This window comes from Vibrio litoralis DSM 17657 (assembly GCF_000426765.1).
In the GTDB taxonomy this organism is placed as follows: Bacteria; Pseudomonadota; Gammaproteobacteria; order Enterobacterales; family Vibrionaceae; genus Vibrio; species Vibrio litoralis.
The window spans coordinates 1-57,671 of the sequence record NZ_KE384568.1; the positions used below are offsets into that span (position 1 = coordinate 1).

The window sequence follows — 57,671 nt, forward strand, 5'->3', positions numbered from 1 at the left end:
GAATAACGTTTTAATTTGGAGCGACACACGAGGTTCGAACTCGTGACCTCAACCTTGGCAAGGTTGCGCTCTACCAGCTGAGCTAGTGTCGCTTTGCGTTTCTCGTGGTAATAAAACGTTACACTTCGAGAATCGTCACCCTGAACGTCTTTCGTTGTTCAGGGCTGCGAATTATAAGAGCATTTTTTTTTGATGCAAGTACTACTTCAAAAAAAATGTAAATATCTATTCAATCGTTGAAAAATAACTCAACTTGCGCTTTATAGCCGCACTTTTTATAGCAACCGACTGAGAATTATTAAATTTTAAACACGCTTGAACGATAGTACTGTAATTCTGCAATCGACTCACGAATATCATCAAGCGCTAAATGACTACCTGATTTTGAAAAACCATCAAGCACTTCTGGCTGCCAACGACGAGTTAACTCTTTAATTGTGCTGACATCTACATAGCGATAATGGAAATACTCTTCAAGTACTGGCATGTGTTTGTATAAAAAACGACGATCTTGACCAATACTGTTACCACAGATAGGGGATTTACCTTTTGGCACCCATTGTTCTAAAAAGGCAACAGTTTGAGCAACCGCATCATCTTCAGAAACCGTACTCTCTTGAACACGTTTGACTAAACCGCTATTGGTATGGGTATTAGTACACCAGTCATCCATCTTAACCAGTTCAGATTCCGGCTGATGAATGGCAAGAACAGGTCCTTCAGCTAGAATATTCAATTCACTATCAGTCACGATGGAAGCGATTTCAATGATTTTATGTGTTTCAGGATCAAGTCCTGTCATTTCTAAGTCGACCCAAATTAAGTTTTGGTCACTGAAAGACGCATTTGACATAGATGTTTGCCTTTTTTATCCAGAAAAGAGGTATCATACTCTGCTTATATAGAAAGCCAAGACACACAGTGTGTGAATTTAAAGTATCCGATAAGGAATAAGTATAACCTGTGGCAAAAAAGAAAAAACTCACTAAAGGCCAAGTTCGCCGAGTTCGAACCAATCAAAAAAAACGTCTGACTCAAGAAGATTCCATTCAATGGGATGAAAACATGTTGGGCGGTATGCAAAAAGGCTTAGTGATCTCTCGCTTTGGTCAACATGCCGATATTGAAGATCTTGAAACTGGCGATATTCAACGCTGTAATTTACGCCGAGGCATTGAAAGCCTTGTCTCTGGCGATCGCGTTATTTGGCGTCCGGGCCTTGAGTCTATGGCGGGTATTTCTGGTGTGGTTGAAGCGGTCGAACCTCGTAGTTCAGTATTAGTTCGTCCCGACTACTACGATGGCGTAAAACCGGTGGCTTCCAACGTGGACCAAATGGTGATCGTATCGTCTGTTCTTCCAGAGCTATCACTGAACATTATCGACCGTTATTTGATTGCCGCTGAAACACTCAAGATTGCCCCACTCATCGTATTAAATAAAACCGATTTAATTCCTCAGGGCGAAGAGCAACAGTATCGCCAAGCGCTTAGTCATTATAAAAAAATTGGCTATGAGGTGTTATTTGTCAGCCGCGAAACCGAAGATGGCCTAGCAGAATTACAAGAAGCCCTTAAAGATCGTTTAAGTATCTTTGTTGGCCAGTCCGGTGTCGGTAAATCAAGCTTAGTCAACGCCTTGATGCCTGAAGTGAAGGTACTTGAAGGTGATGTGTCTGAAAACTCAGGCCTAGGTCAACACACCACCACCACAGCCCGCTTATACCATTTTCCGAAAGGCGGCGATCTTATTGATTCTCCGGGAGTTCGTGAATTTGGCCTATGGCACTTAGAGCCTGAAGAAGTCACCCAAGCCTTTATTGAGTTTCGTCCATACCTTGGTGGCTGTAAATTCCGTGATTGTAAGCATAATGACGATCCTGGCTGCTTACTACGCGAAGCGGTTGAAAAAGGCGATATTCCTCGTGTTCGTTTTGAAAACTACCACCGCATTATAGAAAGTATGGGTGAAAACAAAGCCAATCGACAATTTTCTAAAAATAAGAAAGACTTATAACGCTAATTCAACACTCTATTTCAAATAGCTGACAATGTGTGTTCTTTTAAGTAAAATCGGCTACCCTTTTCGTAACTCAGACGAAATGCTCAACAAAAACGGATATTCACGTGATAGATAAAATTAAAGTGACTCTGCAATACTGGATCCCACAACATGGCTTAACTCGCCTGATGGGTAAATTGGCCTCAGCCAAAATGGGCAGCCTCACTACCGCGGTTATTCGCTGGTTCATCAAGCAATATAACGTCAACATGGACGATGCGGTACATTCTGATCCGGCTTACTTCAATAGCTTTAACGAATTTTTTGTTCGTGAATTAAAAGAAGGTATTCGCCCGATAGCTGAAGGTAGTAGTGTGATCACTCACCCAGCTGACGCTCGTACGAGTCAGTTTGGCCCAATTGAAAATGGTCGCTTAATTCAAGCGAAAGGCCATGATTTCTCAGCTCAAGAGCTATTAGGTGGCGATGCAAAATTAGCGGAAGAATTTATCGATGGTGAATTCGCAACGTTATATTTATCGCCGAGTGATTATCACCGCGTTCACATGCCTTGCGATGGTACGCTACGTCAGATGATTTATGTTCCTGGCGATCTATTTTCAGTTAACCCACTGACAGCCGCGAATGTACCTAACCTATTTGCTCGCAATGAACGTGTGGTGTGTATTTTTGATACGGAATTCGGCCCAATGGCACAAGTACTAGTGGGTGCCACCATTGTCGGTAGCATCGAAGTTATCTGGGGCGGCACCATTACGCCACCAACCGGTTCATCGGTACACCGTTGGAACTATGAAACTACCGGTGATAAAGCGATTCACATCAAGAAAGGTGAAGAAATGGGTCGCTTTAAACTTGGCTCAACCGTGATTAACCTATTTGCAAAAGATCAGATTCGTTTTGATTCAACAATGGCTGAGGGTGAAAGAACCGTACTCGGTACGCCTTACGCCCACGCTATCACTAATGATGCCGAAACAGCGAGTACTGAGCCTCAATCAGAGCAAGACTAAAGCATAAGATAAACTGTCGAGGGCTACCATGATTTGGTGGCCCTTTTTTATGCGCTCAATTTTCTCATTAGTCAATTCCCACTAGCCAAGCCCTTCTCAATTCCACTACTATGAACACTTAATCTTCGAGTTCAGGTTATTTAATTATGTTAATCATTGCTCACCGTGGCGCGCGCTCTACCCATCCAGAAAATACCTTAACCGCGATACAAGCGGCAATCGACATGGGGTGTAAAGCGATTGAAATTGATGTACATGAGCACGATGGGCAGTTTTGGGTGATTCATGACAAATGGCTGAATCGCACCACAGATCATGTGGGCAAGCTCCATTGGATGAGTAGTGATAGGCTCAAAAAAGTCGTGGTCGAAAAAACCGAGCCCCTACCGACCTTATTAGATGTACTAAAACTGGTTAACGGTCAATGCGCGCTTAATATTGAGCTAAAAGGTGTTCAGCATCTCGAACTACTTTACCTTCATCTTCAATTTGCCACCGAGCAATGTCAGTTCGACAGCAATCAATTGATCATTTCCGCGTTTAACCACAGCTGGTTGCAACAAATCAAACAAGACCAACCACAATGGCTCATAGGTGCACTTACCGCCTCAAAAGGCACCGATAAAGCTGCTTTTGCCAAAAATTTAAATGCCACCAGCTTGAATTTAGATATCGATGTGGTCGATGAAGATTATGTTCAGCACGCCAAAGAACTTGGTTTACAGGTCTATGTTTATACGGTCAATCGCCCAGAAGATTGGCAATGGTTGTCAGAAATGGGGGTTGATGGCGTGTTTTGTGATTGTCCCGCTGAAGCGATAAAACACTACCCTCAGGCTGATGGATTTTCTTGGAATTGAAGAGAGGACGTTTCACTCGAGAGCTGAAAAGCAAAAGGTTATTACGATAGAAGTAGAACTACCAGAGCGTCATCCTGGACAAGTGAGGGACGAACGCGATTCAGGATCTCCTAAAGCGCGTTGAGACCGGTTTAATTTATTGTGTAAGTAACGTGTTGTTGGAGATCCCGCATCTTCTTCGCTTAGGCTCATGTGCGGGATGACATTTTTGGCCCTACTTCTCGCATCTCGAGCGTAGCGTCCTCGGCTCTCGTCGTTGCTCTTCCTGCTAAGCTCTAGGAAATGGAAACGCCGTTACCTGATCAATATGATCCGCGCCGATCGCCAGCATCACTAAGCGATCAATTCCTAGCGCAACCCCTGCGCATTGAGGTAATCCTGCCTCTAACGCAGCAATCAAATGGTGGTCAATCGGCTGTGGTTGTAACCCCATCTTTACCCGTTGCTGATTATCTTGCTCAAAACGCGCTAGCTGCTCTTTGGCATCATCCAACTCATGAAAACCATTGGCCAGTTCTATGCCTTTAAAGTACACCTCAAAGCGATCGGCAACTCGTGGATCTTGTTGATTAATCTTGGCTAAGGCCGCTTGCGATGCGGGAAAGTCATAAACCATCACCGGCATTTTCTGGCCGATATGCGGTTCAATCCCAACGCTGAATAAAAGTTGCAGTAAGGTATCTCGATTATCTTCTGGTTCAGCAATATCGGCCAAGTCTAAGCTCGCGGCCACTTCTTTTAATTGCCCCATGGTCGACTCTAACGGACAAATATCGAGTACCCGTAAAAAGGCTTGTTGATAGGTGATTTTTTCACAAGTTTCACAGCCAAGTACCATTTGTAAAAGCGCATCCATTTCTGCCATTAAATCATAGTGATCAAACCCCACTCGATACCATTCCAACATCGTAAATTCAGGGTTGTGATAACGGCCATTTTCTTCATTACGAAATGCTTTATTTATTTGATAGATCGAACCACTACCGGCCGCCAATAAGCGCTTCATATGAAACTCTGGGCTGGTCATCAAAAATACGTTTTTTCCAAACGCATATTCCGGTCCAATAAATTCAGTTTTAAAGGTATGAAGATGAACATCGGTAACCGTCGCGTGGCTCATGGCTGGCGTATCCACCTCCAGAACCTGTCGGTCGGCAAAGAACTGACGGATAGAAGTAATGATCGAAGCACGTTGCTTTAATTGAGAAATTGAACAAGAAGGCTGCCAAGTATGCATAAAGAACTCAAAACAAATGAAAGTACGCTCAGTTTAATTAAACTGCTAACGATAACCAAGCCCTACCTTAAAACCTAAGCGACTTATCACTATTGAAACAACCAATCAAAAGCTACTACTTTAGGGTAGCAAAGTGCCTATTTACCCCTGTCAGATCAATTTATTATTCATCATTATTTCCTACACTTATGGCGCACAAAATTTATAACTACTATTTTTCCAATCGTGCTCGTGAAACAAAGCTCTTATGAGCACACCTACTCTGGAGGATAACTGTGAAAGTCATAACCACAGATATCGCAGTCATCGGCGCTGGCGGCGCTGGTTTACGTACTGCAATTGCGGCAGCAGAAGCAAACCCTGAACTTGAAGTTGCACTGATCTCAAAAGTGTACCCTATGCGTTCACACACGGTTGCTGCCGAAGGCGGTTCAGCGGCAGTTATCAAGGAAGAAGACAGCTTAGATAATCACTTCAACGATACCGTTGGTGGTGGTGACTGGCTATGTGAACAGGATGTTGTTGAATACTTCGTAGCGAATTCAACTCGCGAAATGATCCAAATGGAGCAATGGGGTTGCCCTTGGAGCCGTAAAGAAAATGGCGATGTCAACGTACGTCGTTTTGGTGGCATGAAAATCGAACGTACTTGGTTTGCGGCCGATAAAACTGGCTTCCATATGCTACACACTCTTTTCCAAACCTCGATTAAATATTCAAACATCAAACGCTTTGATGAGTATTTTGTGGTTGACCTTCTTGTCGATGGCGAAGATGACGCCAAAGAAGCACAAGGTATTGTGGCGATCCACATGTCTGAAGGTGAGTTAGTGGCGATTAAAGCAAAATCAGTGGTACTGGCTACTGGTGGCGCGGGCCGCGTTTACAACACCAACACCAATGGCGGTATCGTAACAGGCGATGGCATGGCGATGGCTTACCGTCACGGCGTACCACTACGTGATATGGAATTTGTCCAATATCACCCAACTGGCCTACCAGGTACAGGCATCTTGATGACCGAAGGTTGTCGTGGTGAAGGCGGTATTATCGTCAACAAAAATGGCTACCGTTACCTACAAGATTACGGCATGGGCCCTGAAACGCCAGTCGGCGAACCTAAGAACAAATACATGGAACTCGGTCCACGTGACAAAGTTTCTCAAGCGTTCTGGCATGAACAACAAAAAGGCAACACCATCAAGCACCCACTTGGTGATGTTGTGCACTTAGATCTTCGTCACCTAGGTGAAGAATACCTACAAGAACGTCTACCGTTCATCTGTGAGCTAGCAAAAGCCTACGTAAACGTTGACCCTGCGAAAGAGCCAATTCCAATTCGTCCAACGGTTCACTACACCATGGGTGGTATTGAAACGAATGGTCAATGTGAAACTCGCATTAAAGGTCTATTCGCAGTAGGTGAATGTGCGTCTGTTGGCCTACACGGTGCAAACCGCCTAGGTTCAAACTCTCTGGCTGAATTTGTAGTATTTGGTCGCGTCGCGGGTGAACACGCCGCTGAACGCGCTAAAGAATTCAAAGGCTGGAATGAAGACAACATCAAACGTCAAATCAGCGATGTAGAAGCTCGCATTCAAGCGCTATTAGATAATGATGGCACTGAAAGCTGGTCTGATATACGCACAGAAATGGGTCACACCATGGAAGCAGGTTGTGGTATCTACCGTAAAGAAGACTTGATGCAAGCGACTATCGATAAGCTAACTGAGCTTAAAGCACGCTACAAGAAAGTGGGCATTAAAGATAAAGGTAAAGTGTTCAACACTGACCTACTTTACGCTATCGAAGTGGGTTATGGCTTAGAAGTGGCAGAAGCGATGGCACAATCTGCTATTCGTCGTAAAGAGTCTCGCGGTGCACACCAACGTTTAGACGAAGGTTGTACCACTCGTGACGATGAGAACTTCTTGAAGCATACGCTATCTTTCTACCAAGAAGACGCAGCTCCTGTGATCGACTACAGCTCAGTGAAGATCACTAAGTCTCAACCGAAAGCTCGCTTGTACGGCGCAGCGGCTGATGAAGCTGCCGCCAAAGAAGCGGCTGAACAACAAGCGCAGGAGAAATAATAATGTCTGCGAGTCAAACAAGAATTCAGAAAGTTAATATTCTGCGTTATAACCCAGAAACCGATAACGAACCGCATCTACAAACGTTCGACGTACCTTGTGATGACACTACATCGATCCTAGATGCGATTGGTTACATCAAAGATCACCTAGACAAAGATCTGTCTTACCGTTGGTCTTGTCGTATGGCGATCTGTGGTTCATGCGGCATCATGGTTGATAACGTACCAACGCTGGCTTGTAAGAGCTTTATGCGTGACTACCCAACTGGCGTGACCATCGAGCCTCTTGCTAACTTCCCTATCGAGAAAGATCTTATCGTTGATATGACCCCTTTCATCGAACGTTTGGAAGCGATCAAGCCATACATCATTGGTAACGACCGCAAACCAGAAGACGGCACCAACAAGCAAACTCCAGCGCAAATGGCGAAATACAAACAATTCGCAGGCTGCATCAACTGTGGTCTTTGCTACGCGGCGTGTCCTCAATTCGGTTTAAACCCTGAGTTCATCGGTCCTGCAGCATTAACTCTGGCACACCGTTACAACTTAGATACCCGTGATAACGGTAAAGCTGAGCGTATGAAGCTTATCAACAGTGATAATGGCGCTTGGGGCTGTACCTTTGTTGGTTACTGTTCAAAAGTGTGTCCAAAACACGTTGATCCAGCCGCAGCGGTAAACCAAGGGAAAGTGGAATCTTCAATGGATTTCGTGATCTCTATGTTCAAATCTGAGGAGATCTAGAATGAGCAATCGTAAGCCTTACGTTCGTCCTATGAATCGTACTTGGTGGAGCAAGCATCCGTTCTACCGTTTCTACATGGTTCGTGAAGCAACGGTATTGCCGTTAATTCTGTTTACCTTGTTCATGCTTTGCGGTCTAGCAAGCTTAGTGAAAGGCCCTATGGCTTGGGTAGAGTGGCAACACTTTATGCAAAACCCACTAGTGATTGCGATTAACATCGTGGCATTAGCCGGTAGTTTATTCCATGCGGCAACTTTCTTTAGCATGATGCCACAAGTGATGCCTATCCGTTTAGGTGGCAAATTAGTAGAGCCGAAAATGATTATTGCCGCACAATGGGGCGCAGTTGCTGTGATCTCACTGATTGTATTGGCATTGGTGTAGGAGAGAAGAAATGATTAATCCAAACCCAAGACGTTCTGATGAGCCAATCTGGTGGTCACTATTTGGTGCTGGCGGTACTTGGTTTGCCATGATCACGCCAGTAACGGTTTTAGTACTGGGTATCTTAATGCCACTAGGTGTGTTTGATGCGGGAACTTTTAACTTTGTTCGCGCTCATGCCTTTGCAAGTAGCATTATTGGTGGCCTATTTATTATCGCCTCAATTGCACTACCAATGTGGCATGCAATGCACCGTGTTCACCACGGCATGCACGACCTAAAATTCCACACAGGGATCCTAGGTAAAATTGCTTGTTACGCAGCGGCTGCAATTGTCTCTGTTCTCGCGATTGCTTATATTTTCTTACTGTAAGTAAATATCGTTAATAGATTGAAAAGCCGGCATTTTGCTGGCTTTTTTGTTTTGGAAATAAGGTTTCGGTGCTCGTATCTCGAACGCTTTGCTTCTCGTAACTCGAAAAAACAGTCGTCATCCTTGAGGAGCCTAGGCGACATCGAGGATCTATACACTACTCGTGCTCAGTAGATTCCCACTCTCGCCTTAGGCTAGGCAGGAATGACGGGATTTTGTTACCTGTTCGTTACTTCAAATTGCGTGGAGAAAAGATACCTAAAGCTAGATCGTCATCCTGAAAAGCGACGAAGGAGCGCAGTTCAGGATCTCCCAAAGGTACGCTGAAGAATTAAGGTTTTTTAATAAGTCACGTATTGTTGGAGATCCTGAATCTTCTTCGCTTAGGCTCATGTTCAGGATGACATCGTTTTATTTCGTTTCTCGTTAATAGTGGCTAATAACTTTATTCCCTTAACAAAAAACGGGCCGCTGAAAATTCAGCGGCCCGTTTGCCATTCTTCGAGCTACGAGCAGCGAAGCGCCCTAGCTACGAGAAACGTAAAATATTACTTAACACGACCAACATATTCGCCAGTACGAGTATCCACTTTCACTACTTCGCCAATCGCGATAAATAATGGAACGCGAACCACTGCGCCAGTGCTCAATGTTGCAGGTTTGCCACCGGTACCTTGAGTATCACCTTTAAGGCCAGGATCGGTTTCTATTACTTCAAGCTCAACAAAATTTGGCGGAGTCACCGTGATAGGGGTATCATTCCACAACGTTAGAGTACAAACGTCATTTTCAACTAACCATTTGGCCATATCGCCGACTGCTTTCACGTCTGCTGCAATTTGCTCAAAGGTTTCGTTGTTCATGAAATGGTAGAATTCACCATCGTTATATAGGTAACCTAGTTCTACATCAACTACGTCAGCCAGTTCAAAGCTTTCACCTGACTTGAACGTTTTCTCTAACGTTTTTCCAGACAAAAGTTTGCGAAGCTTAACGCGGTTAAACGCTTGCCCTTTACCAGGCTTAACGTATTCATTTTCGATGATTGAGCAAGGCTCATTATCCAACATGAATTTTAAACCGCCTTTGAATTCATTGGTGCTAACTGTCGCCATGATTTCCTCTATTATTCTTCGAGTTCAATTTAATGCCCGATATGATAACCCGAAAAGTCATTTCTGTTGAGCAAAAGTGGCGTAAAACCTCGCCAAATACCCGACAAAATGATCCAACTCGACAAAATTATTGGTTAACCGAATTATCACAGGCGATTTCAGATCCCATGCAATTGCTTGAATTACTGGAAATCGATCCTACCCCGTGGTTATCGGGGTTAAAAGCACGTCAGTTATTCGCCCAACGCGTTCCTAGAAGTTTTGTTGATAGAATGGAAAAAGGCAATCCACATGATCCTTTATTACGCCAAGTGTTGCCTTTAAATGAAGAATTTGAAATACATGATGGATACTCAACCGATCCTCTAGATGAGCAAGACAATGTGCTGCCCGGCTTATTACATAAGTATCGTAGCCGAGTACTGATGATCGTCAAAGGTGGTTGCGCGATTAACTGCCGCTACTGTTTCCGTCGCCACTTTCCCTATCAAGACAACAAGGGCAATAAAACCACTTGGCAACAAAGTCTAGACTACATTGCTCAGCACCCTGAACTCGATGAAGTGATTTTGTCAGGCGGCGATCCATTAATGGCAAAAGATGCAGAATTGCAGTGGCTTATCGAGAAAATCGCTCAAATCGAACACATTAAAACGCTACGGATCCATAGCCGTTTACCGGTCGTGATCCCACCGCGCATTACTGATGACTTATGCCAAATCCTCCAACAGACTCGCTTAAATGTCGTGCTGGTGACGCATATAAATCACGCTAATGAAATGAATGATGAACTAAATGATAGCTTAAACAAGCTACGCCAAGTTGGTGTGCACTTACTTAACCAGAGCGTATTATTAAAAGGCATTAATGACTCGGTCGAGGCTCAAGCAGCATTAAGCCACGCTTTATTTAATGCGGGTGTTTTACCTTATTACTTACACTTACTGGATAAAGTACAAGGCGCTGCTCACTTTTATGTGTCAGATGACAAGGCGAGACAAATCATGTCGGAATTACTCAAGCAAGTATCAGGCTACCTAGTCCCTAAACTGGCACGAGAAGTGGGTGGTGAGGCGAGTAAAACCCCTATCGATCTTCATTTATTTTAATAAGGCTGCATTATGGAATTGGAAGATATTTATCGCCGCGATCTTAACTTACTTATTGCCTTACGGGTATTAATTGAAGAAGGCTCGGTGAGCAAAGCTGCCCAGCGTTTGAACTTGAGTCAATCTGCAATGAGCCGGGTTTTAGGTCGGTTGCGAGTACTACTCGACGATCCTTTATTTACTCGCCAAGGGCAACATCTCATCCCCACTCAAAAAGCCTTGGATTTTAATCAATCTCTTACTCAGCCCCTTGAGAATATCCGCGATATCTTATCCCCTCAAGAATTTGAGCCTAAAGCGTGCTGCCAAAAATTCACCATCGCCACCACCGACTATGCGATGCAAACCATTCTACCATTTGCCCTACCGCGTATTTATCAAGAAGCACCAAATCTGCAACTTGAACTCGTTCCGCTACAGCATAATAATCTCGTCCACCAGCTAACAACCCAAGGTGCCGATATCGCAATCTGCCGGCCGACTTATTCAGTTGCGCCACTACACAGTGATATTCTCGGCAAAGTCAGTGTGTTTTGCCTATTGTCGAATAACCATCCACTAGCCAATGTTGAACTGACATTGGATGATTATTTAAATAGTCACCATGCGATGATTGCGATTAGTGATGGGGTTAAAGCTCTAATTGATGAAGCGCTTTCTGACTACCCTAGCCCGAATTTAGTACTACGCTCTTATCATTTAGAAGCAGCATTAGCGGTAATGGATACTCTACCTTTGATTGTTACCGTGCCGGCTGATCTTGCCTACCTAGTGGCGAAACGCCACAACCTAGTGATTAAACAACTACCTTTTAACTTAACCCCATTTGATTATTCTTTAATTTGGCACTCACGTTGCGATCATGCCGCCTCACAACACTGGCTTAGAGGCGTATTAAAACAAGAATGTGGCAAGTTAATCGCAGAAAGGGTTAAAGTGATGGGGATAGAATAAAGGGGTTAAAGGTTTCTAGTTTCTAGTTTCTAGTTTCTAGTTTCTAGAAAAAGAGTATCGAGTCTCGTGGCTCGGGCGCTTTACTGCTCGTAACTCGAAAAGAAAAAAAGCCAAGCAGCGACTCATGTCAAAGCACTGCAAGGCCTTTAAATTTCTGATTTTTCTAGGAACTAGGGACTAGCATCCTAGCGACTCACTTTAAATTTTAACCACGACACGACCAGTTACTTGACCATTGGTAATGTCTTCTGCGTATTGTGGTACTTCTTCTAAAGTAATTTCTGAACAGGCTTGTTCAAAGTAACTGGCTGGAAGGATCTCAACCAATTTATTCCACGCGGCAATACGCTTTTCTGCTGGGCAATTGACCGAATCGATGCCTTGTAGACGCACATTACGTAAGATGAAAGGCATCACCGTTGTTGGTAAGTCAAAACCAGCGGCTAGACCACATGCCGCAACAGTAGAATCGTAATCCATCTGAGCCAACACCTTAGCGAGAACTTTACTACCTGCAGTATCAATCGCCCCCACCCACACTTGTTTTTCAAGCGGACGAGCTGGCTCTTCAAATTCTGAACGGTCAATAATACGAGAGGCGCCACGTGCTTCAAGCCAAGGGCCGTTGGTTTCTACACGTCCAGTCACTGCTGCGACTTTATAACCAAGTTGGCTTAATAACGTGACAGAAACTGAACCAACACCACCACTTGCGCCAGTCACTAGGATCTCACCATCTTCAGGTTTTACGCCTGAGTCTAAAATGGCTTGTACACATAGCATAGCAGTGAAACCAGCGGTGCCGATCATCATAGCTTGTTTAGGATCAAAGCCTTGAGGTAATGGTACTAGCCAATCTGCTTTTAAGCGTGCTTTTTCAGCCATGCCGCCCCAATGGTTTTCACCTACGCCCCAACCCGTTAGAACGACTTTATCGCCTTCAGAATAACGATTATCTTGAGACTCTAAAACCGTGCCGGCGAAATCAATGCCAGGTACCATTGGAAAATTACGAATAATTTTGCCTTTACCTGTTACGGCTAGGCCATCTTTGTAGTTAATTGAAGAGTAATCAACCGCAACCAGTACTTCACCTTCCGGCAATTGGCTTTCATCGAGTGTTTCAATGTTTGCGATTGTACGTTTGTCTTCTTGGTTAAGAACTAAAGCTTTAAACATAACATCTCCAACGTGTGGGTTAGCAATTCGACTTAATATGCTGGCAGTATAGGTAATAAACCTTAATAAAAATAGTGATAACAACGCATACAAACTATGCATAAAATGCATAAATTAACCAACTATCAATGTATTTTTAACATTACAAATAAAGTGCTTGTAAACAAACGACGATAGAAAGCATTTACCTTAGAGATAAAAAAATATCATCAACAATCAACTAGATCTCGAAGCCAAAAATCGTCATATTCCATTTTCTTGCTACACCTCTTTTATCATTAATTTCATTCACCTTAATTAAGGAAAATCTCCATCAATGAATCCGGTATGGCTTAATATTGACCCCTTTGATTGGTGGTCTCTCGCTGCCTGCGCAATTAATGGCACTTTAATTGGCTTAGAGCGTCAGCTTCGTGGCAAACCAGTCGGTATTCGCACCGCGATATTAATCATTTCCGGCACTTATTTATTTATGGCGATGGCGGCCTCTCTGTCTCCCAATACGCTCGACCAAGCACGAGTTCTAGGGCAAATTATTACCGGTGTCGGCTTCTTAGGCGCAGGCGTGATGATGACCATGGACGGCAAAATTCATGGCGTGACGTCTGCGGCGGTAATTTGGGTTCTCGCGGCATTAGGATTAATGATCGGTCTTGGCCATCAAACTCAATCCATCATTTTTACCGCGTTAGCACTCGCGGTGTTATTGGGGGTAGATAAAGTCGAAAAGAGCTTTCAAAGCCTACGTCGTGGCGTACACCAAACGATGCAAAAACGCCGTCGCCCTAAGACAATTAATATGAATCGAGTGATCGTGAAAGAAGAGCAAAGCAGCGAAGATTAAATTGAGACAAGGTTTGTCTATACCTAATACGCCCAAACCCCAATATACCCAAGTAACCTCTTAATTCAACATGCCGGGGTTACTGGGTATAAGCGTCTTCTGAACATATCAAAGCGTTTTTATTTCTACTTGGTATCCCATATCTGAGCTACCAACAAAGTCCACATAGTTACGGATCGCCGGCAGTGCATCATCGCTATGATGAGAAACATACAAAATCTGACTCAAATTCTCTTCGGCGATCATATTGAGGGTATTCATCACCAGCTTACGGTTAATGAAATCTAATCCTTGATAGGGTTCATCGAGAATCAATAACACTGGCTGCTTAATCAATGCGCGCCCAATTAATAGCAACCTCTGCTGACCATAATCGAGTTGTTTAAAGCTGGTTCTCTCAAATTGACTCATGTGCAAAATCGCCAGCCAATCTTTGGCTGAATCCATCTGCTTTTTACTTGGCTTTTGATAGAGCCCTATCGAATCAAAGAAACCGGAAAGCAAGACTTCTATGGCGCTGCAATTAACCCGATACTGCAAGTGCAAGGCAGATGACACAATGCCGATTTGCTCTTTTACCTGCCAAATCGTTTCGCCACTACCACGAGGCTTGCCAAACAAGGTTATATCATTGCTATAGCACTGTGGATGATCGCCAAGAATCAAACCGAGCAAGGTACTTTTGCCACAACCATTCGGGCCACGCACTTGCCAATGTTCACCATTATTAATTCGCCAATTCACCTCTTTGAAGATTAAACCATCGGTGTATTCGACTTTGCCATTTTTAAGCTCCACTAGAGGATCGGGATATTTGGCTTGATAACGCTGCTGCTTAATTAGTTCAAGTACTTGCTGACTACGTTGCTGCGATAGAGCATTGAGCTGAGCCATGACTGGATGCTCATGCCACTCGCTGATAGTCATAGGATCGCTTAGACGATGAATGATGTTGCTCGCGTTATCAACTTCTACATTAAACATCGCCACATGGGTAATGCAGTCTGGTAGTTCATCTTCACGGGAAGTAATGATCAACAATTGGATCGACGTCGAAAGGGTTTGCAGTAATTGGGATAATTGCTGCTGATGGGAAATATCAAGTCCAGCGTAAGGCTCATCGAGTACTAATAATTCTGGCTCAATCGCCAGCGCTCGGGCTAACATGACTCGACGGGTTTCTCCTGTTGAAAGCTGACGAAAGCCGCGCTGACGTAGATGAACTAGATCGGTTAACGCTAACAAGCTCTCTAGTTGCTCAGAGTTGCTGCACACTTCCGACACTAGTGATTCGACACTCGAACCATAGTCCAAACGATCCATAAAATCCGTGTCATCATCTGCTAATTCTTTTTCGAGCAACTGTTGTTGAAGATACAAAGAAACCCAGCCCACTTTTTTAAGTCGACCTTCAATCACTGCATCTTCTAGTTTGAGATCGCCAGCTAACAAACGACCAAGCAAAGATCCGGCATGGCTATAGGTTGAAAATATCCCCCAATGCTGGCCTGCTTCCATCGTCCAATCATCAATTTTCAATCCATAACAACTATCAATAAGGTTTTTTATCTGCATCGCCAAAATAATTTCATCCCTATAAAAACACACACCAACACAGCACGTACAAACAAAAAATTAACACAAAAAACACATCATTGAACTATCTTTTATTAATCGCTAAATCAAAGCAATAAATGACATTAATTTTACATACCTCCTTATTTTCAGAGTAAGTTACCCCTCATTATCTACTCAAATACACAGGTATTTATCATGTTAAAACGCACTCTAGTACTATCACTTGCTCTTGCTTCTACTTTTGCTTCTGCTGCAACTCTTACAGATAAGCAACAGCAAAACATTGATGATATCAACGCTCAGCTACAACAAGTTGAAGCAACAGCTGCTTCAAACATTGAGTCTCTAACTAAAGATCTTGATGCAGCAACAGCGAAAAAAGACCAAATGAAGCTTAACGCTCAAATCAAACTGAATGAGCAAGCAAAAGCGAACGCTGAAAGACAACAAAAGCAAATGGAAGAGTTCACAGCGAAAGTTGAAGACTTAACTGATGACCAAGTAAAAGACATCCAAAACAAAATGGATGAGCTAAAAGAAAAAGCAGACAAAATCGCAGAAGACCTAAAATAAGTCGCGATTTAGCTAAACGCTTATAACCAAGTGACTTCAAGATGCAGAATTCAGAGCTATCATCCAAGCCTTTAGGCAAGGAAGATTGGCGAAGGAATGTAGGCACCTTTCAAACCAATCTGACGCGGCATAAAAGTTTGAATGAAGCTCCCGAAGGGTAAGTTAAAACAAGCTTTATACTGCGTTAAATTGAGCAGAGATAGAATAACTATGATCATATTCAATTTGCCTTGCCTAAAGCTTGTTTTATTCTTGCTGAAACTCGCATCTTGAAGTTACTTGGGTATATAACTATCCCCTTGCGCTAATGAAGTGTGAGGGGATTTTTTTGCTTGCGATTCTCCTCGGCAGGTAATCAACCTCAACTATGGTTATTAAACACGTTTAATAAAAAAGGCTCACAACCTAAGCTGTGAGCCTTAATATCTTTCTCTATATATGTTTCGCTATGAGAGATTTAGATAGCAAGTAATCCGCAGATGTCGGGTAGCAGTAGCACATTACTGTGCTACCGCCCCCTAAGAACCGTACGTGCGAGTTTCCCTGCATACGGCTCAAGTCTTTATAAACTGACACCTAGATGTCAGCCAGCAATTAGTAATTCAACCTTTCGGAGGGAAAGGATCATTACCGTAAGAATCACGTTCACGAATTGTTCCATCTTTACGATGAACAAAGGCTTCTGATTCTTGTTTTTTGGCAATATCTCTAGCGGCTTTAGCAGCCTCTGCTTGAGTTTCATGCCGGCTTGTAAAACGCTCATTGCCTGCGCCTTTTACTCCCCAGCCTCCATCGGGATGTGGTACCGCATGTTGATTTTTACTAGTCATATATAGGGTTCCTTATAGTTACCTAAAACACCTGTATATAACATTAGTACTGATTATTTACACATGCAAAATATAGTATTATTAATTTTCATTTAACACTATATAGAACTACTTCCACTATGGATTTGCCTATGACAATTAACGTGTAACATCATCAAATTCGATATATTGTCATTTCCACCATCCACTCTTCTAATTATGTGGTGTACATCCCACTCATCTTCCGAAGTAAATTCTTGCTTACAAACTGTACATTTGTAATCTTGGCTTTCAACAATTTTCCAAAGCTTCATGTTACCTGCTATCGATTTTTTCAATCGTTGCATCTTCAAACGTTCAAAATATTGTTCATCTTCAGGTAAGTAACAATTCGCTAAAGATCGAATTTTCACATGCTTATCGATTTTTACTTTCGATGCACTCAACAACCGATAGTATCCATCTTCTTTGTTCCCTCTTGGTGCACTAAATACCCAATTCCTATCTCCTACCGTCTTAAAATATTTATTTTTAATCCAGCGTTTACGGCGATTTGCATGAATACGTCGGCACCAACGCCAAAGCATTTTCCAGATTCTATAATCTAGATACTTAAACATCTCACTAGCACAGATCCAACGATGGTAGTTACACCAACCTCTGATCATAGGATTAAGCTTCGCAATAATTGCGGATGCTGGCACCGTTTTGTGACTATTTAGATAGTCTTGTATCCCCTTCAAGAATGTCTTTACGTTTTTATTCGACGGTTTGATTAACATCTTCCCGTTATATTTCCGTACATTCTGCCCAAGAAAGTCAAACCCTTCATTTATATGCGTTATCAATGTCTTTTCTTTTGAAAGTTCCAGCCCTCGCTCAGCCATAAAGGCTTTAACAATGGGGAGGACTTCTTTCTCCAGTAATTCTTTTGATATACCAGTAATTATAAAATCATCGGCATAGCGCACATAATTGACCTTAGTTTTGTAACTGGCTTTAGTATTCTTTTTCCCAAAGTGAGATTCGAGTACATTTTCCAGTCCATCTAAGGCCATGTTGGCAAGTACAGGAGAAATAATTCCACCTTGTGGTGTGCCTGCCTCTGTTAAGTTAAAACTTCCAGATTCTATGAATCCAGTTTTTAGCCATTTTTTGAGAATTGTTTTATCCATTGGAATATTATCAATTAACCAATCATGACTAATGAAATCAAAACACCCTTTGATATCCCCTTCCAGTACCCATTGAGCACTCGCTTTTCGACTGAGGTTCACGAAACATTGTTCGATTGCATCAGCACATGAGCGATGAGGACGAAAGCCATAGCTATTTCGATCCGCTAATGTTTCCGAAACAGGTTCTAAAGCTAGCAAGTATAGTGCTTGCATTGCTCTATCACGCATAGTCGGTATACCTAACGGTCTCTTCTTACCATTTGCTTTCGGTATATAAATACGTCTTAACGGTTTAGGTTTATACCCTTTTCGCTTTAACGTTTTTATAGCTTCCCATTTCAAAAGTGGTGAGCTCCAAATTACTTTGTCTACACCTGGTGTCTTCTTTCCACGGTTTTCAGTTACCCTTCTAACCGCAATAGCTTTAGCTGAAAATGAGTGAACAAGCATTCGTTGAAGCTGTTTCACTTGTCTCCAATTTTTGTTCCTAGTTGCTTTTGCAATACGTACTTGTAGTCTCTTCACTTGACCATAACATTGCTCCCAATTAATGGAATGCCATTGTGTAATCTCGTGTGAGAATGCAGGTACATTTTTAGTGGTACTCATCTTGCTATCCTCAGGTTCGCACCGCCAAATAGATAGCAAAGATCTACCTCGTTAGAGGTGAGTTCTTCACCTCTATAAGGTAGGTACATAAACAGGGCAAGCCTGCGCGTCAACTTTACAAGTCTTCTTGCAATTAAAGACCAGATGAAAGTCTGCACTCTTTCGAGTTGAGGCAAAGTCTGAACCTCTATCTAAGCCATTACAGCCTAGCATTCGCTTTATCCATCCTCCTCTACCCGCTAACCTAACAGGATTCCTTACGGTTTCCCTGCCCAAGGGCAGATTATCGGGCTTACCAAGTTCCTATGTTTACACAAACAATGAATTAGGTTCTACCTATTCTCCGGTGGTACAACAGTAGCGCATCCCCAGATGTAAAAAGGATGACCTGACCACTTACCTTTTGGTTAGAGCGTAACAATGACATTTCGCTCATCGCGGCTGACGGAGTTTAATAGTAGTTCACATACGTTAACCATATCATTAAGCCTAGCCTCTCAACTTCTTGTCACTAGAAGTATCCATTACAAAACTCACGTTAAATAATGCCTTTCAGGGAGTACATTGCTGGGAAGCTTCGAACAATTCCGTTACCAGAACCGCACTATCCCTAGGCTACAATTTGCTACAAAATTGGTTTCATCACCTTTCGGTGTGAAACAATGCAAACATAAGCTTTAGTCACACTGACTGTAAAAAAAATAATCCTCTTGTCGTTGAGATGCACTGAGACATCTTCAATTAAGAAGCCTTATTTCATGTTTTTGTCTTAAGACAAAGTGTCCTGTGGGATAGTGAAATAACCACTATTACAGGTATGTGAAAGATAATAATACTGACTGACATTAGTCAGTCAGTATTTTCTCTTTTGGGAACGAATTTAATCGTTTAGGTTAGGTGTCCTGAACACTCGTAATGAGCTACCATCATTTCATTCAGGGGATGGTTTAACGGCTACTCCTTAATGGATTCTCCATTAATCTTAGTTAAATCAATAACTAAGAGACAGTCAGCGCGACACTTGTCGCACTACATCATGCCACCCATACCGCCCATTCCACCCATGCCGCCCATATCAGGCATTGGAGCAGCATCTTGTGGCTTGTCAGTTACCATAGCTTCTGTTGTGATCATAAGACCCGCAACCGATGCAGCGAACTGAAGTGCAGAACGGGTTACTTTAGTTGGATCCAAAATACCCATTGCGATCATGTCGCCGTATTCGCCAGTTGCCGCGTTGTAACCGTAGTTACCTTCGCCAGCGCGAACATTGTTAGCAACTACAGATTCTTCATCACCTGCGTTCTTAGTGATTTGACGAATTGGTGATTCCATAGCGCGAAGTGCTACGCGGATACCCACGTTTTGCTCTTCGTTGTCACCTTCAAGGCCAACCACTTTAGAAGCAGCGCGAATCAGTGCAACACCACCACCGGCAACGATACCTTCTTCAACCGCAGCGCGAGTTGCGTGAAGTGCATCTTCAACACGGTCTTTCTTCTCTTTCATTTCAACTTCCGTTGCTGCGCCAACTTTGATAACAGCAACGCCGCCAGCCAGTTTCGCTACACGCTCTTGAAGTTTTTCTTTGTCGTAGTCAGACGTTGCATCTTCGATTTGTTGACGAATTTGCGCGACACGACCTTGAATCATTTCTTCTTCACCAGCACCATCGATGATAGTGGTGTTTTCTTTAGTGATCGTCACACGCTTCGCTTGACCTAGATCTTCAAGTGTCGCTTTTTCTAACTCAAGACCGATTTCTTCAGAGATAACCGTACCGGCTGTTAGAACCGCGATATCTTGTAGCATTGCTTTACGACGGTCACCGAAACCAGGCGCTTTAACGGCAGCCACTTTCACAATACCGCGCATGTTGTTCACAACTAGAGTCGCTAGTGCTTCGCCTTCTAGATCTTCTGCGATGATCAATAGTGGGCGAGACGCTTTAGCAACTGCTTCTAGTGTTGGAAGCAATTCACGGATATTTGATATTTTCTTATCAACTAAAAGGATAAATGGATTATCTAGATCCACGCTACCTGCTTCTTGGTTGTTGATGAAGTAAGGAGATAGGTAACCGCGGTCAAACTGCATACCTTCTACTACGTCTAGCTCATCTTGTAGAGCTTGACCTTCTTCAACAGTGATAACGCCATCACGGCCTACTTTTTCCATCGCTTCAGCAATGATTTTACCGACTGAGCGATCAGAGTTAGCAGAGATAGTCGCCACTTGCTCGATTTCAGTGCTGCTTGAACAATCTTTAGAAAGAGCTTTTAGCTCTTCAACTGCCGCTGTTACTGCTTTGTCGATACCACGTTTAAGATCCATTGGGTTCATACCTGCAGCAACCGCTTTCAGACCTTCAGTGATGATAGATTGCGCAAGAACCGTGGCAGTAGTCGTACCGTCACCCGCTACATCGTTTGCTTGGGAAGCCACTTGCTTCACCATTTGTGCACCCATGTTTTGGAATTTGTCTTCCAATTCAATTTCACGAGCCACAGACACACCATCTTTAGTGATAGTCGGTGCGCCATAAGATTTGTCTAGTACGACATTACGACCTTTAGGGCCTAATGTTACTTTTACTGCGTCAGCTAAGATGTTCACACCTTCTAGCATTTTTACGCGCGCATCATTACCAAATTTTACGTCTTTTGCAGCCATGTTGTTATTCCTTATAAAATCTATTGAATGCTTTGGTTTTGAATTCAGAAGTTGGCGTTTGCTTATTCTACAATTGCCATGATGTCATTTTCAGACATGATGAGTACTTCTTTACCATCGATTTTTTCAGACTTAGTGCCATAGCCTTCTGCAAAGATCACAGTATCACCCACTTTTACGTCAAGTGCTTGAACTGTGCCATTTTCTAAAATACGACCTTTGCCGACAGCTAGAACTTTGCCGCGTGTTGATTTTTCCGCAGCTGAACCAGTTAATACGATGCCACCAGCAGACTTTGATTCTACTTCTTGGCGCTCAACGATAACTCGGTCATGTAAAGGACGAATGTTCATCTGTGCATCTCTCCTGATTAGATGTTCATATTAATTAAAGACGCCGATCTTATTTGTATCGGTCTGCTTAGATAGGTTGGGGGGGAAGAGGGAAAATCCAAGGGTCAACGAGAAAAAAATTGTGATGGAGATCAGAATAAAGAAAGTTGTGAGTAGAGCATTCGTCTCTCGTCTATCGGGCGCTTCGCTGCTCGTGGCTCGAATAGAAGTAAAAGTCCCTAGTTTCTAGTTCCTGGTTCCTAGGAAGAGCAAACAGCGATCGCTATTACACGAAACACAAAACCCGCAACACGCTACTTCTCCTCGGCTCCCGAGTGAAACGTCCCCGACTCCCGGATCTCGCTTTACCCTAGTCACAAGTAACAAAAAGCCTTATCCTAACTACTTCATCATCAGCGAATCATTTCCATGCAAGATAAACACGGCTTATTGACTGGCCCTATCTCCCAAGTATTACAAACCATGACCTTACCTATGGTGGTTGGGCTGTTGGCGATCTTAACTTTTAACCTAGTCGATACCTTTTTTATCTCACTACTTGGTACTCATGCGCTTGCTGCGATTAGTTTTACCTTCCCTGTCACTTTTGGTGTGAGTTGTATTACGTTAGGCATTGGAATGGGGTTATCCGCCAATGTTGGTCGCTTGCTTGGTCAAGGAGATACTCGCAATGCGGCGCGTTTTTCCACTCATGGCCTTATTCTCGCCATATTATTAGTCACTCTTGCTTCTACGCTTGGCTTGCTGGCTATCGAGCCACTGTTTCGCATACTCGGTGCAACAGATGATTTACTTCCGCTAATCAAGCAGTACATGCAAATATGGTACTTCACCATTCCACTATTAGTCATTCCTATGGCAGGTAATAGTGTGATTCGCTCAACGGGTGATACTAAAACGCCAGCTAAAATCATGATGACTGCAGGTCTAATTAATGGCGTACTCGATCCATTGCTGATTTTCGGTTACGGCCCATTCCCTGAATTAGGTATTCAAGGCGCAGCCATTGCCAGTGCAGTCAGTTGGTTCGGCGCTTTATGTGCTGCGTTATATATTTTGATCAAACGAGAAAAACTATTAGCACCGCCACAAATAAAACGAATTTGGCAAGATTGGGCTCAGATATTAAAAATTGGCACACCAGCGGCTTTTTCGAGTGCCATGAACCCACTTTCCGGTGCTATTTTAATGATGATGCTGGCAAGTTTTGGCACTGAAGCGGTAGCCGCTTATGGCGCGGCGCAGCGAGTAGAATCGATTATGATTATTGTCTTAATGTCACTAGGTTCTGTTCTCACACCATTTATTGCCCAGAATATCGGTGCCAACCATCAAGAGCGCAGCTTTAGTGCTTTATTCCTTGCGATGCGGTTTGCGGTTATTTTTCAATTTGGACTATTTATCTTGATGGTGCCGCTCAGCATGCCAATCGCCTCTGTTTTTAGCCAAGAACAAAGCGTACAAGATTTCTTATGGCACTTTTTGATTGTGGTGCCGATAAGCTATGGTTTCCAAGGAGTAGTGATGATGTTAGTCAGCTGCTTAAATGCCATGCACCTGCCAGTAAAAGCCTTCCTATGGAATTTCTCGCGCTTGTTTATTTTTACTCTACCTTGCGCTTGGCTAGGCAGCTTAATGAGTGGCGTCGAAGGGTTGTTTATCGGTATTGCGCTTGGCAATGTGATTGGTGGAATGTTGGCGTATGGGTATGCGGTGAGGATGAGGAAAAGTTCCTTGTTCCTAGTTTCTAGTTCCTAGGAAAAGCAAATACGTAGCTCGGGTATAGGACGCTACGCTGCTCGTGGCTTGGAAAAGATAAGAGCAAAAGCAATATAGGAATTCAAGAGAGCTCGTCATCCTGAACATGAGCCTAAGCGAAGAAGATTCAGGATCTCCTACAGTCGATGGCTCACTCAAAAGGTCTATAACTATCAGAACGTTTTAGAAGATCCTGAACTACGCTCCTACGTCGCTTTTCAGGACGACGACGACCATTTAGCGATCGCTGTTACACGCAATACGAAACCCGCAACACGTTATCACCTTTAATCTCTTCGGCTCTCGCTTTCCGAGCCACGAGCAACGAAGCGCCCTAAGCTCGGAAACACATCTATTTTAAATCCCCGCCCCATCAATAAGCTTATGGCCATTGCCATTAAACGCTTGGTCCATATCTTCCGATGGCTTGTCACTTTGTGGACGACCAACTATTTTGGCGGGAACACCGGCAACCGTAGTGTGAGGAGGAACCGCTTGAAGTACAACAGAACATGAGCCAATCTTCGCCCCTTCACCCACTTCAATATTACCAAGAATTTTTGCGCCTGCGCCAATCATCACCCCTTCTCGGATCTTAGGATGACGATCACCACATTCTTTACCAGTACCGCCAAGTGTCACATCTTGCAAAATAGATACATCATTTTCGACCACCGCGGTTTCGCCAATCACAATACCAGTTGCATGATCGAGCATGATGCCTTGACCGATACGCGCTGCCGGGTGGATATCAACCTGACACGCGACCGAAATCTGGTTTTGCAGATAAGTTGCTAAGGCTAAACGACCCTGTTTCCATAGCCAATTTGCCACACGATAACCTTGTAGCGCATGGTAGCCTTTCAGGTACAACAAGGGCGTCGAATACATAGAAACCGCTGGGTCACGATTCACAATCGCACAAATATCACAAGCCGCGCTATCGGTGATAGAAGGATCATCTTTAAAGGCTTCTTCCACCACTTCACGTACCGTCATCGGGGGCATAGTCGCCGTTCTTAACTTATTAGCTAAGATATAGCTCAGCGATGCGCCGAGGCTATCGTGATTAATGATCGTCGAGTGATAAAAGCTCGCTAGCATCGGCTCTTGTTCCGCCTGACGTCTCGCTTCATCAACAATCGTATTCCAAACTTTTTGTTTTTGGCAGTGTTTCATATATGTTCCTAGTTACTGGTCCCTAGTAAAACTCGGATTTCGTCTATCGGGCGCTTCGCTGCTCGTGGCTTGAGTAAAGTTCCTAGTCCCTAGTCCCTAGTTCCTGGTTTCTAGGAAGAGCGGTTCCGCGATCGCTTTGTGTTACGAGGAAAAGCCACAGCAAATACGAATATCAAAAACCCGTCATTCCTGCCGAGCCTAGGCGAGAGCGGGAATCTACTCACAGTGCGCTGAATATAGATCCTCGATGTCGCTTAGATTCTTCAAGGATGACGCCTTTTTGCGCCACTTATTTAAGCTTTTATCTTTTTCGAGTTACGAGAAGCAAAGCGCTTGAGAATCGAGCAACATTCGCTTTACCCTTCCGCTTTCTTCTGTCTCGCTAACAAATCTTGCGCTGCGAGACGGGCATCTTTTCCTTGATACAACACTTGATAAATTTGTTCAACAATCGGCATTTCAACGCCCATTCTGTCGGCTAATAGCCAAACTTCTTTGGTGTTTCGGTAACCTTCGACCACTTGGCCAATTTCAAGTTGTGCAGTATCGACATCTTTGCCTTTACCTAACGCTAAGCCAAAACGGCGGTTACGCGATTGGTTATCGGTACAAGTTAACACTAAGTCACCTAAGCCCGCCATTCCCATAAAGGTTTCAGGTTGAGCACCTAATGCTGCGCCTAAACGACACATTTCCGCAAGGCCACGAGTAATTAACGCGGTACGTGCATTAGCGCCAAATCCAATACCATCAGACATTCCTGCGCCAATCGCAATGACATTCTTCACCGCGCCACCGAGCTGCATACCAGTAAAGTCATTATTGGCATACACTCGAAGAGATTTACTGCAGTGAATGGTTTCTTGAAGATCTTTAACAAATTCCGCATCTGGTGAGGCGACCGCAATCGCAGTCGGCATGCCAGCCGCTAATTCTTTAGCAAATGTCGGTCCCGACAATACTGCAAGAGGAATTTGATCGCCGAGCACATCATGCGCGACATCTTTTAACAAACGTCCAGTCTCAGGCTCTAAACCTTTAGTTGCCCAGCAAATACGAGTATCACTACGTAAATGAGGCTTTAAGTTATTTAGTACGATACCAAATACATGACTCGGTACGACCACCAGCAAGTCTCGGCTCGCGGCAACCGCTTTCGACAAATCCGATTCAATAATCAATGACTCTGGAAAATCAATGCCAGGTAGAAACTCTTCATTAGAACGGTCTTGTTCTAAAGCCGCCATATGCGCAGGCTCATGCCCCCATAAAATCACTTTAGAGCCGTTACGTGCTAAAGCAATCGCTAACGAAGTACCGTATGACCCCGCACCGATCACTGTCATTACGACATCATTATTGGCAGTTGAATTTGTCATGGTGAGACCTTTAAATAGTTAATAGCGTTGCTCGAGCGCTTCGCTGTTCGTTACTCGTATGTCGAAAAAGACAAGAGCGATAACTTTGCTATTACACGCAACTCGTCATACGAAACAAGCTGCTTTTGCTGCATGTTACGTGAACGCTTCATCTGCGAGGAAAGATCATTCGAATCACGTTTAGCGCCAGCTGTTACACGCAGCTCGAAACACCTAACCCGATACAATCTCTCTTCGGCTTTCGAGAAGCGAAGCGACCTAGCTACGAGTAACGAGCCTGTAAGCACAAAGAGCGAGACACTGCTGTCTTCGCTCTTTTAGTTTAGCCTGAGATTAAAAAGCGATATTACGCTTCTTGTGGTGCTTGCTCAGCTTGTTGCTGTAGGTAGTTCATGAACAAAGCATCAAAGTTAACTGGCGCTAAGTTCAATTGTGGGAACGTACCTTTAACCACTAGGCTAGAAACCGTTTCACGAGCGTATGGGAATAGGATGTTCGGGCAGAATGCACCTAGACAATGTGCTAATTGGCCTTCTTCCATATTCTCAGCAGTAAAAATACCACCTTGTTGGATTTCACATAGGAAAGCCACTTCTTCAGCGTTTTTAACCGTAACCGTTAAACGAAGAACCACCTCATAAACATTTTCACCTAGCTCACGGCTTTGTGTGTCTAAGTCTAGCTTCACATCTGGTTCCCATTCTTTTTGGAACATTTGTGGTGCCGTTGGTGCTTCAAAAGAAAGATCTTTCAGGAAGATACGTTGAATAGTGAAGTTCTGTTGTTCTTGAGGTGCTGCTTCAGCCATGATGGAGTCATCCTTATTAATTAAAATTTTGTCGATTATCGAGCGCTTCGCTGCTTGAACGCTGCGCTTCTAGTGGCTCGAGTAACGAGAATCGAGCCATCGAGAACCGTGATTACTTCTTACCTTTCTTACTTGCTGGCTTATCAGAAACCAAAGGTAAGTTATTTTCATTCCAAGCCGTCATACCGTTTTTCAGCATATTCACTTTTTCAAAGCCGGCTTTGGCTAACAGGTTAGCACTTTCATGTGACGTTTGACCTGTCTTGCATACAACAATGATTGGGGTCGCTTTGTATTTTTCAATGCTAGTGATAGCACCAGATTTGATTTCAGATGGCAAAATGTGAACTGAGCCCGCAATATGACCACGTTTAAACTCATCGTTAGTACGAATATCAACCACAACACCATCTTCACGGTTAATAAGATTCGTTAATTCACTCGCACCGATTGTTTTATATTTAGAGGTTGATGACTTAAAGATAGTCGCGACGAGGGCAGCTAATACAGCAACCCAGACTAAAGACAAAATCATGTTCTGTTGAAAAAATTCGATATATTCTTGCATGCCCTACACTCATAAATGCACTAGCTGGGAACATCCACAGCCAAATATTAGAAAGGCCAGAGTATAACGGGCAAAGCGGCAAGAGGCGAGAGTAAAGGTGGAAAAGACGATTTGGATAACAAAAAACTGAAAAGAAGCTCCTAGTCCCTAGTTTACTAGTTCCTAGAAAGAGCGGTTTCGCGATCGCTTACTATTAATCGTAATGCACAAATCCCAACATAAAAACCGTCATTCCTGCCGAGCCTAAGCGAGAGCGGGAATCTACTCTCCACACGCGAAATATAGATCCTCGATGTCGCTCAGGCTCCTCAAGGATGACAATTAACCTTCAATACTCGCTGTTACGCATAACTCGTAGTACACAATCTCAACAAAAAAACGTCACTCCTGCCGAGCCTCAGCGAGAGCGGGAATCTACTCTCCACACGCGAAATATAGATCCTCGATGTCGCTCAGGCTCCTCAAGGATGACAATTAACCTTCAATACTCGCTGTTACGCATAACTCGTAGTACACAATCTCAACAAAAAAACGTCACTCCTGCCGAGCCTCAGCGAGAGCGGGAATCTACTCTCCACGAGCTGTAAACTATTACGGATTAAACGATTCGACACGCTTTTAATAGATCCCCTATCTTCTTCGCTTTGGCTCATGTAGGGGATGACGACACATTAAATTCCTAATTCACGCTTTCGCTTTTCCGAGCCACAAGAAGCGAAGCGCCCTAGCCACGAGAAACGAAACCGCCTTCCCACCTATCAAACCCATCGTTTAATTCGATTTTCATCTAGACTAATTATTAGGCATAATGCATCCATAGCTTGAAAATTAACACCAAATAAATGTGACACCAAAGGGATGAGTATCAGTTAAATTGATCTCCCCCTACAGTTTAGAGCGAAAAGTGTAGTAAAATTACGCTCAGATTAGATTCTAAATTAAAAGAGTTTTTAAATTAAACGAGGTTTGAACATGTCAAATAAGAAGCCAATGGCTCTAGTAATTCTTGATGGTTGGGGTTACCGCGAAGACAACAGCGACAACGCTATCGCAAATGCAAATACTCCTGTTTTAGATGGTTTATTTGCTACCCAACCAAACACCCTAATCTCTGCATCAGGTTTCGATGTTGGTCTACCTGACGGTCAAATGGGTAACTCTGAAGTTGGGCACACAAATATCGGCGCTGGCCGCGTGGTTTACCAAGACCTTACTCGTATTACTAAATCTATCGCTGATGGTGAATTCAAAGACACGCCAGCACTAGCCAACGCAATTGATAAAGCAGTAGCGGCTGGTAAAGCCGTTCACATCATGGGTCTTATGTCTCCAGGTGGCGTACACAGCCATGAAGACCACATCTATGCAGCAGTACAAATGGCTGCTGAGCGTGGTGCTAAAAAAGTTTACGTTCACGCTTTCCTTGATGGCCGTGATACTCCGCCACGTAGTGCGAAAAACTCTCTACAACGCTTCCAGGATTTATTTGCTGAATTGAACCTAGAAGAAGGCCGTATCGCTTCTCTTATCGGTCGTTACTACGCAATGGATCGTGATAACAACTGGGATCGCGTACAAAAATCTTACGACTTATTAACTCAAGCGAAAGCTGAATTCACTTTTGATTCTACAACCGCAGGTCTTGAAGCAGCTTACGCTCGTGATGAAAACGATGAGTTCGTTCAAGCAACAGAAATCCGTGCGGAAGGCCAAGCAAGTGCGGCTATCGTCGATGGCGATGCGGTGATCTTCATGAACTACCGTGCTGACCGTGCGCGTGAAATCACTCGTACTTTCGTACCTGATTTTAACGGCTTTGAGCGTGAAGTATTCCCAAGTATCGACTTTGTTATGCTGACTCAATACGCTGCAGATATTCCACTACTTTGCGCATTCCCACCAGCATCATTAGAAAACACTTATGGTGAGTGGCTATCAAAATGTGGCAAAACTCAGCTACGTATTTCTGAAACTGAAAAATACGCACACGTGACTTTCTTCTTCAATGGCGGTAAAGAAAACGAATTTGAAGGCGAAGAGCGCCAATTGGTTGCTTCTCCAAAAGTGGCGACTTACGACATGCAACCAGAAATGAGCGCACCTGAGCTAACTGACAAGCTTGTTGCGGCAATCAAATCTGGCAAGTTCGATGCTATCATTTGTAACTACCCGAATGGCGACATGGTTGGCCACACTGGTGTTTACGATGCAGCAGTAAAAGCGTGTGAAGCAGTTGATGAATGTATCGGTCGTGTGGTTGAAGCGATTAAAGAAGTCGATGGTCAGCTATTAATTACGGCCGACCACGGTAACGCAGAAATGATGATCGACCCTGAAACAGGCGGCGTTCACACTGCACACACAAGTCTTCCTGTTCCACTGGTTTACGTGGGCAATAAAGATCTTGAATTCAAACAAGGTGGTAAGCTGTCAGATCTAGCGCCAACCATGCTTGAATTAACTGGTATGGAAATCCCTGCAGAAATGACAGGTCAGGTTATTGTTAATCTAAAATAATCCCTATCAATTGCATGTTTGTCTGATATATCATAACGCTTCATCAGGCTTTCTATACAATTTGTACCCAAAGAATTGCCTTAATTTAGGCCTTCTTTTCAGGTATAGAACAAGGCTCATCAATACGGTGAGCCTCATTCTTGGGAAATGTTTCGTTTATGACAATGACTTCGTCAGTATCTCATTCAAGCGCCAGTTTACGTGTTTCGTTTTCTGGCGTTTTTATCTGCGCTCTACTTAGCTGTTTTTCTCTTTTCACCACTTCCGCTCATGCTGCATCAAAAGAAGAGTTAAAAGGCGTATCCGCTGAAATATCTCGCCAAACCTCATCGTTAAGCTCTCAGCAAAAAAAGCTCAACCAATTGCAAAGCGAACTAAAAAAACACGAAGTCGCCATCTCAAAACTCGGCCAAGAAATCCGCAGTAACGAGCGAGAACTATCGCAAGTTCAAGCCAACTTAACCGAATTAAAATCTCAAAAGCGTCAGCTAGAGCAAACCAAACAGCAGCAAACTGACACACTCGAGCAACTGATCAAAACTTACTACCTCACGAGTCGTAGCAATAACCTGCCACAAATTATTCAAGGCGGTGACGCAGAAAAGATGGATCGTATTAGCCAATACTTCCAACACTTAGCTCAAGCACGAACCGAAGCAATTGAAGCGCTAGCGAAAACACAAAGTGAATTAACCGAAAAAGAACGTCAACTTTCAGAAGAAGAAAATCGCCAGTCGACTCTGCTTGCTAACAAAAAAGCCAAGCGTGATGATTTGGTTAAAGCACAAAGCCAACGTAAAGGCACCGTTAATAAAATTCAAGGTAATATCCGTAGCAACCAAAGCAAACTGGCTGAACTACGTCGCAACGAAAACCGTCTAAAAGCCGAAATAGCCAAAGCGGCCAAACGTAACATTTCGCCAATGAATGGATTAGGATCATACCGAGGCAAACTTCCTTGGCCACTGAAAGGCAACATCCTGCATAACTACGGCACACCACAAAGCGGACAAATCACTTGGAAAGGTATCGTGATCAACGCCAAACAAGGCGAAGCAGTTAAAGCGGTACATTCAGGTAAAGTAGTATTTGCCGAGTGGCTACGTGGATACGGTTTAGTACTACTGATCGACCATGGTAAAGGCGACATGACCTTGTATGGCTATAACCAAACCTTGTTGAAGAAAGACGGTGATGTAGTTGCAGCAGGCGAAACCATCGCCCTTGCCGGTAACACCGGTGGTCAGTCACGACCTTCACTGTATTTTGAGATCCGCCGTAATAGTCAGGCGCAGAATCCGAGACGTTGGTTGAAGTAACACGGCCAAACCACATAGAGTAAAAACAATCTATCCGGTTGCTTTTTACTTTTTCACAATGATTCACATGGCAACATGGCCGTGGCATGAGCCAAACCAATCATGATTTTTACTCCCTCGTACCCTCTAAAATATTAACAGTCTGTGTATTAAGCGCTTCCATTTAAATATCACTCACTTATACTTAATCGTAATATTATGGAGCGACGAATTAATAAGGGAAATACCTCTTTATGCCCCAACTGAACACCACTCTTCCCCCTCTAGAAAATAGCAAGTTGGGCAATAAAAGAGCACTAAAAGCCACCGTTAAGCGATTCTCGCTAATTTTTGGTCTATTCACTCTTCTATGTCTGATTTTAGGTACCTATTGGTATCACTCATACACCAAAACTTTAGAAGAGAAGCTACTCGCGCAAGAGGAAGTGTTTGTCGCCACCACAACTCATTCATTGCAAAAAGAAATGCAAGTACAGCTGACCGTGCTGCAAATGACATCTAAATCCAAAGTGATTTCAGACTACTTCAAACCGGGCTCAAACAAAGACGCTTCGAATATCATTGGCCTCTTTTCAAACCTCACACGCGCTTTTCAGTATTATGGGCAAGTTCGCTTATTCGATTTATCAGGTAATGAACATATTCGAGTGAATTATCATCAAGGGGTTGCCACTCAAGTTCCTCAAGAACAACTACAAAACAAATCTAGCCGCTATTATTTTCAAGAAGCTTTAGCACTAAAACCTGGAGAGAGTTATATTTCTCAAATGGATTTAAATGTTGAGAATGGAAAAGTTGTCACACCTCACCAGCCAACACTCAGGTTTGCTACTAAAGTTTTAGATAATAATGGTAAAGCCGTTGCGATTCTTGTACTCAACTATTTAGCTCGAGATTTACTAGAAAATTTTCGCCACCAAACGAAGCTACGTATCAATGGTCAAAGCATGCTCATTGATAAGCAAGGTTATTGGCTAAGTAACCACGACAGAAGCAATGAATGGGGACTTAACCTAGGTCAACCCGATAATGACTTTAAACATCGCTATCCACTTGCATGGCCAGACATCTCCCAGAATAAGAGTGGGATCCTCAAAACCCCTAATGGTTTATTTCGCTATCAAGCTATTGAACCGTTAGATTTCAGCTCCATAGAAGGCCCTGCTATAAAAGAGTCCGAAGAACTTAAAATCCCTGTATCTAAACATTCAATTGCCAATACCGATTGGAAGCTGGTTATTTTTCTCCCCAATGAAACCATTCAAAAGCATTCTATTTTCTACAAACCGATCCCTCGAACCACCTTTACACTTTTGTATCTTTTTAGTGGCCTGATTATTTATCTACTAATCAGCAATTCCGAGCAAAAGAAATCTCGTCGAAAAATCAATAAAAAGATCAGCTCGGAGATGAAAGATTTATATGAAAATGCCCCCTGTGGCTACCATAGCTTAGATGCTAATGGGGTTGTTACTCGCATCAATCAAACTGAATTGAATTGGTTAGGCTATGAGAGACACGAGGTCATCGGGCAATCTTTTTCCAAGTTTCTAACCCCGGTTAGCCAACGTACCTTTACGGTATTTCTAGATAATCTTCTTAAATCAGAAGAAATCGATGGCATCATTTTGGAGGTACAAACCAAACAGGGAAGAACCTTCTTTGTATCGACATCGGCTGTGTCATTATTTAATGAAGGCCAATTTGCTATCGCGAGAACCTCCGCTTTTGATATTACCGAACGAATAGAGCTCGAAAAGCGCCTAGAGTATATCGCCCATACTGATGTATTAACTGGAATCAGTAACCGACGACACTTTTTCGAACGAGTGACTCCTATTTTCAAACGCCATTTGGCGACCCAAGAGCCATTATCATTGTTAATGATCGATATCGATCACTTTAAGCAAGTCAATGATGGGTATGGACATGATGTTGGCGATATGGTTTTGCAACAAATAAGCCTAACCATACAGCAGCATATAGGGGACAGCGATATATTTGCGCGCTTAGGCGGAGAGGAGTTTGTGATTGTCACAACAGATAATCAAGAGGCGGCACTAAAGCTAGCCGAAAACATTCGAAAAGTAGTCTCTGAGCAACCAATTGAAATTTCAGACAATGAGACATTAAGTGTTACTTTATCGATTGGAGCCGTAGCGATCACGCCAGATATATCGGATGTCGATGATATGCTCAAGAGAGCCGATATAGCCCTTTATCAAGCCAAAACTAGCGGTAGGAATAGGGTTGTTGCTTCGTGATTCGAATAGAAAGAAGGCCCTAGCTTCTGGTTCCTAGGAACCTAGGAACCTAGGAACCTAGGAAGAGCAACTTTAAGTTCGCTTTACTTATAACGCCAACTAAATAAACCGTCATCCTGAAAAGCGACGTAGGAGCGCAGTTCAGGATCTCCCTCCAAAAATTGAGATTCACGCGCTGTAGGAGATTCCAAACAGTTCGTCCCTCACTTTTGGAATGACGGGATGACTCTCGGTTCCAGAGTGAAGCTTCTTCGCACCCAGCTCTGCTCTTAGCTTTTCCACGAAACACGTCACTCGCAACCATCTTTTCATCTCAGCACTCAAATTTCTTCGCCATAATTTCAACAAACTTATCAACCAGACCAATTGGTAATGCATTAATCCCTGCGGCAGCGCGTCGGCCACCACCGGTTGCAAACTGATTACACACCTCATCCGCCCCTTCTCGACGATTTAATGGTGCGCGAACACTTACCGTATAATCTGTTTGGTTTTCATTAAGCGTTAACACTGCAAATGCCTTATCGGGATTTTGATTTGCTAATTGATTACCAAAATCACCACTGATGCGTCTCGCCCAAGCTGCGTTAGGTAATAAGAAAACTTCGTAATCTTCCGCTTCAAAAGTCGCTTTAATATCTTCAAGCTGTGCTAGATCTTGCTCGTAACCGGCTTTTAATTGATAAAAAACTGATGAAGTGTCATCCAATAACTCAAATGGATTGGTGTAAGTAAGTAGCGTTTGAAAAAGCTCAGCAGGAGCAATATGAAGATCGGCCAAGCTCGCGCCATAGCCATTGTAATTAATCAATGTGCCGAGTTCTTTTAGGAAGAAAGTTTGAGAGCTTGTTAAGCCACTTTGGTGCGATAAAGATATCGCGCGCTTTGTCATATTATCGCCAAAGGCACCGGCAATCGCCCAAGTTTGAAATTGACCTTTTAGATGTTGATTGATCAACAAACTGGTGCAAGTTTCAGCATCAAGATTGATTAAAGTAGTGAGGTATGGAGATTGGGGAATATCACCACTTTGATGGTGATCGCAATAAAAGGTAGGTACGCCCTGCTCTAATAGAGAAATTAAAGCAGAACGATTTTTATCAAGAGAGATATCAAGAACCATAAGCGAAGAAACATCCGTTTTTGCTGCCACTTGAGACAGCAGTTGAATATCCCGCTTTACACCGGTAATCAACTGACTATCTTTAGGCTCAGCAAGACGCAATTGCAACAAAGCAATAATGCCATCCGCATCACCATTAAACACATCGTAGTGCATAAAAATCCTTTTAAATGCGAATAGAAAGTAAAGTCCCTTTATTAATCCGCCCCAAACAAATCGCGGGTATAAACCTTCGCCTCAACATCGGCAAGCTCTTCAACCATACGGTTTGAGACAATCACATCCGAGATTTTTTTAAACTCATTCAAATCTCGGATCACGCGAGAGTGAAAGAAATCATCTTCTTTTAACACTGGCTCATACACTACCACTTCGATCCCTTTGGCTTTCAAGCGCTTCATAATGCCTTGAATACTTGAAGCTCGGAAGTTATCAGAGCCCGCTTTCATAATTAAACGATAAATGCCGACAACTTTTGGATCACGCTTCAAAATTGAATCTGCCACGAAGTCTTTACGAGTACGATTGGCATCGACAATGGCACCAATAATATTATTTGGTACAGAATCGTAGTTAGCAAGAAGCTGCTTAGTATCTTTTGGTAAACAGTAGCCACCATAGCCAAATGACGGGTTGTTGTAATGATTGCCAATACGAGGGTCTAACCCCACACCTTCGATAATTTGACGCGCATCCAAGCCGTTGGCTTCCGCATAAGAATCCAATTCATTAAAATAAGCAACTCGCAGAGCAAGATAAGTGTTAGAGAATAACTTCACCGCTTCCGCTTCGGTTGAATCGGTAAACAGCACATCGATATTTTGTTTAATCGCCCCTTCCACTAATAAGTTGGCAAATACTTTTGCACGCTCAGATTTCTCACCCACAATAATGCGAGATGGGTGCAAATTATCAAATAAAGCACGGCCTTCACGTAAAAACTCAGGCGAGAACAAAATATTGTCACATTCAAACTCTTGCTTAATATTCGCAGTATAACCCACAGGCACCGTCGATTTTATCACCATCACCGCATTTGGATTAATCGCCATAACATCACGAATCACCGCTTCAACTGATGATGTATTAAAGTAATTGGTTTGTGGATCGTAATCAGTAGGCGTCGCGATCACGACAAATTCTGCATCTTGATAGGCGGCTTGTTTATCTAACGTCGCGGTCAAGTTGAGGTCTTTTTCAGCAAGAAACTGTTCAATTTCAGCATCAGCAATTGGGGATTGCTTGTTATTTATCATCTCCACTTTTTCAGGGATGATATCAACCGCAACCACTTCATGGTGTTGGGATAAAAGAACAGCATTTGATAGGCCGACATAACCGGTACCTGCGATGGCAATTTTCATAATTTTTCTCAATCAATAAAGCGTTACGATGACCTTTAGGTTTACCCTAAATAAACCTAAAGGTACGTGATAAAGTCAATAATCACTATTCTATACCCAAGTAACTTCAAGATGCGAATTCCAGCAAGAATAAAGCTCGAACTACTGATAAAAAAATGTTACCGAATTGAAATAAAATTATCATTTGTTATTGAAATACATACACAATATCAATACATACTTGTAATGTATGTTTATTTATTGGATGAGTTCGAGTATCATTCGAAAACTTTAAATCCTAGTACTCCTTAGACCCCATTTAAAAGTCATAAGAACAGGTACAATACTGGTTGAACATTAAGAACCTACAATGGAATGTATGAAAATAACTAAAAGATCACTATCACTTCTCTTCGCTAGTATATTACTTTCAGGTTGTACCATGCCAGGCTCACACTTGAGCTTATCTGGGAAAAATGTCATCGACTCAAATCCTAGATCTGATTCAAACCAAGAGGGATCAGAAGATGATTTATCCAGCCGTGTCAGCGTGTATAAACTTTCACCCAATACTGTTATGGGGTTAAGAGCAACGCCCATATCTTCTCGTAGTAACCTTCAACTTGACGAACAAGTCGCGAAATACAAGTACTACATTGGCCCTGGTGATATTTTAAACATCACTATTTGGGATCACCCAGAACTGACAATTCCTGCGGGTTCATATCGTAGCTCCAGCGAATCGGGTAATTGGGTTCATTCTGATGGCACCATTTTCTATCCATACATTGGCACCGTTCATGTTGAAGGAAAGACGGTTACCGAGATTCGTGACGAAATTGCCAATCGATTAGCCAAGTACATCGAAAGCCCACAAGTTGATGTTAACGTTGCTGCTTTCCGCGCGCAAAAAGCCTATGTCACAGGTGAGATAAAACAACCCGGTCAGCAACCTATTACCAACGTACCTTTAACCATTTTAGATGCCATTAACCGCTCAGGCGGCTTAACCCCAGATGCTGATTGGCGTAACATCACTTTGACACGTCAAGGTCAGGGCCAGGAAGAAAGCATTTCTCTTTATGCGTTAATGCAACGCGGTGATTTGACCCAAAATCGACTTCTACGAAGTGGTGACATAATCCATGTCCCTCGTAACGACGGTCAAAAGGTCTTCGTGATGGGAGAAGTGAATAAACCGCAACTATTAAAAATTGATCGTTCAGGAATGAGCTTAACCGAAGCACTTAGTAGTGTAGGTGGAATTAATGAAATAGATGCTGATGCAACGGGTGTGTTTGTCATCCGCTCTGCCAAAAATGACAAACCAATCCCCCAGCAAGCAACCTCGGTGGAAAGCACACAGCCAAACAACACCGAAAAACAAAATACAAAGAATGGCGAACCGCAACAAAAACCACCAATCGCTAATGTTTATCAACTCGATATCAAAGATGCAACGGCACTAGTTCTTGGTACTGAATTTCAAATGCAGCCTTATGATATTGTGTATGTTACCGCCGCACCTATCACCCGTTGGAACCGTGTTATTATGAAACTATTACCAACCATTAATAGCTTCAACAACCTATCCGAAGGCTTGAATTATTACACTGATTTGAAGTGATTATCTAAACGTTGATAACATAAAGGCACAGCATGTTTGAAAAAATACTCGTTGTCTGTGTTGGTAATATTTGTCGCTCTCCAACAGGTGAGCGACTATTACAACAACACCTACCAAATAAGCATATTGAATCTGCAGGCATTGGGACAGAAAAAAGTGGGTTAACTGGCAAAGCCGCAGATAAAACCGCTAACGAATTGGCGTTATTGCATGGTATAGATTTATCGGGCCATCAAGCAAAACAGCTCACACCAACCCTTTGTCAAAATTATGATCTTATTCTTGTCATGGAAAAAGGACATATTGAAGCAGTATGCAAAATTGCTCCCGAAGCAAGAGGGAAAACCATGCTCTTTGGGCATTGGATGAATCAAACTGACATTCCCGATCCGTACATGAAAAGCCGGGAAGCTTTTGAACACGCATACACATTATTGGAGAAATCCACTCTAGCTTGGATGAAAAAGATCAAATAATCAGTCCTGACCGTTCGGTGGTTTTCATCGCAATCAAGATGTATCAGAGGCTCGTATTTTAACCTTAATAAGTAGTTGGAACAAATGAGTGTAAATAGCAGCACACAAAAATCAACAACACCTAATACTCACTCTAATAGTGATGTTATCGATTTGGGTAAGCTCTTTGGTATTCTCTTAGATCATAAGTGGATCATCATTCTTACTACTTTTATATTTGCCGTTCTTGGTGTGAGTTATGCCTTACTTGCCACCCCAATCTATAAAACCGACGCACTTATTCAAGTGGAACAAAAAAGCACCGGCATGCCTGCATTAAATAGCGAAATGACCGATCTTTTTAATGCAGAATCACCGGCGGCCACCGAAATTGAAATTCTAAAATCGCGTATGGTTTTAGGTGAAACCGTTGATAATCTAAACTTAACAACCGTCAGCAGCGCCAATCACTTTCCAATCATAGGTAAAGGCTTCGCCCGGTTATTTGGCGATACTCAACATATAAAAATCAGCCGCTTTGACGTTCCTGATAGCGCAGAGCCGCAAGCCTATACACTGGATATCATCAATCCAGAAGAAGGTTTATTCCGATTATCTAATGAAAATGAAGAGCCCATTTTAGAAGGTAAAGTAGGCGAATTGGCGAAAGGAAATGGTTACTCATTGTTTGTGCTTAATATAAAGGCCCAAGCTAATGATAGTTTTACGCTTTCTAAAATCAGCCGCCTTGATGCAATCCAAGACCTACAAAAAAATCTATCCGTTAGTGAACGAGGAAAGCAAACTGGCATTTTGCAGTTATCACTTACAGGCGAAAACCGTACTGATATTCAAGCTATTTTGAACGACATCAGCCAAAACTATTTTATGCAAAACGTTGAGAGAAATTCAGCAGAGGCAGAAAGTAGCTTAGCCTTTTTGAAAAAGCACCTACCGTCAGTCAAAGAAACACTGAACGATGCAGAAGATAAGTTAAATCATTACCGCCAAACCAATGAGTCTGTCGATCTTACGATGGAAGCTCAATCGACATTAAATGTCATGGTTTCTCTCGAGTCTCAGCTTAATGAATTAACCTTTAAAGAAAGTGATATCTCTAAGTTATACACCAAAAACCACCCAGCTTATCAATCTTTATTATCGAAACGACAAACCTTATTAGACGAAAAAGCTCGCTTAAATAAACGCATAGAAAAGCTACCTAAAACTCAGCGAGAAATTTTGCGTATGACTCGTGATGTAGAAGTTAACCAACAAATCTACGTTCAACTGTTAAACAAGGTACAAGAGCTTAATATTATTAAAGCCAGTACGGTCGGCAACGTTCGAATTATTGATGGGGCACAAAGTTTTTCTCAACCGGTTAAACCGAAAAAACCACTTATTGCAGTATTGGCTACCTTACTCGGTGGGATGCTATCTGTGGCGTTGGTACTACTAAAAACTGCCATGCACCGCGGTATTGAATCCGCTGAAGCGATTGAAGATATCGGTCTACCCGTTTATGCCTCGATACCACTTTCAGAGTGGCAAACCGATGTTGAAAAAAAACAAGAAAAAAGAAAACAACCTTTTCCTATCGAGCAATCTTTACTTGCCGTTGCTAATCCAGCAGACCTTTCTATTGAAGCTCTGAGAAGCCTGCGAACTAGCTTACATTTTGCTATGATGGAAGCTAAAAATAATATTTTAATGATTTCAGGGCCTAGCCCCTCACTAGGTAAGTCCTTTGTCTCAACCAACATGGCTGCGGTTATCGCGCAATCAAACCAAAAGACATTATTGATTGGTGCAGATATGCGTAAAGGGCATATCCATAAAACACTGAACTGCAATTTATCTCCCGGCCTATCCGATTACCTCAGTGGGGCATCTCGCCTTGAAGATATTATTCAACCATTACCTGTTGATAATTTAAGTTGTATTAGTCGAGGAGAGATCCCACCTAATCCATCAGAATTACTCATGCACCCACGCTTTAAGCAATTACTGGATTGGGCCTCTGAAAACTTTGACTTTGTTTTAATTGATACACCACCAATTTTAGCCGTCACTGATCCAGCCATTATTGGCCAACATGTAGGCACAACACTGATGGTTGGTCGCTTTGAAAAAACCACAGTGAAGGAAACTGAATTAGCACTACAGCGTTTCGAGCAAAATGGTATAGACGTGAAAGGCTTTATTCTTAACGCTATTGAGAAAAAAGCCGCCTCTGCTTATGGTGGTTATGGTTATTACCATTACGAATATAAAAACGAAAATTCCTAAAAAGCATAATATAATGCCCCTCAATATCAAATAAATACTGCGGGGCATCATTGTTATTACGCCTTCCAACCACCACGTTCGCATTCACACAAACTAGAAATATTAGCCAAACCATTCAAGTGTCAAATTATTGAAAACAAAACACCTTACAATACTTACAATTGCCTAACAAATACACTAAAGTAGGCAAGTCTTTGACATTGCTCTAGATGCTTAATCACATCTACACACTTTATTTACAATATTTATGGGGTAAGGATGAAAAATCATAAATCCAAAATTTTAGCGTTATGTATCACCAGTGCACTTTTATATGGCTGTGGAAGTGATAGTGATGACTCAAGCTCTAGCACGATGGAAGTACAAGCTTACGATGGTCCTGTTCGTGGCATGATTGCCAATTATAGCTGTGATGACGGTTCAACAGGTTCAAGTAAAGCTACCGATGATGATGGCATGGCTGTTTTATCTGGTACATTTGCTGATGCACCTGAAACGTGTTCTGTTACTTATAAGGGCAATAGCGATGCGGTAGATATGGAAAATGGCCGCGATATGTCTGGCGTAACATATTCTGCGCCTAAAGGACTATTTTCTAAAGGTGAGCCTGCAACCGTTTCTCCTTTAACATCATTAATTGATAAACAATTAAACGGTGCGGAGTACAATGAGTCTACCGCTGCCGACGTGCTTGCCAGTTTGGGCTTAGATGAAATAGCTAACAATGGTATTAGCATCAAAGAGCTTCTTTCAGATACTGGTTCTGCTGTAGAAAAGCTTAAAAATAGCAATAAAGCGTTATTTTCGAAATTAGCGGCAACTAAAATGATTTTATCAGATGCAGTTAGTGCCTTACCTGATGCTGATCCAAGCCAAATTGCATTTGTTACTAAAAAGCTTTCTGAATCATTAGTGAAAAGCAATCCTGACTTTCCTATGAATAACTCAGGCAAAGAAATTGTCGTTAACTTAAAAGAAAAATTTAAAACATCAGACTTTGCCGATAAAGTTGAATCTGGTGAAATTTCAGCGGGTGACATTGAGCAGGCTCTAAAAGATAATACAGCCGATGCCACTCAACCTGAGCCGACGGACCCTGAAACACCACCAGCGACAGGTGGCACAGGTGGCACAGGCGGAACTGGTGGCAGTGGCTCTACTGGCACTGGTGCCTAATTACCCACTCACTTTAATCACGTAAACGCCGCCATATTATGCGGCGTTTACTTTATTTAACTGCATACTGACAAGGAATAAGCATGGTCATGCAGGTTATTTCAGAGAGATCTCTTACCCCCTCGACAATAACGCTATCAATAGCACTATTATTTACATCACCTTCAATTGCCAATACCTCTATTGTAAATCATGGTTCCGTTCAACCATTAGCCTCCCACCAAAGCTTTACAGGTTTAACCAATACACCTAACGCTCAAGTGGTACAAACCGGTGACTTTAGTTTTTACTACGGCCAAGGGGTTCCTTACCAACAAGGTATTGGTGATTTAGATAATTGGGTAGGTAGTTTTGGGTTATTTCCGGGATTAGAAGTTGGCGGACGAATTGTTACTCAAACCTACGATTGCAATACTTATACAGAGTCAGGTTGTGGTATTCGTGATTTATCGGCCTCTGCCAAATACCAGTTGCCTTTTATCTACGATTATACTGGCTTTAACCTGGCTATCGGCGCTCAAGATATTGGCGGTGCGGCCAATAACTTTCAAACAACCTATATTGTTGCCGATAAAGCCTTTGAGTTTATTCCTATGCGTATAAGTGCCGGTTACGGACAGTCGAAGAGCGCGTCAGGTATTATGGATGGCCCATTTGGTGGCGTAGAAATTCAACCACTGTCATTTTTGCAGCTAACCGGTGAATACGATGCGACCGAGTTTAACTCCAGCATCAAAGCCATGACTCCAGAAGGTTTATTGCCTTACGACATTCAAGTCAGTGCTAATTATCAGGTTTATACCACTCGTGAAGATACCGATCAGGATATTTGGGGAGTCAATGTCACGGCGCCAGTAATGGGGTATCAAGACAGTCTACCCTATCGTTCGAGTCATGAAGGAAAACCCTCTCCACAAAACTTAATTGGTGCCGAACTTTCTACTGCAGATTCTGCTAACCTTACGCGCCTCACTACTGCATTAGAAAAAGAAGGTTTTGTTAACATTCAAGTAGGAAAGCGTAGCAATACTATTATTGTGGCGCTTGAAAACCGTCGCTATAACCGTAACCAAATGGATGGTGCTGGTGTTGCACTAGGGTTAATTACCGCTAACACCGGGCAAGAATTAAAAGACAGTTTAGATATTCAAACACCTGAAACCGCTGTTAACTTGGTGATGCTCTCCAATGGCATTCCAATGATGTCGATATCAACCGAAGCTAACTGCTATCGTGAGTTTTTAACGACAGGCATCCAGTGTAAACAATTAAGCTTTGCCACTGCAGATTTAAATAATGCGCTCGACAACACCACTTGGCAACACCACAAAATAAACTCAGGCATTGGGCGTGCTCAGGTGATCGTTTCACCGGCTACTCGTTATTCATTAGCAACAGAGTATGGCGTTCTTGACTATTCATTAGCACTCGCGACTAATGCTTACCTACCTTTATGGCAAGGTTTTGCTGTAGATGTTCGCTATTTATTACCAGTAGATAATAGTGACGATTATGAAGAAGGTCGAATTTGGGGCAATAGTCAATTTGACAATGAAATCGATCGAGCCGTTGTACATCAAGCATTTCGCCTACCGTTTAACCTCATGACGCAATTTTCTGCCGGTTACGTGTATGGTGGATATTTAGGTGGTTCCAATGAAACCACTTGGTACTCACCGGAAGGCTATCATTCACTGAGTATGCAAGTGAGTGAATTTACCTACAAAGATGATACCGATGAGTATGGGAATGCAATGGAAGATAAAGGCACCTTACTGGGTAGCTACCGTTTATCTATTCCGCAATACAACTGGCAATTAGAAGTCACTGCAGGGGAGTTTTGGCAAGGTGACCGAGGCATTCAAGCCACCACCAACCACTGGCTTGGTGATGTTAAAGTCTATGCTTCTTACCTTAATAGTGAAGATGAACAATTTGTCACTGCTGGTGTTTCTTTCCCGCTGACGTTCTGGCGTGATATGAAGCCAAGATATGTACAGTTAAGAGGCATAGATGAATTTAACCTCTCGGCACAAACCCGTATAGGTGAAACTCACAATCAACTCAATACAGGCCTAGGTACATCATTAGACTTCCAGCACAACCTAGCAAGACAATACTACAACCGCAATCGCTTTACACCGAGCTACTTTGAAAGCAATACCATGCGCTTAAGGAATGCGTATTTGAGGTATTTGGAAGAAAGGTAAAAACAACTTATACCAAATATCTGCAAATAAAATAGATAAAATAAAAAGCCCGTATGACATTACTCTCATACGGGCTAATAGTTTTTTACTCTTGCTGAAAATCGTATCTTGGTGTTATTTGGGGGCATCAATTAATGAAGAAAGCCTAAATTGGTATGAGACTCTAAAGGACCGACGGGTAATTCTTTATTTTCTAAACGTGCTTTCCATACTAAATCACCAATATCATCAGAAGGATTAAAGCCTGTTTGAGAATTTATTAACAAAGTTCGGATGCGTTCATGATCAAAGTTGTGACAAGCCTTATCAAGCTCAGAGAGAAGCTGATTATAAGTCTCTAATTTTAAGTACAACTCATTAGCCGTCATGATTCTATTATGACCAGTCGCTCCAACGCCTTTATCACCGATTAAGAGCTCCTCATATAACTTCTCACCTGGTCGTAATCCGGTATATTTAAGTTCAATATCACCATCCGGGTTGTCTTTTGAACGGATATCCAACCCAGACAAGTGCACGAGGTTTTTCGCTAAATCGACAATTTTAACCGGCTCACCCATATCGAGAACAAACACATCTCCGCCTTTGCCCATTGCCCCTGCCTGGATCACTAACTGAGCCGCTTCAGGAATGGTCATAAAGTAACGAATAATGTCTGGGTGAGTAATAGTGATCGGCCCGCCCATTTTGATTTGCCTTTTAAATAAAGGAATGACGGAACCTGATGAACCCAACACGTTACCGAACCGAACCATAGAGAAACGAACATAATGATCCCCTTTCTCTTGCTTTACCTTTTCTTCTTCCGCTAACGCTTGTAGCCCCAGCTCCGCCATGCGCTTTGTCGTCCCCATGACATTAGTGGGTCTGACTGCTTTATCGGTTGAGATTAACACAAAGTTACTGACTCCAGCCTCAATCGCAGCCTTGGCAGCATAGAAAGTTCCAAAAACGTTATTTCTCACCCCTTCTACAACATTATATTCAACTAATGGAACATGTTTATAAGCGGCCGCATGGTAGACGGTATCAACCTTAAAGCTTTTCATTATCATAACGAGGCGATTAATACGTTGCACTGAGCCTAGCAACGGAATAATGTCCACCTTCAGTCCTTCGGCTACCACTAAGTTAGAAATTTCTTTTTCTATTTCATACAGCGCATATTCACTCAATTCAAACAGCAACAATGATTTGGGATTTTGCTTTACAATTTGTCGGCATAATTCTGAACCAATAGACCCGCCTGCGCCTGTCACCATCACAACTTGGTTTTCAATATTTGATTTTAATAAGGCGGTATTGGGAGATACTGCTTCACGGCCAAGTAGATCCTCAATTGGCACATCCACCAACTGGTCGATACTGGATTTCCCGGTCACAATATCAATCATGGCAGGAACGGTTTGAACTTCTACAGGGTATTGTAATAAAGAATCAAGCACTTCCCGTCGCTGAGATCTAGTAGCAGAAGGGATGGCTAATAAAACTTTATTGATGTTGTGTTTATCGATAATTGAAGAAAGTTTGTTGGGTGGATAAACCGCAATACCAGAAATAACCGCATTGGTTAAAGATGGATTGCCATCAATAAAAGCCCTTACTTTATAATTAGATGATTGGATTAAATGCGCGAGCTGACGGCCAGTATCACCAGCACCATATATAATGACCGACTCTTTAGAACCAGATAAATCTAACTCTTTAGTTACTAAACTACGGACTAACATTCGCGCTCCACCACAACTAGCATAAAGCAAGGCAGCGTATATGAATGGAATAGATCGTGGCACGTCCGCCTGAAGAAAATACGCGAAAAAGACAATAAAGAGCGAAGAGATAATAGAGCCAATAGCAATAGTCAGCAGCGCCTTTAAGTTCAAATAGCGTAAAATAGCGCGATATAAGCCTAGCTTAGTGAACACAATTAAAGTCACAGGTACTAGGCATGCGAGTACCAAGTGATTACCAACATCTAACTCTGTTAATGCGTCATAGCGAATCCATTGTGAAGAATAAAATGCAAAAATAATAAAAATAGAATCGACGGTTAAACTAACAGCCCTTTTTACTTTTCTCGGCAACTTCAATATTTGATAAAAATAGCGCTCAAAAGTATCCATAACTTCCTCTCATTTCTCCCATATTCATTTCAAACGCTCTCTCAATTCACTTTCTGAGCTTGCTGCAGTACAGCGCGAATAACATCCGTTGTTTTCAGCAGTTCTTGACGTGTTAAGGTAGGGTGCACCAAAAACATCAAACTGGTTTCACCTAATAATTTTGCATTAGGTAAGCTTTCTTTCGGTCGCCACGAGGTATTATCAAAGGCCTTTTCTAAATACACTTCCGAGCAACTTCCTTGAAATGCCGGTACACCTCGCTCAGCAATCGTTTCAACGATACGATCACGTGTCCAGCCTTCTGCAAGGCATTCCTGTTCAACAAACAAATAGTGTTTATATTCCGCATGCAGTACATCACTTGGCACCTTAACTCGACGAACAACATCCAAATCAGCAACCGCTTCATCAATAAGAGCCGCGTATGCTTGGCGCTTAGCGGTCCACTCTGCCATGCGTTGTAATTGAATACGACCAATCACAGCTTGCATTTCTGTCATGCGCCAATTGGTACCAAAGTTTTCATGTAACCAACGAAACCCCGGTGGGTGTTGCTTGTTATAAATAGCATCAAAGCTTTTACCGTGATCTTTATAACTCCACATCGCAGACCACAACGCTTTATCATTGGTTGTCACCATGCCGCCTTCACCGCCTGTAGTCATGATTTTATCTTGGCAGAACGACCACGCACCGATATGACCAATCGAACCGACACTCCGCCCTTTGTATTTTGCGCCATGCGCCTGAGCACAATCTTCAATCACATAAAAACCATGTTTTTCGGCCAATGCCATGATCGGATCCATATCCGCAGGCATGCCCGCCAAATGCACCACAATCACCGCTTTGGTTTTCGGGGTAATCACCGCTTCAATAGTTGAAGCTTCAATATTTTGGCTATTGAGATCCGCATCAGCAAACACCGGGGTAGCCCCTGCGGTAACGACACTTGAAACTGAAGCTAAAAAGGTTCGAGGTGTGACAATCACTTCATCCCCTTCGCCTACATTCAGCGCTTTTAATGCAAGATCTAACGCCAGTGTGCCATTACTCACTGCCACGGCGTATTCCGAGTCGGCCCACACTGCAAATTCTTTTTCAAATTCTCGGCATTCTTGGCCGGTCCAGTAATTGACTTTATTTGATAGCAACACGCGGCTAACCGCATCGGCTTCTTGTTGAGTAAAAGAAGGCCAAGGAGAAAAAGGGGTGTTTAACATGAAGTGTCCTTACAAAAAGATAAAATCAATATTCTAAAATTTGTCATTCCCAAAGAGCCGCAAGCAACATCAGGAATCGACTTACCGCAAACTAATCACTAGAAGTAGGCTTTAATACATTCGCTGGCGCGCCAATCGCAACACAGTCATTAGGGATATTCTGAATCACTACCGCACCAGCACCAATCGTTGTATTTTCACCAATATTAACAAGCTGTTTTGTGACCGCGCCAATACCCAGCCAAACAGCATCACCAAGGCAGCTTCCACCGGCTAGTGCCGAATTTGGCGATAAATGAACAGCGTCGCCGAGTACACAATCATGTTCGATTACTGATCCTGTATTAATAATGCCCCCCATGCCTACTTGAGCAAAAGGATTCACAACCGCATTCGCCATCACCACACTACCAACCCCTAATAGAGCATACTGGCTCACTGTTGCAGTTGGGTGAATGAGTGAGACTAAGGGAGCTTGCTTATCACGCAGCAGCATCAACTTATTTAAACGAATAAAGTTATTACCAATCGCAACAACGCAAGCATCATAATCTGAAAGGTTGGCATACAAATCATGGCTATTACCGACAATAAGCCAATGTTCAAGCTGACATTTTACAGGCCAAGCATCATCATAAAATTCAATTCGTTGATAACCATTTAGTTCAGCAAGCTCTGCCAGCACCTTGCCATGGCCACTCGCCCCTAAAATAGCAATACTTTTAGAGGTCATTATTGTGAACCTTTAAACTTTTCAATCGTGACATGTCCATCAGAGGCAATCCCCTCACGCACAAATACTTTTTTCACCGTGAGAAGCAAAATCTTTAAATCTAACAATAAACTTTGATTCTCCACATACCACACATCAAGCTTGAATTTATCTTCCCAGCTAATCGCATTCCGGCCATTCACTTGCGCCCACCCTGTGATCCCAGGGCGAACATTGTGCCGCTTAGCTTGTTGTTGGTTATATAAAGGCAGATATTCCACTAATAATGGACGAGGGCCCACTAAACTCATGTCACCTTTTAATACGTTCATTAAGCCCGGTAATTCATCAAGGCTGGTTGAACGTAATAAAGCGCCAAAGGTTGTCATACGCTGCTCATCAGGCAAGGGATTGCCATTGGCATCTTGCGCATCTAACATAGAGCGAAACTTCATCATCTTAAATACATTGCCATTCAAGCCCGGGCGATCTTGGGTAAATAAAATCGGCGAGCCTAATTTGAAACGGGTTAGAATAGCGGTAATGAGGATGACCGGAGATAGTGCAATTAATGCCGATAAAGCAATCAAAAAATCTAAGCAACGTTTCATTTAGCTTCCTTATCCATAACATTTATTGGTGCAGTCTCTACTGGATCTAATTCCATAATTCTCATTAGTGCTTTGTTTACTTTATGAACATCAAATTTATCTTCAACCATGGTTCGACTTGCCGATGCCATACCTTGCCACTCATCTTGATGTTCAATAAACCAAATCATTTTTTTCGCTAATTGCTCAGCATTGGCTTTTTCAACTAAAAATCCGTTATATCCATTCACAACTGTTTCTCGGCATCCCGGAACATCAGTCGTTAAAATAGGACGCCCAGTTGCCATGGCTTCAAGCACGGTTCTTGGTAAACCTTCATGATAAGAAGGTAATACAAAAATATTGCAGTTTTCGATATAAGGGCGAACATCCGTAGTCGCCCCCACATAATCCACAGATTGGTTAACGTTTAAACGCTCTAACTCACTTAATGAAACACCATCTGGTGACGGATCTTCAGGGCCAACTAATTGAAAATAAGCGTTCGGGTACTTTTGCTTTACCTTATCGGCAGCGGCAATGTATTCCCTTATGCCTTTGTCACCCAACAAGCGAGCAATCAATAAAAATTTAGGTTCGGAGGTTAACGGCTTAATTTCAAAATGAGCAACATCCACCCCTGAACCATTAACCACGCAGGTTTTATGTTCTGGCACTATGCCTTGGTCAATAAATACTTGACGATTATCAGGATTTTGGAAAATAACTTTTTCAGCATTTTTTAATGCAGATTGATACAAGAAAGCCACTAGCTTCATTAACAGATTCTTTTTCCAAGATCCCTTTTGAAAAGCAAAACCAAGGCCAGTCACTAAAGCATAAAAACGGCAATTAGGCACAAAACGAGCTGCTAAACCGCCCCAAATAATAGGTTTGATAGTGTACGCTAAGATTACGTTTGGCTGCTGTTGCTTAAAAATAGATCGGAGACTGAAGAACGTTTTTATATCTTGGGTAGGGCTTAAACCATTACGATGAATAGCAACATCAATATACTTAGAACCAAGTGATTCAATAGTGGTAATTTCTTCCTCTTTAGCGCCGGAAGCTAATGAGGTAACTTCCAACCCAATTTTTTTTAATCGCCGAAGAAGTTGCCCTCGGAAATTATATAAGGATGATGGCAGTGCTCCTATTAATAGTATTTTCATTTATATTCAAACTCTAATGCTTCTTGAATTTCTGCCCAGTAATTATCTACATCCCTTAATTGTACAAAATCTTTATATTCCTCGTTTTTAATTAAAGGTAGCTTTATTTTATTCGCTAAAGTAGTTCTCATTTCCTCTACTGAAAAACCATCAGTAACCGTTATACTGGGTATTGCATCCAGATCCCCTGTACAAGGCGTTATAACGATATCATTCGTACCTGAAGCCATCATTTCGATAAGTACATTAGGAAACCCTTCGGAAAAGGATGAAATAATACCTAAATCAGCTTTAGCCATATATTGATAAGGATTTTTAACATTACCAATAAATTCAACTTTATCTAATAAGTCGTACTCTCTACACAAATCAGTTAAGATACCCCTTAATTCGCCATCTCCCACTATAGTTAGCGTGAAACTTTCTTTTACATCTCTGAGAGCTTCAAGTACCAACTTATGATTTTTTATATGAATAAGTCTACCAACCATAATCATAGAGAAAGTGCCTGGGTTAGCTTTCATAACTACATTATTATTAGATAGCTTGACTATTGCATCTATATCAATTGGGTTAGGAATAACTTTACTATTTTTTGCAATCCTCTCACCTCTATGAGATGATATTTTTTCACGCATCAAGCTTGTCTGGCATATGAGCAAATCTTGATTTCCATATGATAAATAAATAAGATCAATTAATAATTTTTTTAATCCAGAAAACCGCATGCTTAATATAGATGACTCTCTTAATACTAATTTCCCACATTTAAATAAAGATAGTCGACGAGAAAGACACAGAAGTGAATTAACATGCGCATGGGTTGAATAGACTAAATCGGCAGATTCTATTAATTTTTTATAGAACACCAAAAATGAAACAAATCCAAATTTCACAGATCCTTTATAGGCATAATTAATTGATACATTATCAATATTGATAAATTCATCCCAACAACCACTATTGTCTAATGATAAGAAATAAACAAACACTTTATTCTGCTTATTGCTAGATAAATAGCGGACTAAATTCATCGCTACACGCTCAGCACCACCCAGCCGATCAGTAGGAAGCAAAAATAGAAAATTCATTTTATTAAACCAAGTTAGAAATCATAAAATTTTCCGGAATGAAGCTACCAGAGTGCCAAGTCAAAGAATCATCCCAATATCCCAAGCAAGGCTCATATACCTTACTAGTAAAACCATAACTTATTTCAATTATTTTCCATCCACTTCCATCAAAAACAAAATCAAATGCACAACAATCAAATTTAAGTCTATGACAAATATCAAAGGCTAGTCTTAACGGCTCAGAAAGATCTTCCTTAATATCATAAACAATATTACCAGAGCCAGAGGCTCTAAAATCATTACTTCTTATCATCCGTTTAATGGCAAAAGCCTTACCATTTATAACAATTATTCTATAATCACAATCTAGATTAGGGATAAAGTCTTGAACATAAAAATAACCTTTTTCATTCGAAAAATCCTTATTCACACCTTGCCTAATAAATATTTTGCAGATATTTTTAAATACATTAAACGATGCCTTAATCGATGGCTTCTTTTTGAAATTTAAAATACTATCAACAATTTTCTCCCTGACAGGTTGCTTAGGGACCCCCTTTGAAAACATTCTATTAATATACTTAACTGTTTCATTATTATTCTTTAATAATTTAACATTTGATGCACCAGCACCGCCAGCAAGTTTAAAAACCAAAGGAAATTCATCTCTATCATGCGCCCATCGTAGTGCGTCTTCCTTTTTATAAAATACATATGTATTAATCAAAGGTGCACTTATTGATTCTAACAAATATTTTTGTGCGATTTTGTCATCAAAATGCCATGACATATTAAAAGAAGGGAAAGTCTTTACACCTTTTATAGATAATGAGTGCATTAATGACTTTGCAAATTTTGTTGCAGAATAATCATTATGATGAAAGTGCCATAATAAAACATCGCCACAATTAATAGTTTTTGATACATCTGTTGAGTAACAATTGATAAGCCTATAATTAACGCTATTAACTTCACAATACTCAATCCACTTAACACTAAAACTAGAATCATCCTTATGAATATAAATCATACCAACCTTAATCGTTTAATAGTAACTTTAATGAGATATAAAAAAGCAACAATGAACACCAAAAAAAAAGCACGGGAAATAGTATTTGGAACAAAAGTTAAAAATGCAGAAAATAACAACCACAACAAATATGGAACCCATGTTGTTTTTATATCATACGATTCACAAACCTTCCATGCTTTATTTAAGCTTGATAATACCCAACCTACAGTAACACCATACAAAACCCCACCAATCAAAGGCATAAAATAAGATGAATAACCAATAAGTCGAGTAGGCACTGTACAATCGTTAGTATTAAATGCACTTGAATTCAAACAAGACAATGGCATTGAGACAGAATCAGGATTAAGAATCCCCAACCCCAAATTATTCAACAATGAGCTAGGAATAAAGCCTGTAATTGACAATATTATTTCTATTGGTATGTGCACACCTGTAGATAAAAAGGAATCAACACCAGCATCAACCGAATACCACAAATATGACTGTTCATGAACCAACTTTAAAATCACATCTAGCAAATTAACACTTTTCTCAACAAAAACAGCATTTCCTCCATCAACAAATGAAGACATTACATTACCAAATGATTTACCATAAAATAAAATCACACTACCAATTGTAAATGTAAGTATTAAAGCGATAATTTTTTTTACACTCAATTTTTTAGCACCCATCATAGTAGTAAGAAATAAAGGGAGCATTAAATATGTCAAGAGTATAGTTCTACTTACAGAGTTCAAGTATGCTAAAATAACTAAAATACAATACAATATTACTAACCACCATTTATTTTTCACGCTTGACTTAATTAAATAAGGAATGAAACACGCTGAGTATAATGATATATAAGAAATACTTTTTAGAAAAAGAAAACCCGTATCCCCATCATAATGATTAGATCTCATTGAGGACGCCATCATTAATGCATTCTTAAGACCAAAACTATAAAAATATAGACAATTAGAAACAACACCAATAATTAATAAAAATTTAAATATAAACTCAGGATTAGACACTAAGCTTTCAATTTTTAATGTAATATCACTTCTAACACCAGAGCGAAGAGTTATATAACTTGTAAAAAATAAAGACATCGCATAAAGAAACAGGTGTAAAGCAGTCAAAAAACCAGGATCATCGTTTAAAATATGATATTGATAATTAATAAAACTTACATCAGAAATATTATTAATATCAAAAATCGGGGCAAGTGAGAATGCAAAAAAATGCCATAGTAAAAAAGTGATAAATAAAAACCCAAATTTACTGTATCTAATTTGAAAATATAAGGTTCCAATTAAAAACAAACCAACTATAGAATACATAAAAACATACAAGTAAATCAAATCAGACAACCTTAGGGATATTCCTTAACATTAAAATAACTTTAATAATTAAAAATAAATTTAAAAAAGCACCAAGGATAGAAAAACACAAAACATAATCCACGCTACTCAAAGTTAATAAGGAGCAAGCAAATAACAACAAAACCCTTAATATCAATGAAATTACTTCATATTTAAGATAAAACTTATTCATCCCTATAACAGGTAAAGTTACATTACAACACTTATTAGCAAAACCAAAGAACTGCCATATAGCAATGTAAGATGCAAACACTCCAGCTTGAGTCCACTCTTTACCTAAAAATACTGTGAATAGAATATCCCCATAAAAAAACACAAAGCCAAAAGGTACTATACCTATTCCGGCCAGTAGTAAAGTAGATTTAACAACTAATTTTAATACATCATTTCCATTATTTATTTCATGAGTAACTTTTTTTAAGAAAACATTACCAACAGCATTACCAATAACAACAGCAGGAAGTGCAAGCATTGATGTTGCTAAAGTATAATATCCAACAACACCAAGGCCAAAGTTAGAAGTCAGGAAAAAAACAGGTAAACTTCTAGATAAAGGGTTCAGTAATAATTGAGGGGTTCTGAATTTAGGAAAATCACTATACTTTTTTAATGATGGCGATACAAAAATAAGTTTTACTTTTGAAATAGACACATCATGAGTATACTTATTCCAAAAAAACTTATTGAAGTATAATGATGATAAAATTTGAGTAACAACCCCTATTAATGCACCAATTATTAGATAATTCGCCTGTGGGTCGAGCCACCCAGTGATTAACTTAAATATTATAACCGTGATTGAAGATATTATTGTTGCCTTAGCAAAAGTCGAAAACAATCCAAACCTGATTAATATCTGCTGATTAATTTGTAACATACCAGACAGAAAAAACATCAAAGGTATAAAAATAACAAACCCTATAGGAACATCAAACAGATCCATTACTAGTTCATTAAACAATAATAACAACAAAGAAATAACACTTAAAATCACCACAATAAAAAATGACTTAATTGCTATATTTCTAGATATGAAATTATATTTAGGTATTGGAATTGCATACACATAAGCTAATGAAATAACTGGTATAAATATTGAAGCAAGAGCATTAAATGTTCCCAGCACTCCAAAAGCTTCTGGCCCATATAACCTTGTAATTAATGGAGTACTTAAGATATTTAATATTTGTGCAAGAGCGGTACCACTAAAGATAACAAGTACATTTTTAAAAAAAGTACTTTTAACATTTATCATTGCGTAATATACCAACCCATAGCCTTATCAATCCCTTCCAAGATCTTAAACTCTGGCTTATACCCTAAATTACTCACGGCTTTACTGACGTCCGCTTGTGAGTGCCTTACATCGCCCGCTCGGAAGTCTCGGTAAATTAATTCACCTTTGACTTCTACACCCTGTGTATTAAGTGCGGTTTGTATCGATGAATATAAATCGTTAAGCGTGGTACGGTCACCTACGGCGACATTGTACACTTGGTCTTTCACTTCTTCAGGCGCGGTCGCGGCCAGTATGTTCATCTGTACGGTATTTTCGATAAAGCAGAAATCTCGGCTCGTTTCACCATCACCATTAATGAAGACATCTTCACCGTTGATCATCGCAGCTGTCCATTTTGGAATCACCGCGGCATAGGCTCCATTGGGATCTTGACGTTGTCCGAATACATTAAAGTAACGCAGTCCAATGGTTTTAAAGCCATAGGTACGAGCATAAACACCGGCATAAAGCTCATTGACGTATTTTGTAACAGCGTAAGGGGAAAGCGGATTACCTATGTTTTCTTCTACTTTTGGTAGTGCTGGGTGATCCCCATAGGTTGAGCTACTTGCCGCATAAGTAAAGCTTTTTACACCTTGCTCTTTTGCAGCCTGTAACATGTTAATAAAGCCCGTAATATTAGCAGCATTGGTAGTGAGGGGATCGGCAATAGAGCGCGGTACTGAACCTAAGGCAGCTTGATGAAGTACGTAATCCACCCCTTTTATGGCTTTTTCACAATCGCTGTATTCGCGAATATCACCTTGATGAAAGGTAAAGTTATTCCACTGAGCTTCTGAAACCAGGCTTTTGACTTCATCAAGATTATGTTGATGACCTGTGGCAAAATTATCTAGCCCTATAACGGTTTGATTCAGCTTTAAAAGCGTTTCTAAAAGATTAGAGCCGATGAAACCTGCAACGCCCGTGACAAGCCATGTTTTTGGTTGTGCTAGCAGTTGCTCTTTGATGATTTGATATTGAGACATGAGCATTCCCGTTAAGTTTGAATTTAAACTAGGCTCTTAAAATTGAACCTAGTTATTAGTTTTTCGCTTTCTTCACAATCTGTTACAGACGCATGTCAACATCTTGTTTTGGTAATACGTATTTTAGGTCGTAAAGGACGTGCTCTGCTTTGCATAGTTGATGGATTTTTTTCGCCCCCATCACTTTGAATTGCTCGTGGCCTACGGCTAAGATCACTGCATCGTAATGCGCTTGCTTTGGCTCGGTCGTAATAGATAAGCCATATTCATGTTGTGCTTGTTCTGTTGAACACCAAGGATCAACAATATCGACATTGATATTGTATTCTTTTAATTCTGAAACAATATCAACCACTTTGGTATTACGTAAGTCTGGGCAGTTTTCTTTAAAGGTTAGCCCCATCACTAATACGTTAGCGCCTTCAACGTGAATACGTTTTTTGAGCATTTGCTTAACAAGCTGAGATACGACGTAGTTGCCCATACCATCGTTCAAACGACGGCCCGCTAAAATCATTTCAGGATGGTAGCCAACGGTTTGTGCTTTATGAGTCAGGTAGTATGGATCTACACCAATACAGTGACCGCCCACTAAGCCCGGGCGAAATGGTAAAAAGTTCCATTTCGTACCAGCCGCTTCTAGTACTTCTAAGGTATCAATATCGAGTTTGTTAAAGATAATTGAAAGCTCATTAATTAAGGCAATGTTGACATCACGTTGGGTATTTTCAATCACTTTAGCGGCTTCAGCTACTTTGATTGATGATGCTTTGTGTGTACCGGCGGTAATAATGCTTTTATATAAGCTATCGACAAATTCTGCAATTTCCGCGTTTGAACCAGACGTCACTTTCAAAATATTCGTCACACGGTGCTCTTTATCACCTGGGTTAATGCGCTCTGGTGAGTACCCAGCAAAAAAGTCGACGTTAAATTTAAGGCCAGACACTTGTTCTACGACAGGAAGGCATGCTTCTTCGGTTGCACCAGGGTACACGGTCGATTCGTAAATAATTACATCACCTTGCTTTACGATGCTACCTAACGCTTCCGAAGCTTTAATAAGAGGGGTTAAATCTGGTTGTTTATGCTCATCAATTGGCGTAGGTACCGTCACTATGTATACATTACAAACGGCCAAATCATTTAATTGACTGCTATATTGCAGTTTATTAGCTTCGGCAAGCTCTTCTGATGAACACTCTAATGTTGAATCGGTCCCTGCATCAAGTTCAGCAATACGTGATGCATTAATATCAAAACCTAACGTAGGGAATTTTTTACCAAACTCCACAGCCAAAGGAAGCCCTACATACCCTAAGCCAATGATGCCAATTTTTACATTATCTAATGAAATATTCATACGTGTTCTCTTTCCTAATTTTCTAATTTTCTAAATAGGTATGAAATCTAAGACACAAATTCATCCATAAAAGCCACCTCTACCTTGGTGATGTATGCACCAAAACAGCATTAAAACTCACTCTAACCAATGCATTATACGATTACTACGAATTTTTCACTCGTTTAACAAGCGTCCACGCTACCGCACAGGATTTCCTTACTTAGAAACCTGACAGGGCTAAATATGTTGGGCAATAATAGTGAGTATTACGAAGAACGACGGAAAGGGATAATAACGATAAAATGATGTCAAATCCGTGACAATCTTACTGTAATTCAATGAAGCTCTACTTTTTTGTGAACTGCCCTGTAATAATCTTGACGCTTAGTTGTAACATACAAAATAAAGATAACTGACCGATAATCATTATCGCGGCTTATACTACATGGTTTTCAATGATTTAAAACCAAAATTTAAGTCAAGATTTGTCAGCAATGCCTGATTTTTAATCATTGTACGCGATAGTCTCATAAATGAGAATGGTTCTTAGTTATAAATTAACTTATTTCTACTTCTACCCTTCCGGTGTGTAGAATTTTGCATGAATGGGATAACCAAGCTAATGCGGACTTGAACATTGGTTAAGAAGTTGGTGTGCGCGGTAGGTGGATCACATTGATAATTAACATCATCGCAATCCATCCTATACACTTTGCGCATTGGTGGGAGAAATGGGGGGGATTGGTTTGGCTTAAAAATGAGAAAAATAGGGTAACGATTATTTTTTCTCACCTAGTTTAAGTTCTCTAAGTTTTGCAGTAATACGCCATATATTTGACAACAGAATAGTATATAGTATGAAGCTAGCGATAAATAAATAAAACATTACATATTCAGGAATATTAATGATTTCACCATAAATCCCAAATGCAGCACATAAAAGACTAATACTACAAATTGCAATTAACGTTTGGTTAGAGTTTAACCCTAACCGTTGAAATATATGATGTAGATGCTCTCGATCTGGCTTAAATGGCG

At 41.5% G+C, this 57,671-nt stretch carries 47 protein-coding genes and 1 tRNA gene (1 of these 48 running past the window's edge); 20 read left to right on the forward strand and 28 right to left on the reverse strand.

Annotation, left to right across the window (positions count from 1 at the left end):
* Nucleotides 1–16: 16 nt before the first annotated feature.
* A tRNA-Gly gene (locus K358_RS0116950) sits at nt 17–92 on the reverse strand.
* A gap of 206 nt (nt 93–298) precedes the next feature.
* Nucleotides 299–853 carry an oligoribonuclease gene (gene orn / locus K358_RS0116955; protein ID WP_027697928.1) on the reverse strand — a complete coding sequence of 185 codons (555 nt, stop codon included), beginning with the start codon at nt 851–853 and terminating at the stop codon, nt 299–301.
* Nucleotides 854–963: 110 nt separating this feature from the next.
* Here orn and rsgA point away from each other — a divergent pair, with 110 nt between their 5' ends.
* The 3 genes from rsgA (at nt 964) to K358_RS0116970 (ending at nt 3,895) form a co-directional block, all read left to right on the forward strand.
* Nucleotides 964–2,016: a small ribosomal subunit biogenesis GTPase RsgA gene (gene rsgA / locus K358_RS0116960; RefSeq protein ID WP_027697929.1), complete on the forward strand. Its 1,053-nt coding sequence runs from the start codon at nt 964–966 to the stop codon at nt 2,014–2,016.
* A 113-nt stretch (nt 2,017–2,129) separates the two neighbouring features.
* Nucleotides 2,130–3,035 (forward strand): archaetidylserine decarboxylase, encoded by a 906-nt coding sequence (gene asd / locus K358_RS0116965; protein WP_027697930.1) that lies wholly within the window; start codon nt 2,130–2,132, stop codon nt 3,033–3,035.
* Nucleotides 3,036–3,181: 146 nt separating this feature from the next.
* Nucleotides 3,182–3,895: a glycerophosphodiester phosphodiesterase gene (locus K358_RS0116970; RefSeq protein WP_027697931.1), complete on the forward strand. Its 714-nt coding sequence runs from the start codon at nt 3,182–3,184 to the stop codon at nt 3,893–3,895.
* A gap of 268 nt (nt 3,896–4,163) precedes the next feature.
* Here the strand turns inward: K358_RS0116970 and epmA are convergent, their stop codons facing one another.
* On the reverse strand, nt 4,164–5,132 hold the full coding sequence (gene epmA, locus K358_RS0116975) for an elongation factor P--(R)-beta-lysine ligase (protein ID WP_027697932.1): 969 nt from the start codon (nt 5,130–5,132) through the stop codon (nt 4,164–4,166).
* 275 nt (nt 5,133–5,407) lie between these two features.
* Here epmA and frdA point away from each other — a divergent pair, with 275 nt between their 5' ends.
* The 4 genes from frdA to frdD are packed head-to-tail and all read left to right on the forward strand — an operon-like array spanning nt 5,408 to nt 8,732.
* Nucleotides 5,408–7,225, forward strand: coding sequence for a fumarate reductase (quinol) flavoprotein subunit (gene frdA / locus K358_RS0116980; RefSeq protein WP_027697933.1), 1,818 nt, complete (start codon nt 5,408–5,410; stop codon nt 7,223–7,225).
* Between the two features lie 2 nt (nt 7,226–7,227).
* A complete protein-coding gene (locus K358_RS0116985; RefSeq protein WP_027697934.1) occupies nt 7,228–7,974 on the forward strand; it encodes a succinate dehydrogenase/fumarate reductase iron-sulfur subunit in 747 nt (248 codons plus the stop codon).
* A gap of 1 nt (nt 7,975) precedes the next feature.
* Complete coding sequence (frdC, locus tag K358_RS0116990; RefSeq protein WP_027697935.1) at nt 7,976–8,359, forward strand: fumarate reductase subunit FrdC; 384 nt, start codon at nt 7,976–7,978, stop codon at nt 8,357–8,359.
* Nucleotides 8,360–8,369: 10 nt separating this feature from the next.
* Nucleotides 8,370–8,732, forward strand: a complete 363-nt coding sequence (gene frdD, locus K358_RS0116995) for a fumarate reductase subunit FrdD (protein WP_027697936.1) — start codon at nt 8,370–8,372, stop codon at nt 8,730–8,732.
* Nucleotides 8,733–9,280: 548 nt separating this feature from the next.
* Here frdD and efp read toward each other — a convergent pair.
* Nucleotides 9,281–9,847 (reverse strand): elongation factor P, encoded by a 567-nt coding sequence (gene efp / locus K358_RS0117005; protein ID WP_027697937.1) that lies wholly within the window; start codon nt 9,845–9,847, stop codon nt 9,281–9,283.
* A gap of 32 nt (nt 9,848–9,879) precedes the next feature.
* Here efp and epmB point away from each other — a divergent pair, with 32 nt between their 5' ends.
* Both epmB and K358_RS0117015 read left to right on the forward strand, forming a co-directional pair.
* Nucleotides 9,880–10,956 (forward strand): EF-P beta-lysylation protein EpmB, encoded by a 1,077-nt coding sequence (gene epmB, locus K358_RS0117010; RefSeq protein WP_027697938.1) that lies wholly within the window; start codon nt 9,880–9,882, stop codon nt 10,954–10,956.
* Nucleotides 10,957–10,968: 12 nt separating this feature from the next.
* Complete coding sequence (locus K358_RS0117015; RefSeq protein WP_027697939.1) at nt 10,969–11,910, forward strand: LysR family transcriptional regulator; 942 nt, start codon at nt 10,969–10,971, stop codon at nt 11,908–11,910.
* Between the two features lie 198 nt (nt 11,911–12,108).
* Here K358_RS0117015 and acuI read toward each other — a convergent pair whose 3' ends face one another.
* Nucleotides 12,109–13,089 carry an acrylyl-CoA reductase (NADPH) gene (acuI, locus tag K358_RS0117020; RefSeq protein WP_027697940.1) on the reverse strand — a complete coding sequence of 327 codons (981 nt, stop codon included), beginning with the start codon at nt 13,087–13,089 and terminating at the stop codon, nt 12,109–12,111.
* Between the two features lie 316 nt (nt 13,090–13,405).
* On the opposite strand from acuI, the gene K358_RS18690 reads away from it, so the two are divergent.
* Complete coding sequence (locus K358_RS18690) at nt 13,406–13,933, forward strand: MgtC/SapB family protein (protein ID WP_038150386.1); 528 nt, start codon at nt 13,406–13,408, stop codon at nt 13,931–13,933.
* Nucleotides 13,934–14,041: 108 nt separating this feature from the next.
* Here the strand turns inward: K358_RS18690 and K358_RS0117030 are convergent, their stop codons facing one another.
* On the reverse strand, nt 14,042–15,508 hold the full coding sequence (locus K358_RS0117030; RefSeq protein WP_051241363.1) for an ATP-binding cassette domain-containing protein: 1,467 nt from the start codon (nt 15,506–15,508) through the stop codon (nt 14,042–14,044).
* Between the two features lie 198 nt (nt 15,509–15,706).
* Here K358_RS0117030 and K358_RS0117035 point away from each other — a divergent pair, with 198 nt between their 5' ends.
* Complete coding sequence (locus K358_RS0117035) at nt 15,707–16,084, forward strand: hypothetical protein (RefSeq protein ID WP_027697942.1); 378 nt, start codon at nt 15,707–15,709, stop codon at nt 16,082–16,084.
* A 602-nt stretch (nt 16,085–16,686) separates the two neighbouring features.
* Here the strand turns inward: K358_RS0117035 and K358_RS0117040 are convergent.
* The 4 genes from K358_RS0117040 to K358_RS0117055 form a co-directional block, all read right to left on the reverse strand.
* Entirely contained in the window at nt 16,687–16,914 is a 228-nt protein-coding gene (locus K358_RS0117040; RefSeq protein ID WP_027697943.1) for a DUF2188 domain-containing protein, read from the reverse strand.
* A 98-nt stretch (nt 16,915–17,012) separates the two neighbouring features.
* The gene (gene ltrA / locus K358_RS0117045; RefSeq protein WP_027697944.1) at nt 17,013–18,680 is read right to left on the reverse strand and encodes a group II intron reverse transcriptase/maturase; all 1,668 of its coding nucleotides are present in this window, start codon (nt 18,678–18,680) and stop codon (nt 17,013–17,015) included.
* A gap of 1,029 nt (nt 18,681–19,709) precedes the next feature.
* Nucleotides 19,710–21,353, reverse strand: a complete 1,644-nt coding sequence (groL, locus tag K358_RS0117050) for a chaperonin GroEL (protein WP_027697945.1) — start codon at nt 21,351–21,353, stop codon at nt 19,710–19,712.
* Between the two features lie 62 nt (nt 21,354–21,415).
* Nucleotides 21,416–21,706, reverse strand: coding sequence for a co-chaperone GroES (locus tag K358_RS0117055; RefSeq protein ID WP_027697946.1), 291 nt, complete (start codon nt 21,704–21,706; stop codon nt 21,416–21,418).
* A 408-nt stretch (nt 21,707–22,114) separates the two neighbouring features.
* Here K358_RS0117055 and K358_RS0117060 point away from each other — a divergent pair, with 408 nt between their 5' ends.
* Nucleotides 22,115–23,464 carry an MATE family efflux transporter gene (locus K358_RS0117060; protein WP_038150389.1) on the forward strand — a complete coding sequence of 450 codons (1,350 nt, stop codon included), beginning with the start codon at nt 22,115–22,117 and terminating at the stop codon, nt 23,462–23,464.
* Nucleotides 23,465–23,821: 357 nt separating this feature from the next.
* On the opposite strand, the gene cysE is transcribed toward K358_RS0117060, so the two are convergent.
* From cysE to K358_RS0117080, 4 genes are all read right to left on the reverse strand, one after another.
* On the reverse strand, nt 23,822–24,643 hold the full coding sequence (cysE, locus tag K358_RS0117065; protein WP_027697948.1) for a serine O-acetyltransferase: 822 nt from the start codon (nt 24,641–24,643) through the stop codon (nt 23,822–23,824).
* Nucleotides 24,644–24,999: 356 nt separating this feature from the next.
* Entirely contained in the window at nt 25,000–26,022 is a 1,023-nt protein-coding gene (gpsA, locus tag K358_RS0117070) for an NAD(P)H-dependent glycerol-3-phosphate dehydrogenase (RefSeq protein ID WP_027697949.1), read from the reverse strand.
* 346 nt (nt 26,023–26,368) lie between these two features.
* A complete protein-coding gene (gene secB, locus K358_RS0117075; protein WP_027697950.1) occupies nt 26,369–26,830 on the reverse strand; it encodes a protein-export chaperone SecB in 462 nt (153 codons plus the stop codon).
* A gap of 112 nt (nt 26,831–26,942) precedes the next feature.
* The gene (locus K358_RS0117080) at nt 26,943–27,398 is read right to left on the reverse strand and encodes a rhodanese-like domain-containing protein (protein WP_027697951.1); all 456 of its coding nucleotides are present in this window, start codon (nt 27,396–27,398) and stop codon (nt 26,943–26,945) included.
* A gap of 972 nt (nt 27,399–28,370) precedes the next feature.
* Between K358_RS0117080 and gpmM the strand changes: the two genes are divergently transcribed.
* The 3 genes from gpmM (at nt 28,371) to K358_RS0117095 (ending at nt 33,498) form a co-directional block, all read left to right on the forward strand.
* On the forward strand, nt 28,371–29,915 hold the full coding sequence (gene gpmM / locus K358_RS0117085; protein WP_027697952.1) for a 2,3-bisphosphoglycerate-independent phosphoglycerate mutase: 1,545 nt from the start codon (nt 28,371–28,373) through the stop codon (nt 29,913–29,915).
* Nucleotides 29,916–30,079: 164 nt separating this feature from the next.
* Nucleotides 30,080–31,234: a murein hydrolase activator EnvC family protein gene (locus K358_RS0117090; protein ID WP_083962866.1), complete on the forward strand. Its 1,155-nt coding sequence runs from the start codon at nt 30,080–30,082 to the stop codon at nt 31,232–31,234.
* Nucleotides 31,235–31,467: 233 nt separating this feature from the next.
* The gene (locus K358_RS0117095) at nt 31,468–33,498 is read left to right on the forward strand and encodes a sensor domain-containing diguanylate cyclase (protein WP_027697954.1); all 2,031 of its coding nucleotides are present in this window, start codon (nt 31,468–31,470) and stop codon (nt 33,496–33,498) included.
* A gap of 313 nt (nt 33,499–33,811) precedes the next feature.
* Here K358_RS0117095 and K358_RS0117100 read toward each other — a convergent pair whose 3' ends face one another.
* Both K358_RS0117100 and K358_RS0117105 read right to left on the reverse strand, forming a co-directional pair.
* Entirely contained in the window at nt 33,812–34,777 is a 966-nt protein-coding gene (locus tag K358_RS0117100; protein WP_027697955.1) for a hypothetical protein, read from the reverse strand.
* Between the two features lie 41 nt (nt 34,778–34,818).
* Nucleotides 34,819–35,985 carry a nucleotide sugar dehydrogenase gene (locus tag K358_RS0117105; RefSeq protein WP_027697956.1) on the reverse strand — a complete coding sequence of 389 codons (1,167 nt, stop codon included), beginning with the start codon at nt 35,983–35,985 and terminating at the stop codon, nt 34,819–34,821.
* A gap of 358 nt (nt 35,986–36,343) precedes the next feature.
* On the opposite strand from K358_RS0117105, the gene K358_RS0117110 reads away from it, so the two are divergent.
* The 5 genes from K358_RS0117110 to K358_RS0117130 all read left to right on the forward strand — a co-directional run bounded on the left by K358_RS0117110 (nt 36,344) and on the right by K358_RS0117130 (nt 43,724).
* Complete coding sequence (locus tag K358_RS0117110; protein WP_027697957.1) at nt 36,344–37,591, forward strand: polysaccharide export protein; 1,248 nt, start codon at nt 36,344–36,346, stop codon at nt 37,589–37,591.
* A 32-nt stretch (nt 37,592–37,623) separates the two neighbouring features.
* Entirely contained in the window at nt 37,624–38,067 is a 444-nt protein-coding gene (locus tag K358_RS0117115; RefSeq protein WP_027697958.1) for an arsenate reductase/protein-tyrosine-phosphatase family protein, read from the forward strand.
* 84 nt (nt 38,068–38,151) lie between these two features.
* Nucleotides 38,152–40,338, forward strand: a complete 2,187-nt coding sequence (locus tag K358_RS0117120) for a polysaccharide biosynthesis tyrosine autokinase (RefSeq protein WP_027697959.1) — start codon at nt 38,152–38,154, stop codon at nt 40,336–40,338.
* A gap of 258 nt (nt 40,339–40,596) precedes the next feature.
* Nucleotides 40,597–41,514 (forward strand): hypothetical protein, encoded by a 918-nt coding sequence (locus K358_RS0117125; RefSeq protein WP_027697960.1) that lies wholly within the window; start codon nt 40,597–40,599, stop codon nt 41,512–41,514.
* A gap of 83 nt (nt 41,515–41,597) precedes the next feature.
* Entirely contained in the window at nt 41,598–43,724 is a 2,127-nt protein-coding gene (locus K358_RS0117130) for a YjbH domain-containing protein (protein ID WP_244875271.1), read from the forward strand.
* Nucleotides 43,725–43,855: 131 nt separating this feature from the next.
* On the opposite strand, the gene K358_RS0117135 is transcribed toward K358_RS0117130, so the two are convergent.
* The 12 genes from K358_RS0117135 to wecA all read right to left on the reverse strand — a co-directional run.
* Nucleotides 43,856–45,847 (reverse strand): polysaccharide biosynthesis protein, encoded by a 1,992-nt coding sequence (locus K358_RS0117135; RefSeq protein WP_051241364.1) that lies wholly within the window; start codon nt 45,845–45,847, stop codon nt 43,856–43,858.
* A 41-nt stretch (nt 45,848–45,888) separates the two neighbouring features.
* Entirely contained in the window at nt 45,889–47,070 is a 1,182-nt protein-coding gene (locus K358_RS0117140) for a DegT/DnrJ/EryC1/StrS family aminotransferase (protein WP_027697963.1), read from the reverse strand.
* 91 nt (nt 47,071–47,161) lie between these two features.
* Nucleotides 47,162–47,803, reverse strand: coding sequence for an acetyltransferase (locus K358_RS0117145; RefSeq protein WP_038150392.1), 642 nt, complete (start codon nt 47,801–47,803; stop codon nt 47,162–47,164).
* Complete coding sequence (locus K358_RS0117150) at nt 47,803–48,393, reverse strand: sugar transferase (protein WP_027697965.1); 591 nt, start codon at nt 48,391–48,393, stop codon at nt 47,803–47,805. Before K358_RS0117150 ends, K358_RS0117145 begins: the two co-directional genes overlap by 1 nt.
* Nucleotides 48,390–49,544: a glycosyltransferase family 4 protein gene (locus tag K358_RS18695; protein WP_051241365.1), complete on the reverse strand. Its 1,155-nt coding sequence runs from the start codon at nt 49,542–49,544 to the stop codon at nt 48,390–48,392. The genes K358_RS0117150 and K358_RS18695 overlap by 4 nt, the downstream gene beginning before the upstream one ends.
* Nucleotides 49,541–50,635, reverse strand: a complete 1,095-nt coding sequence (locus K358_RS0117160; protein ID WP_027697966.1) for a glycosyltransferase — start codon at nt 50,633–50,635, stop codon at nt 49,541–49,543. The genes K358_RS18695 and K358_RS0117160 overlap by 4 nt, the downstream gene beginning before the upstream one ends.
* Before the next feature lie 4 nt (nt 50,636–50,639).
* Nucleotides 50,640–51,647, reverse strand: a complete 1,008-nt coding sequence (locus K358_RS0117165) for an ATP-grasp domain-containing protein (protein WP_027697967.1) — start codon at nt 51,645–51,647, stop codon at nt 50,640–50,642.
* A complete protein-coding gene (locus K358_RS0117170; protein WP_027697968.1) occupies nt 51,644–53,008 on the reverse strand; it encodes an oligosaccharide repeat unit polymerase in 1,365 nt (454 codons plus the stop codon). The genes K358_RS0117165 and K358_RS0117170 overlap by 4 nt, the downstream gene beginning before the upstream one ends.
* On the reverse strand, nt 53,001–54,275 hold the full coding sequence (locus K358_RS0117175) for a lipopolysaccharide biosynthesis protein (RefSeq protein WP_027697969.1): 1,275 nt from the start codon (nt 54,273–54,275) through the stop codon (nt 53,001–53,003). The genes K358_RS0117170 and K358_RS0117175 overlap by 8 nt, the downstream gene beginning before the upstream one ends.
* On the reverse strand, nt 54,272–55,288 hold the full coding sequence (locus tag K358_RS0117180) for an NAD-dependent epimerase/dehydratase family protein (RefSeq protein ID WP_027697970.1): 1,017 nt from the start codon (nt 55,286–55,288) through the stop codon (nt 54,272–54,274). The genes K358_RS0117175 and K358_RS0117180 overlap by 4 nt, the downstream gene beginning before the upstream one ends.
* Nucleotides 55,289–55,370: 82 nt before the next feature.
* Nucleotides 55,371–56,651: a Vi polysaccharide biosynthesis UDP-N-acetylglucosamine C-6 dehydrogenase TviB gene (tviB, locus tag K358_RS0117185; protein ID WP_027697971.1), complete on the reverse strand. Its 1,281-nt coding sequence runs from the start codon at nt 56,649–56,651 to the stop codon at nt 55,371–55,373.
* 760 nt (nt 56,652–57,411) lie between these two features.
* Nucleotides 57,412–57,671, reverse strand: partial view of a UDP-N-acetylglucosamine--undecaprenyl-phosphate N-acetylglucosaminephosphotransferase gene (wecA, locus tag K358_RS0117190; RefSeq protein ID WP_280456442.1) — the final stretch only. 805 nt of this gene lie beyond the right edge of the window; the window shows 260 of its 1,065 coding nt (coding positions 806–1,065); the start codon falls outside the window, past its right edge; the stop codon is at nt 57,412–57,414.

Coding starts and splice junctions, on each gene's coding strand:
- K358_RS0117140 (WP_027697963.1), bottom strand. CDS start 47,070: ATGTTAAACACCCCTTTTTCTCCTTGGCCTTCTTTTACTCAACAAGAA.
- K358_RS0117115 (WP_027697958.1), top strand. CDS start 37,624: ATGTTTGAAAAAATACTCGTTGTCTGTGTTGGTAATATTTGTCGCTCT.
- epmA (WP_027697932.1), bottom strand. CDS start 5,132: ATGCATACTTGGCAGCCTTCTTGTTCAATTTCTCAATTAAAGCAACGT.
- K358_RS0117110 (WP_027697957.1), top strand. CDS start 36,344: ATGAAAATAACTAAAAGATCACTATCACTTCTCTTCGCTAGTATATTA.
- K358_RS18690 (WP_038150386.1), top strand. CDS start 13,406: ATGAATCCGGTATGGCTTAATATTGACCCCTTTGATTGGTGGTCTCTC.
- epmB (WP_027697938.1), top strand. CDS start 9,880: ATGCCCGATATGATAACCCGAAAAGTCATTTCTGTTGAGCAAAAGTGG.
- K358_RS0117055 (WP_027697946.1), bottom strand. CDS start 21,706: ATGAACATTCGTCCTTTACATGACCGAGTTATCGTTGAGCGCCAAGAA.
- K358_RS0117125 (WP_027697960.1), top strand. CDS start 40,597: ATGAAAAATCATAAATCCAAAATTTTAGCGTTATGTATCACCAGTGCA.
- acuI (WP_027697940.1), bottom strand. CDS start 13,089: ATGTTTAAAGCTTTAGTTCTTAACCAAGAAGACAAACGTACAATCGCA.
- gpmM (WP_027697952.1), top strand. CDS start 28,371: ATGTCAAATAAGAAGCCAATGGCTCTAGTAATTCTTGATGGTTGGGGT.
- K358_RS0117040 (WP_027697943.1), bottom strand. CDS start 16,914: ATGACTAGTAAAAATCAACATGCGGTACCACATCCCGATGGAGGCTGG.
- orn (WP_027697928.1), bottom strand. CDS start 853: ATGTCAAATGCGTCTTTCAGTGACCAAAACTTAATTTGGGTCGACTTA.
- frdD (WP_027697936.1), top strand. CDS start 8,370: ATGATTAATCCAAACCCAAGACGTTCTGATGAGCCAATCTGGTGGTCA.
- K358_RS0116985 (WP_027697934.1), top strand. CDS start 7,228: ATGTCTGCGAGTCAAACAAGAATTCAGAAAGTTAATATTCTGCGTTAT.
- frdC (WP_027697935.1), top strand. CDS start 7,976: ATGAGCAATCGTAAGCCTTACGTTCGTCCTATGAATCGTACTTGGTGG.
- K358_RS0117135 (WP_051241364.1), bottom strand. CDS start 45,847: ATGGATACTTTTGAGCGCTATTTTTATCAAATATTGAAGTTGCCGAGA.
- K358_RS0117015 (WP_027697939.1), top strand. CDS start 10,969: ATGGAATTGGAAGATATTTATCGCCGCGATCTTAACTTACTTATTGCC.
- K358_RS0117150 (WP_027697965.1), bottom strand. CDS start 48,393: ATGAAACGTTGCTTAGATTTTTTGATTGCTTTATCGGCATTAATTGCA.
- K358_RS0117095 (WP_027697954.1), top strand. CDS start 31,468: ATGCCCCAACTGAACACCACTCTTCCCCCTCTAGAAAATAGCAAGTTG.
- K358_RS0117120 (WP_027697959.1), top strand. CDS start 38,152: ATGAGTGTAAATAGCAGCACACAAAAATCAACAACACCTAATACTCAC.
- efp (WP_027697937.1), bottom strand. CDS start 9,847: ATGGCGACAGTTAGCACCAATGAATTCAAAGGCGGTTTAAAATTCATG.
- K358_RS0117090 (WP_083962866.1), top strand. CDS start 30,080: ATGACTTCGTCAGTATCTCATTCAAGCGCCAGTTTACGTGTTTCGTTT.
- K358_RS18695 (WP_051241365.1), bottom strand. CDS start 49,544: ATGAAAATACTATTAATAGGAGCACTGCCATCATCCTTATATAATTTC.
- K358_RS0117060 (WP_038150389.1), top strand. CDS start 22,115: ATGCAAGATAAACACGGCTTATTGACTGGCCCTATCTCCCAAGTATTA.
- K358_RS0117030 (WP_051241363.1), bottom strand. CDS start 15,508: ATGCAGATAAAAAACCTTATTGATAGTTGTTATGGATTGAAAATTGAT.
- groL (WP_027697945.1), bottom strand. CDS start 21,353: ATGGCTGCAAAAGACGTAAAATTTGGTAATGATGCGCGCGTAAAAATG.
- K358_RS0117100 (WP_027697955.1), bottom strand. CDS start 34,777: ATGCACTACGATGTGTTTAATGGTGATGCGGATGGCATTATTGCTTTG.
- gpsA (WP_027697949.1), bottom strand. CDS start 26,022: ATGACAAATTCAACTGCCAATAATGATGTCGTAATGACAGTGATCGGT.
- tviB (WP_027697971.1), bottom strand. CDS start 56,651: ATGAATATTTCATTAGATAATGTAAAAATTGGCATCATTGGCTTAGGG.
- cysE (WP_027697948.1), bottom strand. CDS start 24,643: ATGAAACACTGCCAAAAACAAAAAGTTTGGAATACGATTGTTGATGAA.
- K358_RS0117160 (WP_027697966.1), bottom strand. CDS start 50,635: ATGAATTTTCTATTTTTGCTTCCTACTGATCGGCTGGGTGGTGCTGAG.
- K358_RS0117105 (WP_027697956.1), bottom strand. CDS start 35,985: ATGAAAATTGCCATCGCAGGTACCGGTTATGTCGGCCTATCAAATGCT.
- K358_RS0117165 (WP_027697967.1), bottom strand. CDS start 51,647: ATGATTTATATTCATAAGGATGATTCTAGTTTTAGTGTTAAGTGGATT.
- K358_RS0117175 (WP_027697969.1), bottom strand. CDS start 54,275: ATGATAAATGTTAAAAGTACTTTTTTTAAAAATGTACTTGTTATCTTT.
- ltrA (WP_027697944.1), bottom strand. CDS start 18,680: ATGAGTACCACTAAAAATGTACCTGCATTCTCACACGAGATTACACAA.
- K358_RS0117180 (WP_027697970.1), bottom strand. CDS start 55,288: ATGTCTCAATATCAAATCATCAAAGAGCAACTGCTAGCACAACCAAAA.
- K358_RS0116970 (WP_027697931.1), top strand. CDS start 3,182: ATGTTAATCATTGCTCACCGTGGCGCGCGCTCTACCCATCCAGAAAAT.
- secB (WP_027697950.1), bottom strand. CDS start 26,830: ATGGCTGAAGCAGCACCTCAAGAACAACAGAACTTCACTATTCAACGT.
- K358_RS0117080 (WP_027697951.1), bottom strand. CDS start 27,398: ATGCAAGAATATATCGAATTTTTTCAACAGAACATGATTTTGTCTTTA.
- K358_RS0117035 (WP_027697942.1), top strand. CDS start 15,707: ATGTTAAAACGCACTCTAGTACTATCACTTGCTCTTGCTTCTACTTTT.
- K358_RS0117130 (WP_244875271.1), top strand. CDS start 41,598: ATGGTCATGCAGGTTATTTCAGAGAGATCTCTTACCCCCTCGACAATA.
- K358_RS0117145 (WP_038150392.1), bottom strand. CDS start 47,803: ATGACCTCTAAAAGTATTGCTATTTTAGGGGCGAGTGGCCATGGCAAG.